Below are 57,671 nucleotides of genomic sequence, written 5' to 3' on the forward strand. Positions count from 1 at the left end.
TTGGAGTGGTCATGGTCTGCTTCCCTTTTGAGTTTTTGAATTTGTTGTTGCGTTCAAGTTGGGTACAGATTACTGACCCATCGAAAAGGGATAAATCGGCTGGAATGTGTTTCACCGTCAACTTCAACAGGACAGTGGCAAGATCGATACGCATATAGAGGCGCCCGCCGAAATATTTACCGAAGCGACGAATGCTATGCTCTTCAAGGAGAAAACGAGGGGTTTCAAATGAACAGATCAGCCACTGACAGCGTCGCGAGCGAAGTTCGCAAGCTCGCCGCAGAACACAAGATCAGCGCTGACCGTGACAGCCTGAGTTGCATGGCGGTGACCATCACACGTTTGGCGGGCGATATCGTTGAGCTGGACGGCGTTGAGCAACTGCTGGTCAATCTGAAAAGAAAGGGCGTGCTGAACAAGGCAGAAATCATGGCGCTGCAAGGGCGCTATCTTCAGGAAAAAAGGCGTTTGAAAAAGCAGCTTAGCGCGTGACTTTCGACCCCTTCGGCGATTTCGAGACTGAGGCTATCTTCAAAACTCGCTCAAACTGAAAGACCCCGTTGAAGTAAAAGAGTCCGAACACCTTTCCTTCGAAGCCAGTATCGAAGATGCCCTGGCGTTTCTGGCGAAGAAAAGATCCATCGACTACAACGCCGTCCTCAAAACACACGAAATCCTCTTCTCCGGTTTTTATCCCTGGGCGGGAAAAGACAGGAACGAACTCGTCCCTCATCTGGCGGTTTTCAAGGGATCGAAAGATGATCCTCAGCACACGATATTCGAACGCCCCGACCTGATCAAAAGGTCCGTCGAATACGCCCTTGAACTGGCGGCAAATAAAAAACGCTTCCGCGATCGGCCCGGCGAGGTGATGGGGCAATTGGCTTCTGCTCACCCGTTTCTGGATGGCAATGGCCGCACCATACTGCTCATTTACATGGAGTTGTGCTTTCGGACCCGGTTCGCCGTCGATTGGTCAAAAACCAGCAAGGACGACTATCTCAATGCCCTCAGTGACGAGATCCGCAATCCGTTTAAAGGCCATCTGGACAGTTATTTGAAGCCCTTCGTCATCGACATCTCCAATCGAGACGAATGGCCCGGGATGATTGGCGGCATCAAAGGCCTGGATGGGCTGGACAAGGAAGGCATTACCTATGCAAACCTCGATAATCCTGAAGTCCAGCAGCTCTATAAAGCGTATAGAGCGCAGCCCCTCGAGTGAACATCGCGCTATCGGCCATGCCGCTGTCGAGACTCTGATTCGAACTCAATGAAAAAGCCTGCTTTTCAGGGCAGGCTTTTCGCTTGGCGCACTTGGGGCTTATTTCTGCTGAGCGGTCAGCGCCGAGTAGCTGTTCATCAGGTTGCGGTAGTTGGGGATCCGCTGCGACAGCAGATTGCCCAAGCCTTCAATGTCGTTGCGCCAGTCGCGGTGCAGCTCACACGCCACCGAGAACCAGTTCATCATCTGTGCACCGGCCTGGGTCATGCGACTCCATGCTGCCTGCTGCACCGTGGTGTTGAAGGTGCCGGACGCATCAGTCACCACAAACACCTCAAACCCTTCCGCCAGTGCCGACAAGGTCGGGAACGCTACGCACACATCCGTCACCACACCGGCAATGATGATCTGCTTGCGGCCGGTCGCCTTGATTGCTTTGACGAAGTCTTCGTTGTCCCACGCATTGATCTGGCCTGGGCGAGCGATGTACGGCGCGTCCGGGAACATCTCTTTCAACTCTGGCACCAGCGGGCCGTTCGGGCCCTGTTCGAAACTGGTGGTGAGGATGGTCGGCAGTTCGAAGAACTTGGCCAGATCAGCCAGGGCGAGCACGTTGTTCTTGAATTCGTTTGGCGAGAAGTCCTGCACCAGGGAAATCAGGCCGGTCTGGTGGTCGACCAGCAGCACGATAGCGTCGTCTTTGTTCAGGCGGTTGTAGGTTGGAGTGGTCATGGTCTGCTTCCCTTTTGAGTTTTTGAATTTGTTGTTGCGTTCAAGTTGGGTACAGATTACTGACGCATCGAAAAGGGATAAATCGGCTGGAATGTGTTTCACCGTCAACCTGAAACGGACAATCATTCGCTATTCAAGTCCAGCCCTCCAGGCGCATCGTCGCGCGCACCAGCCGCTGCTCTTCGCTTTCGATCTCCTTGAGGTTGTCACTGATGCTCTGGATATGCGCGACAGCAGCCTTGCGCGCCTGTTCAGGCAGGCGCCCGGTCACGGCGTTGTAGAGGCGCGCGTGTTGGCGGTCAATCTGGCGTTTTTGCGGTTCGCGGTGATAGAGATTGTTGACCGAGGCGAACACCGTGTTGAGCAACAAATCCGTCAGTGAGCGCAGGGTCTGCACCAGCACCGGGTTGTGTGAAGCCTCGCAGATCGCCAGATGGAATGCGTGGTCGAGCCGCGCATGTTCGGATGCTTGCAGCTCACAGCCATGCGCATCGAGCAAAGCCTGATAGCTGCGGGTGATCAGAACGAAATCCGCTTCGGTGCCGCGCAACGCCGCCAGCCGCGCCGACTCGCCCTCCAGCAGGCTGCGCACTTCAAACAAGTCGTACAGGGTGCGCGGTTGCGAGCTGAACAAGTGCATCAGCGGCGATGCGACGCCCTGCCCGGAAAGGTCGGCGACAAATGAGCCTTTACCCTGCTTGGTGCTGATGATCCCGCGGGCGCGGAGCAGTTTCAGGCCTTCACGCAACGCGGTGCGCGAGACGCCGAGTTTTTCCGTCAGCCGGCGTTCAGAGGGCAATAGTTGCCCGGTCTTCAACACGCCGTCGACGATCAATCGCTCGACACGTTCGCAAACCACATCCGCCACCTGCACAGTCCGTCCTTCACTGGTATGACCAGCCATAACTCTGCATCTCCCTGCTTAGCGATTGCATCGCATCTTGTTGTTTTAAAAGACTTGAGTGGCTTCATACGAAAAACCCGGCAAAAAGAACTGGTTCGACCAGTACCGGACGACGTAGACAGTATTGCCCGTGCGCCCAATGATGCAAGCACGCCCATGTGGCGTCGGCCTGTCAAAAACAATAACCAAGGGTTGCCTGCCCGCGATGAATATTCTTTACGACGAACGCGTTGATGGCGTGTTACCGGCCACCGATAAACCCGCACTGCTCAGCGCGCTGCGGGCGCAAATGCCGGAGCTGGAAATCCTCCACAGTGAAGAGGCGCTGAAACCGTACGAATGCGATGGTTTGTCGGCCTACCGCACCACACCGATGCTGGTGGTGCTGCCACGCGAGCTCGAACAAGTCGCTACCATCCTCAGGATCTGTCATCAACAACGCGTGCCAGTGGTGCCGCGCGGCGCCGGTACCGGTCTGTCCGGTGGTGCCCTGCCGCTGGAAAAAGGCGTGCTGCTGGTGATGGCGCGCTTCAACCGGATACTCGAAATCAACCCTGCCGGACGTTTTGCGCGGGTCCAGCCGGGCGTGCGCAACCTGGCGATTTCCCAAGCGGCCGCACCGCATGGTTTGTATTACGCGCCGGATCCGTCTTCGCAGATCGCCTGCTCCATCGGCGGCAATGTCGCGGAAAACGCCGGTGGCGTGCACTGCCTGAAATACGGTCTGACCGTGCACAACCTGCTCAAGATCGAGATGCTCACTGTCGAGGGTGAGTGCCTGACGCTCGGCTCCGACGCATTGGACTCACCCGGTTTCGATCTGCTCGCACTGTTCACCGGCTCCGAAGGCATGCTCGGGGTGATCACCGAAGTCACCGTCAAACTGCTGCCCAAACCACAAACCGCGAAAGTCCTGCTCGCGGCGTTCGACTCGGTGGAAAAAGCCGGGCGCGCGGTTGCTGACATCATCGCCGCCGGGATCATTCCGGGCGGCCTGGAGATGATGGACAACCTCGCCATCCGTGCTGCCGAGGATTTTATCCACGCCGGTTACCCGATTGATGCCGAAGCGATCCTGCTGTGCGAACTGGACGGCGTCGAAGCCGATGTCGACGACGACTGCCAGCGCGTGCGTCAGGTGCTGCAACATGCCGGTGCCACCGAACTGCGCCAGGCCAAAGACGAGGCCGAGCGCGTGCGTTTCTGGGCCGGACGCAAGAATGCCTTCCCTGCCGTCGGCCGGCTGTCGCCGGATTATTACTGCATGGATGGCACCATCCCGCGCCGCGAATTGCCCGGCGTGCTTCAGGCTATTGCCGATTTGTCCATCGAGTACGATTTGCGCGTGGCCAACGTCTTTCATGCTGGCGACGGCAACATGCATCCACTGATTCTGTTTGATGCCAACCAGCCCGGCGAGCTGGATCGCGCGGAAGCCCTGGGCGGCAAGATCCTTGAGTTGTGCGTCAAGGTCGGCGGCAGCATCACCGGCGAACACGGTGTCGGCCGCGAGAAAATCAACCAGATGTGCGCGCAGTTCAGCAGTGATGAATTGACTCTGTTCCATGCCGTCAAAGCAGCATTCGACCCCGGCGGCCTGCTCAATCCCGGGAAAAATATTCCGACCCTGCACCGCTGCGCCGAATTCGGTGCGATGCATGTCCACCACGGCCAGTTGCCCTTCCCCGATCTGGAGCGTTTCTGATGACGGTCGAACATGACAACGACGCCGCCGCCGAACTGCTGCAACAGGTTGAGCAGGCGCTACATGACAAACTTGCGTTGCGCATCCAGGGCGGCAACAGCAAGGCCCATCTGGGCCGCGTGACCCACGGCGCGTTGCTCGATACTCGCGTGCATCGCGGCATTGTCAGCTACGACCCGACGGAACTGGTGATCACCGCACGCGCCGGCACGCCATTGGCCGAACTCAACGCGGCCCTCGACGCGGCCGGACAAATGCTGCCATGCGAGCCGCCACACAGTGAGGCGGGTGCCACCGTCGGTGGCATGCTCGCTGCCGGGCTGTCCGGGCCGCGCCGCCCCTGGGCCGGATCCGTGCGCGATTACGTACTGGGCACGCGGATCATTACCGGCCATGGCAAACATCTGCGTTTTGGCGGCGAAGTGATGAAGAACGTTGCCGGCTACGATGTCTCGCGCCTGATGGCTGGCAGTTTTGGTTGCCTGGGATTGCTCACTGAAGTCTCGCTGAAAGTCCTGCCGAAACCACGTCACAGCCTGAGCATTGCCCTGGAAATCAGCCGCGAGCGTGCGTTGCTCAAACTCGCCGAATGGGGCCAACAACCGGTTCCGATCAGCGCCGCCAGCCACGACGGGCAACGCCTGCATCTGCGCCTGGAAGGCGGTGAAGGATCGGTGACGGCGGCTCATGACCGACTCGGGGGTGAACCGCTGGACACGGCGTACTGGGCCGATCTGAATGCTCAGCGCCTGGCCTTTTTTGCCGATCCACGGCCGCTCTGGCGCCTGTCAGTGCCGCCGCACACAGGCCCGTTGAGCCTGCCCGGCGAACAACTGATCGATTGGGGCGGAGCCCAGCGCTGGCTGAAGTCCGACGCCAACGCCCTGATCATCCGCGCCATCGCCACCCAGGCGAGCGGTCACGCCAGCTGCCATGCAAACTGCGCACAACCGTTCCAGCCGCTCGCACCGGCGTTACTGCGCTATCAGCAATCACTGAAGACGCAACTGGACCCGCAAGGGATTTTCAACCCGGGCCGAATGTACGCAGAGATCTGATCATGCAAACCACCCTGAGCGAAAAATCCCTGCGCCTTAAGCGCGCCGCAGAAGCCGAGAGTATTCTGCGCAGTTGCGTGCATTGCGGGTTCTGCAACGCCACCTGCCCGACCTATCAACTGCTCGGCGATGAACTGGATGGCCCACGCGGCCGGATTTACCTGATCAAGCAAGTGCTCGAAGGCAATACCGCAAGCGCCACCACCCAACAACATCTCGACCGCTGCCTGTCCTGCCGTAATTGCGAGACCACCTGCCCGTCCGGTGTCGACTATCACAACCTGCTCGATATCGGCCGTGCGGTGGTCGATGATGCAGTGCCGCGCAGTCCCGGCCAGCGTCTGTTGCGCCAGGGTTTGCGCAGCGTGTTGACTGAGCCGCGGTTGTTCAAACCGTTGCTGATCCTCGGTGAACGACTGCGTCCACTGCTGCCGCAGGCTGTGCAAATGAAGCTGCCGCGACACATTGCGCCGGCCAGACCCAGACCAGCGCGAACGCGGGCCCGCACGATGCTGATGCTCGAAGGCTGCGTACAGACCAGCCTGTCGCCCAACACCAGCGCCGCGACCGCGCGGGTGCTCGACCGTCTGGGCATCAGCATCCTGCCGATCAGCGAGGCCGGTTGCTGCGGTGCGATTGACTATCACCTCGACGCCCAACAGGCCGGACTGCAGCGCGCGCGGCGCAATATCGATGCGTGGTGGCCGGCGATCGCAAGCGGCGCCGAGGCGATCGTGCAAACCGCCAGCGGGTGTGGCGCCTTCATCAAGGACTACGCTCACCTGCTCGAACACGATCCGGCCTACGCAATGAAAGCCGCCAAAATCAGTGCGATCAGCAAGGATCTGGTGGAGATTCTGCAGGCGGAACCGCTGGCACAACTGGTCGTGGCGCACAACGATCAACGTCTGGCGTTTCATTGTCCGTGCACGCTTCAGCACGCGCTCAGACTCGGTGGCGCGGTGGAAAGTGTTCTGACACGGCTGGGGTTTCACCTCACGCCAGTGCCCGACAGTCACCTGTGCTGCGGTTCCGCCGGTACCTATTCGATCACCCAACCTGCACTTTCCCGGCAATTGCGCGATAACAGGATCAATGCGCTGGAAAGCGCCTCGCCCAGCCTCATCGTCACCGCCAACATTGGTTGCCAGATTCACCTCGACAGCGCTGGCCGCACACCGGTCAGGCACTGGATCGAGGTGCTTGAAGAGTCCCTTCTCGCGCAGGAAAAACCATGAACAGCAAATTCGTATTGAGCCAGAGAGAAGTCGCGCTGATCCTCGCCGCCGGGCGCACCGAGGCGCAGCGCAATCAATGGCCGGTGAGTATTGCCGTGGTCGATGATGGCGGCCACTTGCTGGCGCTTGAGCGCCTCGACGGTTGTGCACCGATCGGCGCCTACATCTGCATGGAAAAGGCCCGCACTTCAGCCCTCGGTCGCCGCGAATCGACTGTCTATGAAGAGATGGTCAACAACGGTCGCAACGCGTTTCTCTCGGCGCCGCTGCTGACCTCGCTTGAAGGTGGCGTGCCGATCATTGTCGACGGACAAGTGATCGGTGCGGTGGGCGTGTCCGGGGTCAAATCCGCTCAGGACGCGCAGATTGCCAAGGCTGCCGTCCTCGCGCTGCAAGGTTATTCGTAGAACGGCTCGACGGCTTCGCGACTGCCGACAAAAAACTGTCCGCAAGCAGGCGCAAGGGTTGCAGGTCGAAGTCCCTGCAGCGGTCCCTCATCAGCTGTTGGAAATGACGGTAAACCGCAGCGTGGTCGCTGATGGTCTCAGTCGAACAGGTCCCGAGGCAGCTCGACCCGCGCCACCAGGCCACCGCCGCTGCGATTGCGCAGGGTCAGCTCACCACCCTGCTCGCGCACGATCGCCTGCGCGGCCGAAAGCCCCAGCCCGACGCCGCCGGTATCACGATTGCGCGAAGCTTCAAGGCGATAGAACGGATCGAAAACCCGCTGCAGCGCCGACTCGGGAATCCCCGGCCCTTGGTCGCACACCTCGATGCAGATCGTATGGTCGTTACCGCTCAGTGCGATGCTCGGTTGCTGCGCGTATTTGGCGGCGTTTTCCAGCAAATTGACGATCACCCGCTTGATGCCCAGCGGCCGCCCCTCATACACCAGATGCGCGGGGCCACTGAAGTCGACAGCGAGGTGCTGGTCGCGGTAATCGTCGATGATGGTTTGCAGCAACTCCGACAGGTCGAACGCGGTGGGCTGCTCGCGGTGAGTGTCCTCACGAAAGAACGCCAGCGCGGCGTTGATCATCGACTGCATTTCTTCAACGTCACGGATCAGCTTGTGCTGATGATCGAGGTCTTCCATGAACTCGCTGCGCAAGCGCATGCGGGTCAGCGGCGCGCGCAGATCGTGGGAGATGGCCGCGAGCATGTGCGTGCGCTCGGCGATGAAATGCTGGATCTGCGCCTGCATGGTGTTGAAGGCGATGATTGCCTGACGTATTTCGTCCGGGCCTTCGACGTTGATCGGCGGCGCCCGCAGATCGCTGCCAAAGCGCCGGGCGGCGCTGGCGAAACGCTGCAGCGGAGTGGCCAACTGGCGCGTGGCGAGCCATGCCACCAGCAAGGTGGCGATCAATCCGAGGGCGATGACCACCGCGATCCGCGTGCCGACGTCGAGGCCCCAACTGCGTTGCGGCGGGGTAAACGACAACCAGCTGCCATCGACCAATTGCACCAGCGCGACGTAGTGCGCGCGCGGGCTGTCGCGCGGAAAGTCATCGGGGCTGAACACTTCGATTTCACGGTCGTCACCCAGCAGTTGTTGCATCACCGGCCCCCTGCCCGCCTCGATTGGCGTGCCGATCGCAGGCAGATCGAAGTCGGCGCGCCGAGCATGCCAGACCACGTTCAGCATCGAACTGGTTGCCGCGCTGGCCAGTTGCGGGCGCAGCGACGTCGGGGCGGCTTCGATCAGCCGCGTGGTCACGGCAATCTGTTCGAGCAGGCCGGTGCGTTCAATGGGCGGGCGCGCCCAGATGCCGGCGACCTGGACGAACAAGGCATTGAGTGCCAGTGAAGCCAGCATCGCCGCGAGGATGGTCAGGGCAATCCGCCGTCGCAGGGTATCGCGGCGCAACAGACGGCGGATCACGAACGGCTGACCTTGGCGGTGAACATGTAGCCTCCGTTGCGCACAGTGCGGATCAGGTCTGGACGCTTGCTGTCGGGCTCGATCTTGCGTCGCAGGCGACTGACCTGGACATCGATGCTGCGATCAAAGGCGTCGTGGCCTTCGCCACGCGTCAGGTCGATCAATTGTTCGCGGGTGAGAATGCGCTGGGGATGATCGAGAAACACCACCAACAGGTCGAATTCGCCAGCGGACAGCGGAATCATCACCTGCTCCGGCGAGCGCAACTCGCGACAGGTGATATCCAGGTGCCAACCGGCGAACACAATCACCGGTCGCGGGCGTTCACTGGCGGGACTTGGCTGCTCGCCGGCACGACGCTGCACGGCGCGCACCCGGGCGAGCAATTCGCGTGGTGCGAAAGGCTTGGTCAGGTAATCGTCGGCGCCAAGCTCCAGGCCGACGATGCGATCGCTGAGCTCGGCCATGGCCGTGAGCATGATGATCGGAATGCCCATCTGTGCGCGGATTTTCTGGCACAGGCTCAGGCCGCCTTCGCCGGGCAGCATGACGTCGAGAATAATGGTGTCCGGGCGCTGCTGCGCAATGGCCGCCCACATCGCCACGCCATCGGGCGCGACATCGACCTCGTAGGCATGCTGAACGAAGAACTTCTTCAGCAGGGACAGCACTTCCATGTCGTCATCGACGATCAGCAATCTGCTCACGGTCACAGGATCCAAGGGCCAAAAAAGAGCGCATCTAAAACCATTTCGCCGTTCGGGTCATTTATTTCAATCACGCAACATTCCTTCCGCGCCGACAACAATCGGACATTCCCGGGCAATCCTCCTCGGGCACTCTGCGGGACTTTCATCGCAGGGGGCTCCCATGAAGGAATTCAATCAGAGGTACACCGCCAAGTGCCGCGCCAGCCATCGTCCGTTGATCCTTAGCCAGCGCACTACGGCTCCCGGGCACGATACGCCGATTCTGTTTCAGGAGTCGTGCCTGGGCCTGACCGGCAATCAGGAGCGCATCGTCCTGCGCCGCTATTTCGAACAATTCAGCCCGGACAACGCGCACTGGGTGGAATACGTGCATTCGATTCCAGTCACCGACCTCGTGCACTGGATCATGCGCCACGGCCAGTTGCATATCGAGTGCTCGGACAACGCCCCGCCAGCCCACAAGGAAAGCCATTGATGATCAGCAATTTCTCGAAGTCGCTGGTGCTTTCAGCCACCTTGAGCCTGCCGGCATGCAGCAATAAAACCGTCGAACCGAAGATGTACAGTGGATTTCTGCATGACTACAGCCTGTTGAGCGAACGCCAGTCACCGTCGGGGCAGACGGTACTCGGATGGGTCAGCCCGGCATTGGCCCGAGGCCGTTATACCCAGGCCTATCTGGCGCCCAGCCAGTTCTACCCGAGCGTCGCACCGACCGAGCGGATTCCGCTGAGCACGTTGTCCGGCGTGACCGAATACTATGACGCGGCGCTCAGACAGGAACTGGGCAAAGTCATGCGCCTGGTGTCGACACCGGGGCCCGACACCCTCATCGTGCGACCGGCGATTACCCGGGTCGCGACCCGCACCCAGGGTTTGCGCTTTTATGAATGGCTGCCGGTCACGCTGGTCGCAGCAGGCGTGAGCACCGCCACCGGCATTCGCGACCAGGACAGCGAAGTCGCCACGGAAGTGTCGTTCGAGGATGGTTCGACGGGTGAGGTGGTTGCCGAAGTGGTCCGCAAGGGTATCGGCGTGCCGCTGGAGAACGACAAACAAGTGCTGAGCGCCGATGACGTCAAGATCGTGCTGGACGGCTGGGCCGGCGATCTGGGCAAATCCTACCTGGCGTTGCGCAAGTAAACGGCCGTCGGCAAGGCGAGGTGTGCGTCGGTTATGAACTAATAACACCTTCATTAAGCGGTCGCTGAAACGTTGTACTAGGATAGGATCCAGTTCCCGAGGCGTTTTCACCGGTCAAGGAGCTTCACCCCCGGCGCCTGCGGGACACGAGCCGCCCATTGCAACTCATGGATGAATGACATGAACTCACAGCTGTTCCCGCAGATTGGCAAAGTAATTGCCAGCACCGGCAGCCGGCATTTTCCGCGCATGCTTCACGACCTGATCCTCACTCAACTGGCGGTGGACGCCACGCACATCCGCCAGATGCGTGTCGAGTCGGTAAGCCGTACATCCCTTCGCAACGGCCCCGAACCGCTGAAAGAGCCAGCACTGCTGGCCGAAACGCTGTTCTCGGAACACAGCGCGATGCCCAGCGACGAGCTGCCGCCGGCAGAATCAGCCAACGTCACCGATGCCTCGCAATTGCACCTGACCCGACGCAAGGACGGTTTTCGCTACGTGATTTCGGTGTACCGCAACGGTCAGTCGCAACGTTTTTCCGCCCGGGAGCGCAGCCTGTTGCAAGACATCTCCCCAGTGCTGCTGCCGATGGTCGAGAAACATATCAACGCCGTGCAACCCGCCTGCCCTGAAGCCGAAAGCCCCAGCGAAGCCCCCGAGGGCACCGGGCTGCAAACCCTGCGCTTGCGCTTCACCGAACGTTTGCAGCAATTGGGCCTGAGCCTGTCGAACCGTGAAACCGAGGTGTGCATCGGCCTGCTTGCCGGGCACACGGCACCGGAACTGGCCGAGCAATTGCAACTGAAGGTCAACACGGTGGAGAGCTATCTCAAACGGGCGGCGATCAAGCTGGGCATCAGTGGCCGGCATTCGTTGATGCGCTGGATGTATTCGCCACAGGAAACCTCGGCATCGAGCGCTGCCTGATAACACTGCAGAACCGCTGTTCGATAACGCCGCTGTTGATCGTTCCCACGCTCTGCGTGGGAATGCAGCCCGTGACGCTTCGCGTCACTGGACGCAGAGCGTCCCTAAAGGCATTCCCACGCGGAGCGTGGGAACGATCAACAAGCGCGGGCTGTCAGTCGCGGGCGAGCGCTTCGATCGGGTCGAGGCGCGAGGCGTTGCGGGCCGGGACGAAGCCAAAGACGATGCCGATCAACGTCGAACAGATCACCGCCGTGAGCACCGAGGTCAGCGAGAAGACCATCTCCCACTCCTTGATAAACAGCGAAAACAGATGGCCGATCGCGTACGACAGGGAAATCCCGATCGCCCCGCCCAACAGGCAGACCATTACCGCCTCCACCAAAAACTGCTGACGAATGTCCGACTGCCGCGCGCCGACCGCCATGCGAATACCGATCTCGCGGGTGCGTTCGGTCACCGACACCAGCATGATGTTCATCACTCCGATGCCGCCGACCACCAAGGAAATCACCGCAATCAGCGACAGCAACAACGCCAGCGAACGACTGGTTTTCTGCACGGTCTGCAAAACGCTGTCGAGGTTGTTGGTGAAGAAATCCTTACTGCCATGGCGTTGCAGCAGCAGTTGGGTCACATGCTCTTCCACCACTTTGCTCGGCTGGCCGTCCTTCATGCGCACGCTGATGCTGTCCAGATAACGCTGGCCCAACACCCGCCCCGCAGCGGTTTCATAGGGCACCCAGACGTTGAGGGTCTTACCCGAGGCAAACAGGCTTTTATCCGGCGCGGCGACGCCGATCACCGTGCACGGCAGGTTGCCGATCAGGATCACCTGACCCAGCGGATCGACATCCTGGCCAAACAAGCGTTGCCGGGTGTTGTGATCGATGACCACCACTTGCGCCTGGCGCCGCGCATCGCTTTCGCTGAACGCAATACCCGCCGCCATCTTGATGCCGCGCACCTTGAAGTACTGATCGCTGACGCCGTTGACCTGGGCATCCAGATCGATATTGCGGTAGCGCAGCAACAGGCTGCGGCCAATCATCGGCGTGGCGCTGTCGACGTAATACAGCTGATTCAGTGCCGTGACATCGGCCGGCGTCAGGGTTTCGATGGCCGCCGCACGCTTGTCACCGTAGCTGGTGCCGGGATAGACATCGATGGTGTTGCTGCCGATGGCCGCGATGTCCTTGAGCACGTAGTTCTTGGCGCCCTCGCCGACCGCCGAGATCGATACCACCGAGGTGATGCCGATGACGATGCCGAGCATGGTCAGCAACGTCCGCATGCGGTGCGAGATCAATGCGACCCAGGCCATGCTGAAGGCTTCCTTGAACAGTCCTAGGCTGGCGACTAGACGCCGTGAAGCGTTGGCTTTCGGCGCCACCGGCTCATCGCTGAGCAAGTGCGTGGTGTCACGTTCGTTGGCACGGTCGCTGAGGATTTCGCCGTCGCTGACTTCGATGATGCGCTCAGCGTTGGCCGCGACTTTCGGGTCGTGGGTCACCAGAATCACCGTGTGCCCGGCCGCGTGCAGCTCCAGCAGAATGCGCATCACCTCTTTGCCGCTGGCCGTGTCGAGCGCGCCGGTAGGCTCGTCGGCGAGGATCACTTCGCCGCCGTTCATCAACGCCCGGGCGATACTGACCCGCTGCTGTTGGCCGCCAGACAACTGGCTCGGTCGATGCGTCAGGTGACCTTCGAGGCCCAGTCGCGCCAACAGCTCTCGGGCCCGGGCATGGCGTTGCAGCTGTGGCGTGCCGGCATAAATCGCCGGCATCTCGACGTTGTGCATCGCACTCAGGTGCGGCAGCAAGTGGTAACGCTGGAAGATGAAACCGAAGTAGTCACGACGCAGTTCGGCGAGTGCCTGATTGTCCAGATCACGGGTTTCCTGACCGTTGATCTTGTAGCTGCCGGCGGTGGCGTAATCGAGGCAACCGAGGATGTTCATCAGCGTTGATTTGCCGGAGCCCGAGGCGCCGATGATCGCGACCATTTCCCCGGCATGGATCGTCAGGTTGATGTTCTTCAGCGCGAGAAATTCGCGGTCGCCGGCAGTGAAACTGCGGGTGATGCCGGTCAGCTGTAACAGTGGCTCAGTCATGCTCAGGCCCCCGCCACATTGGTCAGCGGATCACCGATGACCACGCGATCACCTTCAGCCAGACCATCATTGATCTGCACTTTGACGTTGTTGTTGATCCCGGTCTGCACATTGCGCGACTGCGCGTGCCCCTTGGCATCCAGCACCCGCACCGGAAAGCTGCCATCGGCATTGCGCGGGCCGAGCGCCGCCACCGGCACGGTCAGCACTGCCTTGGCGGTGTCGAGGACGATGCGCACCTGCGCGGTCATCGAAATGCGCAGGCGATGGTCGGGGTTCGGCACTTCAAACAAAGCGTTGTAGAACACCGCGCTGCTTTGCTTCGGCGTGCCGGCGGGCGGGGTTTCGAGAAAATTCTGCGGCGCTGGATCGGTACCGCGCAATTTCGCGTAGTAGCGTGTGTCCTCGCCAAGAATGGTGAAATACACCTCTTGCCCCGGCGCGATATGGATTACATCGGCTTCGGAGACCTGCGCCTTGACCGTCATGGTGTCCAGGTCCGCCAGTTTCAGCAGGACCGGCGCCAGTTGGCTGGCGATCACCGTTTGCCCTTCTTGAGTGACCACGCCGACCACATCGCCATCGATCGGCGCGACAATCCGCGTGTACGCCAGATTGACCTTGGCCGTGTCGATCTGGATGTGCGCGCTTTTGATCTGCGCATCCAGCGACATCAGATTGGCCTGCTGCACCTGATAGTTGGATTCGGCGGTTTCGAAATCCTGGCGCGAAATCGACGCATCTTCCTGCAGGTTCTGATAGCGCTCGTAAATCGCTTTGGTCTGTTTGAGCTGGGCCTGCGTGGCGCGTTTTTGCGCCTGCAGGTTTTCCTCATCGACCTGAGCCTGACGCAGGGTGTTTTGCAACACCAGCGGATCGATCTCCGCCAGCCACTGCCCCTTCTTCACCTTGTCGCCGACCTTGACCTTCAGCGACTTCAGTTGGCCAGAGACCTGAGCACCGACATCAACCTGCTTGATCCCTTCGAGCACGCCGGTGGCCAGCACCGCGTTCTCAATGTCATCGCGCTCGACCGTGGCGGTCAGGTACTGCGGCGCCTCGGCCGGTGCCTGCACCGTGTAAAACACCAACCCCGCCACCACCGCCAACGCCAAACCCATACCGGTTTTGCGCCACTTCGACTTTTCCATAAATGCCCACAAGTCCGTTCAGGATCGAGCCCGGCGCGACGCCGGGCTCTGCTAGATAAACAACAATCAGGACAATATTTCGCCCGCCGGCACTTTCCGGCCGTCATGCCACCACGCTGCGAAACTGAAGACGTTGGGCGCCTTGAGAATCGTGAAATGGTTGCCCGGCCCGTACCACACCGCCAAGTCCGCGACCTGGCGCTGCCAGCCTTCAACCATCGCCGCCTGCTCGCGCTGATTGCCCCACGCGTCCAGCGTCGGGTCATCGACCAGCGCCAGCCGCACTGGGCCGGTGTAGGCCAGTTGCGGTTGATAGACCGTGCGCAGTGCCGTGGCGAAAGTACGTACCGGGCCGTGCATCGCCTGCGCTGACGAACGCGCAGACAGCACACCGGCGCGCACCATGCCCTCGTGCAGCAGGGACATTTGCGTAGCGTCGTCAGCCTCGGCGAACACCAGCGGATCGATGCCCAACGACTTGCCGCTGGACAGTTGCAACGTCTCGATCAAACGCTCCAGCGCGGCGGTCGTCGTATACGGTTTGCCCGCCGTGCCGTTGCCACCGGGTGCTTCGCTGTCGATCAGGGTCAAGGACGCCACTTCACGCCCCGCCGCCTGCAATTGCACGGCCATGGCATGCACGACCCAGCCGCCGAACGAATGGCCGATCAGGTGCACCGCGCCCTGCGGATACAGCTGTTCGACGGCGTGCAGATAACACTTCGCCGCCGCTTCCACCGAACTGTGCGGCACGCCGCTGCCATCGAGCCCGCGCGGTTGCAGACCGAAAATCGGCCATTCCGGGCCCAGTGCTTCGGTCAGGTGAATGAACCCGGTGACACTGTCGCCCGCCCCCGGCACGCAGAAGATCGGCGCATGCCCGGCGTGCCCGCTCTGGATCGTCAACACGGGTTGATAAGCCTGTGGTTGCGGGGCCTGCGCAGCGGCCATGGCCTGACTCAAGGCCTGGCCGAGTGCCTGGATATCCGGTTTTTTCATCATGCTGCGGTGATCCCCCGGCACATCGATGCAGCGCAGCAAACCGCTGCCGACCTTGTTCTCCCAACCACGGGTCGGACTCGGCTGTGCCTGCCCCGGCATCAGTGACTGAGCGCGGAACAAGTGCACCGGTTGACTGGCCGGGCTGACCCGGTAATGCGCCAGCGCCAGGCCATGAGCGGCCTCACGATCGAAGTAACTCCAGGCTTGCGCCGCCGTCAGTGCGGCCAGTTCCGGGTCAGGCAATTGCTGTTCGCAGCAGCGCTGGAACAGTTCATCGAACGCAATGAGTTCGACTTCAGCCTCAAGCCTTTCGACATCAGCCAACGCTTGCAGCCCTTGTTCACCAAGCATCTGCGAACGCGCCCGACAATGTTCGAGCAATTGACGCTTGTCACGATGCTCGCCGCTCCAGCGGGTTTTATCCTGGCTGGCCGAGTGCGGGGCGTAGGTATCGAGCAGGCCGACAAAAGCCACCGTCTCATCGAGACCGAGCAATTGCTGTGCGATTTCATAGGCCAGCAAGCCACCAAACGACCACCCGGCCAGACGGTAAGGCCCGTGCGGCTGCACCGAGCGCATGATCCCGACCATCCGCGCCGCCATGCATTCAAGGGTGCGCAGTTGCGGCTGCCCCAACGGCACACCGGGCAAACCGTAAATCGGAAACTGCCCCTCGATGTGCATCCCCAATGCCGGGAAATACACATCCCGACCGCTGAATTCATGGATCAGGAACAGCGCATTGCCGCCCTCGCCCGGTCGCACCACGACCAGTCCTTCCGGCTGCTCGGGCACACCACTGCGCTGACTGAGCAGCGCGGCCAGCGCCTCGATGCTTGGCCGCTGGAACAGCTCCGCCAGCGTCACTTGTTGCCCCGCCCGCTGCAGCACGTTGACCAGACGAATCGCCAGCAATGAATGCCCGCCCAATTCGAAGAAGTTGTCGTGACGTCCAACCTGCTCGACATTCAGCACCTCACTCCAGACCCGCGCCAGCAAGGTTTCGACCTCACCTTGAGGCGCTTCGTAGTGCCGGCTGAGCACGGCGTCGAGGCCTGGTGCCGGCAGCGCCTGGCGGTCGATCTTGCCGTTGGGACTCAACGGCAAGACGTCGAGCGCAACAAACGCGCCCGGTACCATGTATTCGGGCAACTGCTCGAGGACGAACGCGCGCAGCGTATCGATCGCCGGCACAGCACGGCGATCAACCGCAGTGAAATACGCGACCAGTCGCTCGTCGCGCATCAGCACCACCACCTCGCGCACCTGCGGGTGCTGAATCAACCGCGCTTCGATTTCACCGAGTTCCAGACGCAAGCCGTGCAGCTTGACCTGGAAGTCGTTACGCCCGAGGAATTCGAGGTTACCGTCGGCGCGGTAACGCACTAGATCGCCAGTGCGGTACAAGCGATCACCGGCTACGAACGGGCTGTCGATAAAGCGCTCGGCCTGCATCTGCGGCAGTCCCCTGTAACCGCGTGCCACGCCGATACCGCCAATGTGCAACTGGCCAATAACGCCGTGCGGCACAGCCTGATCGTGTGCATCGAGCACATACAGTCGGGTGTTACAGATAGCCTTGCCGATTGGCAATTCAGATAATGGTACCGGCATGTGCGGTTCCAGCGTCCACGCCGTGCTGTCGACCGTGGCCTCGGTCGGGCCATACACGTTATGCAGGCGCACCCACGGCAGGTGCTGGCGCACAGCAGCGGCCAGTGCCGCCGTGAGTTCGCCGCCACCACAGAACACATCGGTGAGGCTGGTGCATTCACTGACGTCCTGCAGTTCAACAAACTGCTGCAACAACGCCGGCACAAACTTGACCACCGTAATGCGTTGCTGACGAATGACTTGCGCCAGATACGCCGGTTCCCGGTGACCGCCCGGCCGTGCCAATACCAGACGCACACCCGCCGTCAGCGGCCAGAAGAACTCCCACACCGACCCGTCGAAACTGAAAGGCGCTTTCTGCAACAGCGCGCCGTCTGTGGTCGGCGGGCAGATCTGCGAGCCCCAATACACCAGATTGCACAGGCCACGGTGTTCAAGCATCACGCCTTTTGGTGTGCCGGTCGAACCCGAGGTGTAGATCATGTACGCCAGATTCGAAGCATTCAGACCGGGCACCTGCGGATTGCTGTCTGCCTGGTCATGCCAAGTGCATTGATCAAAGTCGATCAGCAGCGCATCGGTCGCGGCGAACAGCGATCGGGTCGCCGTCTGCACCAGCACTGCCACCGGCGCGCAGTCCCTGAGCATGTAGTCGAGGCGCTCCGCCGGATAAGCCGGATCCAGCGGCACATAAGCGCCACCGGCCTTGAGAATGCCGAGCAAACCCACCACCAGATCAAGTCCACGCTCGACGCACAGCGCCACCCGCGCATCCGGCCCCACATCCTGCTCGCGCAGATGATGCGCAAGACGGTTGGCGCGGGCATTCAGTTCGCGATAAGTCAGGCTGTGTTCGCCGATCTGCACGGCAATGGCATCCGGCTGACGCTGCACCTGCGCTTCGAACAGGCTCTGAATCGGCTCCTCGACCGGGCAATCAACCGCCGTCGCATTGAATTCGCCGAGCAGGCGTTGCTGCTCATCCGCCGCCAGCAGCCCGACTTGCGCCAACACAGCCTGATCATCACTGACCAACGCCGCCAGCAAACGCTGGAAGTAACCGACAAAACGACGCACCGTCGACTCATCGAACAACGCCGTCGCATAGCGCAACGAGCCGCGAACCCCTTGCAGAGTTTCACCGAGGCTCAACGACAGGTCGAACTTCACAAAGTGATTTTCCCCAGCGACGCCTTCCAGCGTCAGGCCGCCCAGTGCCAAAGCGGGCGCAACGCTGCTGTCCCAGCTCAGCAGAGTCTGGAACAACGGTGTATGAGAAAGGCTGCGTAACGGTCGAGTGATTTCCACCACATGTTCGAACGGCAGATCCTGATGCGCCTGCGCCGCCAAGGTCTGCGCCTTGACCCGCGCCAGCAGCGCTGCGCCTGTCAGATCGCCCGAGGTATCGATACGCAGAGCCAGCGTGTTGACGAACATGCCGATCAGCCCCTCGATCTCGGCGCGAGTGCGGTTGGCCACCGGCGAGCCGACCACCACATCGGACTGTCCGGACAAGCGAGCCAGCAACATCGCCCAGGCACTCATGATGACCATGTACGGCGTCACGGCGTGACGCTGACACAACGCCTTGAGACCGACGCTGGTCTGCTCGTCCAGCACGATTTCGACACTGCCGCCGTGGTGATCCTGTTGTGCCGGACGCGGACGGTCAGTCGGCAGGCTCAGCAACGCCGGCGCACCGGCCAGTGTCTGCTGCCAGTAATCGCTCTGGCGCTGCAGCACCTCACCGCTCAGCCAGCGCCGCTGCCACACCGCGTAGTCGGCGTATTGCAGGGTCAGCGGCGGCAGCGGATCCTCCTCGCCATGGCTGAACGCCTGATACAGCGCCATCAGTTCGCGGGTCAGCACGCCCATCGACCAGCCGTCGGAGATGATGTGGTGCATCGTCAGCAACAGCACATGGTGATCATCGGCCAGACGTACCAGACGTCCACGAATCAGCGGCTCATCCTGCAGGTTGAACGGCCCGCGCGCTTCCCTTTCGAGCAATGTGCGCAAGGCCTCGTCGGTCTGCGGCTGTTGCCGCCAATCTTCCTCGATCAGCGGCAGGCCACTGTCGACCGGAGCGATCAGCACCTGTGCTTCGTCGTTCAATTGCGCGAAACGGCTGCGCAGGGTTTCGTGGCGCGCAACGATTCGCGCCAATGCCCGTTGCAGGGCCACGGCGTCGAGTCGGCCACGCAGGTGCAAGCCCAGAGGAATGTTGTAGGCGGTGTTGCCGCCGTCCATCTGTGCGAGGAACCACAAGCGTTGCTGGGCGAACGACAGCGGCAGCGCCTGATCTCGCGGTGCCGGCAGAATCTCGGGCAAGGTGCTGCGTTCGGCCTGACCCAGGACCTGAGCGACCGCCGCCAGCTCCGGGTTGGCAAACAGATCGGCCAGCGCCAGTTCCACGCCCAGCTGCTGACGCACCTGGGACAGCATGCGCATCGCCAGCAATGAATGACCACCGAGTTCGAAGAAGTTGTCGTGGCGACCAACCTGTTCGACCTGCAACACCTCGGCCCAGACCCGTGCGAGGCGGGTTTCCAGTGCATTGGCCGGTGCCTCGTAAACCCGACTGAGCAGCGCTTCCTGGGTCGGCGCCGGCAGTGCCTTGCGGTCGACCTTGCCGTTGTTGTTCAACGGCAAGACATCGAGTTGCACCCACGCGGTGGGCACCATGTATTCCGGCAGTCGAGCGTGCAACTGAGCGTGCAGTTCGGCGCTGTCCAAAACACTATCGTGCGCCGTGTAGTACGCCACCAGACGCGTGGCGTCCTGACCGTCGCGGCGCGCCAGCACTACCGCTTCCTTGATCCCCGGGCAGTTCAGCAGGCGGTTTTCGATTTCCCCCAGTTCGATGCGAAAGCCACGGATCTTCACCTGATCGTCGTTGCGGCCGATGCAGTCGAGTTGCCCCGGCGCCAGCCAGCGCGCGAGGTCGCCGGTGCGGTAGAGCAGCGCACCCGGTGTTTCGCTGAACGGATCACGGAGGAATTTCTCGGCGCTCAGATCCGGTCGATTCAGGTAACCCAGCGCCACGCCCTGCCCGCCGATGTACAGCTCACCGGTCACGCCCATCGGCACCGGTTGCTGATACGCGTCGAGCACGTACACCTGCGTGTTGCCGATGGGGCCGCCAATCGGCACGCTCTCGGCATTTTCAGCCACCTCCTTCACTTCGAACGTCGTTGCGTAGGTGGTGGTTTCGGTCGGGCCGTAGCAATGCACGATGCGCAATGCCGGGGCCTCGGCCAGCAGTCGCCGGAACGCCGCCGGATCGCCACGCTCACCGCCGCACAGCAGAATCCGCAGGCCCTTGAGCGCCTGCGGAATCAGTTGCACGTACTGGTTGAACAGCGCGGTGGTGACAAACAGGATCGTCGCGCCGCTGGCACTCAGTTCACGGCCGAAGGCATTCGGATCAAGCAGGGTTTGATGGTCGATGACCACCACGCGACCGCCGTTGAGCAGCGGCGCCCAGATGTCCATGGTGCTGGCGTCGAACGCCGGGTTCGAGGCGAACACCACGCGATCCTGCGCAGTGAAATCGGCGTATCCGTTGTTGAGCACCAACCTCCCAATGCCCCGATGCGGCACCATCACCCCTTTCGGCGTGCCGGTGGAACCGGAGGTGTACATGATGTAAGCCAGCGTCTCGGAGGACTGCACAAGATTCGGATTGTGCGTCGGCTGGCCGTTGAGGGTCAGCGTGTCGAGATCGATGCGCGGCGCGGCGTAGGCGATGATTTCACTGCTCAAGGTCAGCAGCGCCACTGCCTGACAGTCCTCGACCATGAACGCCTGGCGTTCGCTCGGCGCATTGATGTCCAGCGGCACGTACGCCGCCGCACACTTGGCAATGGCCAGTTGCGCCACCAGCAGTTCCAGCGAACGCGGCAGCAGGATCGCCACGTGGTCGCCCGTTTGCACGCCGTGAGCGATCAGGTGATGGGCCAAACGGTTGGCTTGGGCATTCAGCTCAAAGTAGCTCAGCGAATGCGCACCATGCACCGCCGCCACCGCTTTGGGATGCGCCGCTGCCTGCTGCTGGAAAACACCGTGCACGGTCAGTGTTTGCGGGTAATCACGCGCCGTGGCGTTGAAGTCCCGCAGCAAGCGCTGACGCTCATCTGCTGCCAGCAACGGCACCTGCTCCAACACCGTTTGATCACTGCTGATCATCGCTTCAAGCAAGCGCTGCAAGTACCCGATGTACCGCTCGATCGTCAGCGCATCGAACAGCGCCGTGGCGTAGTTCAGCGAACCGCGAATCACACCGTTGACCTCGCCCAGTGTCAGCGTCAGATCAAACTTGGCGACATCGCCCGAACCGGCGACGCCCTCAAGTGTCAGCTCGCCCAGCGCCAATTGCGGACCGACGCTGCTGTCCCAGTTCAACGTGGTCTGGAACAACGGGCTGTGCGCCAGACTGCGCAGCGGTCGGGCAATCTCCACCACTTGCTCGAACGGCAGATCCTGATGTGCTTGCGCCTCCAGTGTTCGCGCCTTGACCTGCGCCAATAGCGTTTCGACACTCGGTGCCCCCGAGGTGTCGATACGCAAGGCCAGCGTGTTGACGAACATGCCGATCAAGCCTTCGACTTCGGCGCGGCTGCGGTTGGCCACCGGCGCACCGATCACCACATCGGTTTGCCCGGACAGGCGACTCATCAGCGATGCCCAGGCGCTCATCACGGTCATGAACAGGGTCACGCCATGACGTTGGCTCAAGGCCTTGAGCCCTGCACTCAGGCGCGGGTCCAGCAGCACTTCGAGGTTGGCACCGGTGTAATCCTGTTGCGCCGGTCGCGGGCGATCGGTGGGCAGCGTCAACAAGGCCGGCGCGCCATCGAGGCTCTGCTGCCAGTATTGGCTTTGCCGCTGCAGCACTTCACCGCTGAGCCAGTGCCGTTGCCACACGGCGTAGTCGCCGTATTGCAGGGTCAGGGCTGGCAACGGGTCAGGCTGTCCCTGACGGAACGCTTGATACAACGCCATCAACTCAGTGGTCAGTACGCCCATCGACCAGCCGTCGGCAACGATGTGATGCACGGTCAACAGCAGCACATGATGCTCGTCGGCCAGACGCACCAGCCGCCCGCGAATCAGCGAGTCGTTCTGCAAATCGAACGCTGTCGAGGTTTCCTGCGCCATCAATGCCTGCAAGGTGTGCTCTGCCTGCAAGTCTTGGTACAGGTCTTCAACGCGCAAGAGCAAACCGCTGTCGACCGGGGCAATCGACACCTGCGCGGTGTCGTCGACGGGGATGAAACGGCTGCGCAGGGTTTCGTGACGGGCCACAATCTGCGCCAGCGCCTTTTGCAAGGCATCGACGTCGAGGTGACCGCGCAAGCGCAAGGCGACAGGGATGTTGTACGCCGAGTTGCCACCGGCCATCTGCGCCAGGAACCACAGACGTTGTTGGGCGAAGGACATCGGCAGCGCTTGATCACGCGGTGCCGGCACAATGTCCGGGAACGTACTGCGCCCGGCACGGCTCAATACTTCGGCGACTGCGCTCAATTGCGCGTCGGCAAACAGCTCACTCAGCGCCAGTTCGACGCCGAGGCGCTGACGGATCAGTGAGACCATGCGCATCGCCAACAGCGAATGGCCACCGAGTTCGAAGAAGTGATCGTAACGGCCGACCTGTCCGACTTGCAGCACTTCGGCCCAGATCTGCGCCAGTGCGGTTTCCAGCTCGCCTTGCGGCACCACGTATTCGCGGGTGGGCAGTGCGGCCAGATCCGGTTTCGGCAACGCCTTGCGGTCGACCTTGCCATTGGCGGTCAGCGGCAAAGCCTCGAGCCGGACAAACGCCGTCGGCACCATGTAGTCCGGCAACTGCGTCAACAGCTGTGCGCGCAATTGGCTCACCGCCAGCGGTTCGATCTCGGCCTGCTCGGTGAAATACGCCACCAGTCGCGGCTGACCGGGTAGGTCCTCGCGGGCCAGCAGCACTGCTTCGTTGATCCCGGTGAGCTGATTGAGGCGGGTCTCGATTTCACCCAATTCAATGCGCATGCCACGGATTTTCACTTGGTCGTCGTTACGTCCCAAGTAGTCGAGCGAGCCGTCTTCGCGCCAGCGGGCAAGGTCACCGGTGCGGTACATGCGTGCATTCGGCGTGCGGCTGAACGGGTCGCGCAGGAAACGTTCGGCCGTCAGCTCGGCGCGGTTCAGATAACCCCGCGCCACGCCCGCGCCACCGACGTACAACTCGCCCATCACGCCCATTGGCACCGGGCGTTGCTGCTCATCGAGCAAGTAAATCGCCGCGTTCGCCACCGGTTGGCCGATGTGCAACGCCGCACCGACGTCGATACGCCCGGAAGTCGCGACCACGGTGGCCTCGGTCGGGCCGTAGTTGTTGATCACAGCAAAGCGCTGCTGACGGCTGAACTGACGCAAGCGATCGCCACCGATCAGCAAGGTACGCAAGGTCGGGTGATCGAGGTTCTGACTGAATGCATATTCGGAGACCGGGGTCGGCAAAAAGCTCACGTCCAGCGGCTGCGCACGCCACCAGTCGAGCAACGCATCGATGTCTTCAGCACCGTCATGAGTCGGTGCCAGGTGCAAGGTCGCACCCGCGCACAGGGCCGGCCAGACTTCCCACGCCATCGCATCGAACCCAAACCCGGCAAGGCTTGAGGTGTGGCTGCCGGCGTGCAAGTCGAACGCTTCACAGTGCCAGTCGATCAGGTTGGACAGCGTCTGATGCTCGACCATGACCCCTTTGGGCAGACCCGTCGAACCGGAGGTGTAGATCACGTACGCCAAGTGCGCAGCGCTCAAGTTCGGCAGCGCAGGGTTGTGCTGCGCCTGCGCCGGCCACCCACACAGGTCGACATCGATCACTGGCACGCTCAGCACCGGCAGTCGCTCGTGCAGATCGCTTTGCGTGAGCACCGCAACCGGCGCGCTGTCACTCAACAAATAGCTGATCCGCTCGCCGGGATGCGCCGGATCGATCGGCACATAGCCGGCACCGGCCTTGAGAATGGCCACCAGCCCGACCAGTGTGTCCAGACCCCGACGGGCGACAATGGCCACGCGGTCATCGGCTTTCACCCCGATGGCGATCAAGTGATGCGCCAACGCATTGGCCTGGCGATTGAGCTGCAAGTAAGTCAGCGGCTGCCCGGCAAACATCGCCGCCACCGCTTGCGGACGCTCGGCGACCTGCGATTCGAAGCGCTGGGCAATCGTCAGCCCGCGCGGGTAGTCGGCTTCGGTCGCATTGAAATCCACCAGCAACTGTTCGCGCTCTGCTGCCGGCAGGATCGACAACCGATCCAAACCCACGTGCGGCGTGTGCTCCAGCGCATCAAGCAACGCGCTTAACGCACCCTGCATGTACCCGCAGATGCGCTGCGCATCAATGCCGGCCCCGGCCAATACCTTCAGGCGGAAGTCTTCGCCGAGGTCGTCAACGCTGAGGGTCAGGCGATAGTTGGTGTGTTCCTCGGCATCGAGCAATTGCATGCCGTGCCACGCCGCTTGCACCTCGGCAGATATCGGCCCGACCGGGGCACTATGACGATAATTAAGTAGCGTGCTGAACAGCGGCGTGCCCGTCGGCATGCCGCTGCATTGCTGCACCTGCGCCAGTTGCGCATGTTCATGGGCCAGCAACTGACTCAAGCGTTCATGAGTCGCCAGTGCGGCGCCTTTGACGCTGTGAGCGTTCAGCTCGATGCACAGCGGCAAGGTGTTGATGAACACACCCAGCGCGCGCTCTGATCCCTCACCGCCCTGCAATCGGCCGAGCAACACCGTGCCAAACACCACGGCATCGCGCCCGGACAATTGCCCCAGCACCTGCGCCCAGGCGAGGTGCATCAGGCTGGCGGCGCTGACACCCAAGCGCCGTGCCTGTTGCCGGACGCTGTGGCTGAGTGTGTTTTCCAGCGTCAACTGCGCTTCTTGCGCGGGACCGTCATGGGCAAGATTTTGACCGTAGGGCAAGGTCGGTTCATCGATTGCGCCGAGCATTTCGCGGAAGAAGCTTTGGTGCTCTTGCTCACTCAGACCGGCCTGGGTGTGCGCCACGTAATTGCGATACGGCACCGGCTCGCTCAAGTGAGCTGCGTTGCCCAGCAGAAACGCCTGCATCTCATGCTGCAACACCTCAAGCGCCACGTGATCCATGACCAGATGATGGAACAGCAACAACGCCACCACACGCTGATTGGACACATCACGGCTGTACACCACGCGCATCAGCGGTGCCTCGGCGACCGGCATGCGATAGTTATCGATGGTGAATCGGCCACGCAACTGGCTCAGCACATCGCCCGCTTCGGCATCCAGCGCCAAGGCCTCGCAGCTCAGCGAAGCCTGACGCCAGACCACTTGCACCGGCTCTTCAAGGCCTTCCCAGAACAGCGAAGTACGCAGAATGTCATGGCGCTCGATCACCCGTTGCAGTGCTTCGGTGAAGGCCTGCAATCGCTGTTCATCGGCGAAGGCAAACTGCGCTTGCAGCACATACGGATCACCTTGAGCGGACGACAAATGATGGAACAGGATGCCCGTCTGCAGCGGCGCCAGCGGGTAGATATCCTGCACGTTGCGCGCGCCGCCGGGGACACTCGCGACGACTCGGTCGATGGTCGCTTGATCCAGCGCCACCAGCGGCAGCAGTTCTGGCGTGATGCGCGGGCAATCGGCCGGAATCAGGTTTGCCGGCACCGCCGCTTCAGGCTCCCCGCCCACTGCCGCCGCCAGTGCGGCCAGCGTCGGTTGGCCGAACAGCACGCGAATATCCGCCGACAGGCCGGCGCGGCGCATGCGCGCGACCAGATTGACCGCCAGCAACGAATGGCCGCCCAGCTCGAAAAAGTGATCAAAGCGCCCTACCCGTTCGACCTTGAGCAACTCGGCCCAGATACCGGCAATGACGGTTTCGACTTCACCGAGCGGGGCTTCGTAGGCGCGGGTCAGCAGCGCCGACGGGTCAGGGGCCGGCAAGGCCTGGCGATCCAGTTTGCCGTTGGGACTCAGTGGCAAGGCCGGCAGATGCACAAACACGGCAGGCACCATGTAGTCCGGCAAGTGCTTGAGCAGTTCGCTGCGCAGTTGATCGATGTCCAACGGCTCGCCGCTGTAGTACGCGATCAGGCGCTGATCACCCGGCACGTCTTCACGGGCCAGCACCGCCGCTTCACGCACGCCGTCGATGTGCGCCAGATGTGCCTGAATCTCACCCAGTTCGATGCGCAAACCACGGATCTTGACCTGATCGTCATTGCGTCCCAGGTACTCGATGTTGCCATCGGCCAGATACCGTGCGACGTCGCCGGTGCGGTACAAACGCGCGCCTGGCTGATCGCTGAACGGATCGTCGAGGAAGCGTTCGGCCGTCAGCTCAGGTCGATTCAGATAGCCCCGCGCCACCTGCACACCGCCCAGATAGATCTCGCCGACCACGCCGAATGGCACCGGTTGCTGATGAGCGTCGAGGACATACACGCGGGTATTGCACAACGGTTTGCCAATCGGCGGCGTGCTCTCCAGAACCGGCGAATCAGGCTCCAGCGTCCACACCGTGCTGTCGACGGTGGCTTCGGTCGGGCCATAAACGTTGTGCAGGCGTACCTGCGGCAGACGCTCGCGGACGCTGCGCACCAACGCACCAGTCAGCTCACCGCCGCCGCAGAACACATCGCTAAGGCTACGGCACTCGCCGACCTCTTCCACTTCAAGGAATTGCTGCAACAGCGCCGGTACGAACTGGATGACATTGATTTGTTGCTGACGAATCAGCTGCACCAGCGCGGCGGGATCACGATGATCGTCCGGGCCGGCGAGGACCAGGCGCATGCCGCAGGTCAACGGCCAGAACAGCTCCCATACGGAAGCATCGAAACTCAACGGGGTTTTCTGCAACAGCGCAGCGCCGGTCGCCAGCGGACACAGGCTGGCGCTCCAGTGCAGCAAATTGCCCAGGTTGCGGTGCTCGACCATCACGCCTTTCGGTGTGCCGGTGGAACCGGAGGTGTAAATCACATAAGCCAGGTTCGCGGCGCTCAGACCCGGTACCTGCGGATTGCTTTGCGCAAGGTCTCGCCAGGTGCACTGGTCGAAATCGACCAACACGCCGGCCCACTCGCCGATCAGCGCGCGCGTCGGTGCATGCACCAGCACCGCCACGGGCGCGCTGTCCTCGAGCATGTAAGCCAGACGCTCGGCGGGATATCCCGGGTCCAGCGGCACATAAGCGCCGCCGGCCTTGAGAATCGCCAGCAGACCGACCAGCAGCTCAGGCCCGCGCTCGACGCAGATTGCCACCCGCGAATCGCAGCCCACACCGCACTGGCGCAAGTGATGCGCGAGGCGGTTGGCGCGGCGGTTCAACTCGGCATAGCTCAAACGCTGCTCACCGGCCACCACCGCGTCAGCGTCAGGCGTGCGCAAGACCTGCGCTTCGAAGCGGCCGTGAACGGTCTGCTCAAGATCGTGGATGACGGCGGTTGCGTTCAGATCCACCAGCAGACGCTGACGCTCGTCGTCGTCCAACAATGCCACCTGCTCCAGCACCGCTTGATCGTTACTGACCATGGCCTGCAACAGTCGCTGGAAGTAGCCGACATAACGTTCAATGGTTGCTTCGTCGAACAGGGCAATCGCGTACTCCAGCACACCACGAATCCCGCCCGACGCGTCTGCCAGCGTCAGCGACAGATCGAATTTGGCGAAGTGGCTCGGTTCGGCGACGCTTTCCAGGGTCAGATCGCCGAGACTCAGACTGGCGCCATGGCCGCTGTCCCAACTGAACATCACCTGAAACAACGGACTGTGCGCCATGCTGCGCGCAGGCTTGGTGATTTCCACCACTTGTTCGAACGGCAGGTCCTGGTGCGCCTGCGCATCCAGCGTCCGCGCTTTGACCTGCGCCAGTAGCGCTTCGCTGCTCAACTCGCCCGAGGTATCGATACGCAAGGCCAGCGTGTTGACGAACATGCCGATCAGGCCTTCGATCTCGGCCCGCGTGCGGTTGGCCACCGGCGAACCGATGACCACCTCGGATTGTCCGGACAAACGACTCAGCAGACTCGCCCAGGCACTGAGCATGAGCATGTACATGGTCACGCCGTGACGCTGGGCCAAAGCCTTGAGACCGGCACTCAAGCGTTCGTCGAGCACCACGTCGACGGTGCTGCCGGCGTAATCCTGCTGCGCCGGGCGCACGCGGTCAGTCGGCAGCGTCAACAGTGCCGGCGCGCCGGCCAGGGTCTGTTGCCAGTATTCACTTTGGCGCTGCAGCACCTCACCGCTGAGCCAGCGCCGCTGCCACACCGCGTAATCGCTGTATTGCAGCGTCAGCGGCGCTAGCGGATCAGGCTGGCCGTGGCTGAAGGCCTGATACAACGCCATCAGTTCACGGGTCAAAACCCCCATCGACCAGCCATCGGAGATGATGTGATGGAGGGTCAGCAACAGCACATGATGATCGTCGGCCAGCCGCACCAGCCGTCCGCGAATCAGCGCATCGTCCTGTAAATCGAACGGCCCCGAGGCTTCACCCTGAATCAGCGCCGCTAAGGTCTCGTCGGCTTGCGGGAGCTGGCGCAGGTCTTCAATGCGCAGCAGCAGACCGCTGTCGACCGGGGCGATTAGCACTTGCGCTGCATCGTTGTACTGGGCGAAACGGCTGCGCAGGGTTTCATGCCGCGCGACGATGCGCGCCAAGGCCTGTTGCAGGGCTTGTTCATTGAGACTGCCACGCAGACGCAGGCCGATGGGAATGTTGTACGCGGTGTTGGCGCCTTCCATTTGCGCCAGAAACCACAAGCGTTGCTGAGCGAACGACAGCGGCAAGGCGCCGTCGCGGACCACCGCGACAATATCCGGTTGCGTGCTGCGCCCGGCCTGTGCCACGGCCTCGGCGACCGCTGCCAGTTCGGCGTTGGCAAACAGATCGCTCAGCGCCAGTTCCACGCCCAGACGCTGGCGAACCTGGGACACCATGCGCATCGCCAACAGTGAATGGCCGCCAAGTTCGAAGAAGTGATCCTGACGCCCTACTCGCTCGACGTGCAGCACCTGTGCCCAGATCTGCGCCAAGGCGCTTTCCAGCTCGTTGTGCGGTGCTTCGTATTCGCGGGTAAACAACGCCGCGCGCTCGGGTTTTGGCAGGGCCTTGCGGTCGACCTTGCCATTGGCGGTCAACGGCAACGCGTCGAGGCGGACGAAGGCCACCGGCACCATGTAGTCCGGCAACTGGGTCAACAGATGCGCGCGCAACTCGGCCACGGCCAGCGGTTCGACCTGGCTCTGCTCGGTGAAATACGCCACCAGACGCGGCTGGCCCGGTTCATCTTCGCGGGCCAGCAGCACGGCCTCCTGAATGCCGGGCAACTGATTGAGGCGGGTTTCGATTTCGCCAAGCTCGATGCGCACGCCACGGATTTTCACCTGATCGTCGTTACGTCCCAGGTAGTCAATCGTGCCGTCGGCGCGCCAGCGTGCGAGGTCGCCGGTGCGATACATGCGCGCATTCGGCAACGGACTGAACGGGTCATGAAGGAAGCGTTCGGCGCTCAGCTCGGCGCGATTCAAATAACCGCGCGCGACCCCGGCACCACCGACGTACAACTCACCCATGACGCCAATCGGCACCGGACGCTGCTGTTCATCGAGTAGGTACACCGTGGCATTGGTTACCGGTTTGCCGATATGCAAGGCGTCACCCGCCTCGATTCGCCCGGAGGTCGCGACCACGGTGGCTTCGGTCGGGCCGTAGTTGTTGATCACGTCGAACTGCTGGTTGCGGCTGAACTGGCGCAAGCGGTCGCCACCAATCAGCAGTGTGCGCAGCGTCGAGTGTTCGAGGTTCTGGCTGAAGGCGTATTCGGCCACGGGCGTCGGCAGAAAACTCACGTCCAGTGGCTGCGCGCGCCACCAGTCGAGCAATGCATCGATGTCTTCGCTGCCTTCGTGAGTCGGTGCCAGGTGCAGGGTCGCGCCAGCGCACAATGCCGGCCAGACTTCCCAGGCCATGGCGTCGAAACCGAAGCCGGCAAGGCTTGAGGTGTGGCGACCGGCGCACAGATCAAATGCACTGCAATGCCAATCGACCAGATTCGACAAGGTGCGGTGTTCGACCATCACGCCTTTGGGCAGGCCGGTGGAGCCGGAGGTGTAGATCACATAGGCCAGATGGGCGGCGGTCAGGCCCGGCACCTGCGGGTCAAGGGTCTCGCTGAGCGGCCAGGTCAACGGGTCGAGATCGATCACCGGCACCGTCAGCGCCGGCAAACGCTCACGCAAAGTGTTCTGAATCAGCACGGCGACAGGGGCGCTATCGCTGAGCAAGTAGTGCAGACGCTCGGCCGGGTGCGCCGGGTCGACCGGCACATAACCGGCGCCCGCCTTCAGAATCGCCACCAGCCCGACCAGCGTATCGAGGCCACGCCGGGCGACGATGGCGACGCGATCGTCGGGCTTCACCCCGAGCGCGATCAAATGATGGGCCAGCGCGTTGGCATGCCGGTTGAGTTCGGCATAGCTCAGTTGCTCACCGAGGTATTGCGCAGCCACGGCTTCGGGCCGCTGCGCCACTTGTGCCTCGAAACGTTGGGCGACGGTCAACGTCGTCGGGTAGTTGGCGTAAGTGGCATTGAACGCTAGCAGCACCTGCTCGCGCTCTGCCGCCGGCAGAATCGGCAGTTGATTGAGCGCGGTGTCCGGCGCCTGTTCCAGCGCGAGTACCAGACTTTCCAGGGCGCAGTGCAGGTAATCGCAGATACGCTGTGGATCGACCTCGGTGGTAGCCAGCAAGGTCAGGCTGAACGCATCGCCGAAATCATCGACGCTCAGGGTCAGTGGGTAGTTGGTGCGTTCTTCGGAGCTGATCGTGCTGATGCCTTCCCAGGCAGCCAGGGTCTCGGCACTCGCGGTCGCCGCCGTGTGGCTGTGACGGTAATTGAGCAAGGCACTGAACAACGGCGTCGGCGCGACCACGCCGCTGCAACGCTGGGCCAGTGCCAGCGGCGCGTGTTCGTGACGCATCAGCGTGGTCAGGCGTTTGTGGGTCGCCTCCACCGCCGCGCGCACGCCTTGCGCATCGACATCGACCCGCAGCGGCAAGGTGTTGATGAAGATCCCCAACGCCCGTTCGGTGGCTTCAGCGCCTTGCATGCGGCCCATCAGCACCGTACCGAAGACCACATTCTGCTTGCCAGTGACCACCGCCAACACCTGCGCCCAGCCCAGATGGAACAAGCTCGCAGCACTCACGCCAAGCTGCCGCGCCTGCGCGCGCAGACGCTGGCCGAGCAGCGGATCGACCGGCAGGCTCAGCTCGGCGATACCGAGGCCGTCGCCCTGCACGTCCTGCAAACCATAGGGCAACGTCGGCTCGGCAATGTCCGCAAGCATCTCGCGGAAAAACGCCTCGTGCTCGGCTTCGCTGATGCCCAGCCGTGCTTGGGCCACGTAATTGCGAAATGGCACCGGCCGTCCTAGCAATTCGTCCTGACCGGTGAGGCAGGCGAACAGTTCGTGACGCACCACGTCGAGCGCCGAGTGGTCCAGGGCCATGTGATGGAACAACAAGGTTGCGACCACGCGCTGACCGCCTTCATCCCACGCGTAGGCCAGCCGCATCATCGGTGCGTGCCTGACGTCCAGACGGAAATGCCGTGCATCGAAGCGTTGGTGCATTTGCTTCAGTACATCGGTCTCGCTGTCTTGCAGCACGACCTCTTCCATCGGCAACTGCGCTTGGCGCCAGATCACTTGCAGCGGCACGTCCAGCCCTTCCCAATGCACCGCCGTACGCAGGATGTCGTGGCGATCGATGACCTTTTGCAAGGCTTGAGCGAAATCCTGCAAACGCTCACGGCTGCTGTACGCGAAGTACGATTGCATGACGTACGGATCGCCCTGCTCGTTGCTCGCATGGTGATAGAGAATGCCTTCCTGCAATGGCGCCAGCGGGTAGATGTCCTGGACATTGGCGGCGCCACCCGGTACGTCGGCGATCAAGCGGTCGAGGGTTGGCTGATCGACTTCAGCCAGGGTCACCATCGCTGGCGTGATTCGCGTGCTGCCGGGAAGGATGCCGTTGGCCGGCACGTCGATCTGGCCGACCCGGCTGGCCGAGTATTGCCCGGCCTTGATCAGTTCGATCAGCGCCGGTTTGTGCTCGCGCAACGCGGCCAGCAGCGCCGTATCGCTCAACGCCTGTTTGTTGCCATTGACGCGCAATTGCTCATCGGTCACCGCCAACTGAATGTCTTTTGCCTTCAGGGTTGCCAACAGTTCGAGCACATTCACAGGACGATCTCCATTCTTTCCGTAATTGCGGCGTAGCCGGCCAGGGTCGGTTGTTCGAACAACGCCCTGACGTTGGCCTCCATGCCTTCCTGACGCAGCCGGCCGATCAGACTGACCGCCAGCAGCGAGTGACCGCCCAGCTCAAAAAAGTGGTCGTGACGCCCTACCCGTTCAACGTTGAGCAGTTCGGCCCAGAGCCGTGCGAGGGTGATTTCGACTTCACCGACCGGGGCTTCGTATTCGCGTGCTTTCAGCGATTGCTGATCCGGCGCCGGCAGTGCTTTGCGGTCGAGTTTGCCGTTGGGGCTCAGCGGCAAAGCGTCGAGATACACGAACACGGCGGGCACCATGTAGTCCGGCAAATGCTCGAGCAAATGACTGCGCAGCAGGCCGATGTCCAGCCGTTCACCGGTGTAATACGCGACCAGACGTTTGTCGCCCGGCACGTCTTCGCGGGCGACCACCACGGCCTCCTGCACACCTTCGATCCGGGCAAGCCGTGCCTGAATTTCGCCCAGTTCAATGCGCAAGCCACGGATCTTCACCTGATCGTCGTTACGACCCAGGTACTCGATGCTGCCGTCCGCCCGATAGCGGGCGACGTCACCGGTGCGATACATCCGCCCGCTCGGCTGGAACGGATCGTCGAGGAAGCGCTCGGCACTCAGCTCAGGTCGGTTCAGATACCCCCGCGCCACCTGCACGCCGCCGATGTACAACTCACCGACTACGCCTTGCGGCACCGGTTGTTGTTGCGCATCGAGGATGTACAGGCGGGTGTTGGCGATCGGTTTGCCGATCGGCGTGTTGTCCGGAGTCTGTTCGATAGGCCCGGCGCAGTTCCACGCAGTGACATCGACGGCGGCTTCAGTCGGGCCGTAGAGGTTATGCAACTCGCTGCCCGTTAACTGGAGTTTGAAACGCCGCACCAGACTGCCCGGCAGCGCCTCACCGCTGCACATCACCCGACGCACGCCGTCGCAGCGCGCGGTGTCGCTGTTGGCGAGGAACACGTCGAGCATCGACGGCACAAAGTGCAGCGTGGTGATGTGTTCACGCTCGATCACTTCGCTCAGGTATTGCGGATCCTTGTGCCCGTCGGGCCGCGCCATGACCAGTCGCGCGCCGGTCATCAACGGCCAGAAGAACTCCCAAACCGACACGTCGAAACTGAACGGAGTTTTCTGCAACACCGAATCGGCAGCCGTCAGGCGATAAGCGTCCTGCATCCACAACAAGCGGTTGACCACACCGGCATGTTCGTTGACCACGCCTTTGGGCTGGCCGGTCGAGCCGGAGGTGTAGATCACGTAGGCGCTGTGTTGCGGCGTCAGATCCGGGATCTTCGGATTGTCGGCAGACAGCGATTGCCAGGTGTTCTGGTCGAGATCAATCAGCGGTGCCGAGATGTCTGCCAGCAACTCGCGGGTCGCCCGGTGCACCAGCACCACGGCCGGCGCGCTGTCCTCAAGCATGTAGGCCAGACGTTCCGGCGGATAGGCCGGGTCGAGCGGCACATAACCGGCGCCGGCCTTGTTGATCGCCAGCAGACCGATGACCATTTCCAGACTGCGTTCGACGCAGATCGCCACCCGTGCATCCACTTGCACGCCGAGGCTGATCAAGTGCCGGGCCAAGCGGTTGGCGCGTTCGTTCAGTTGCGTATAGCTCAATGCCTGTTCGCCGGCAACGACGGCCACAGCCTCCGGCGTACGCTGCACCTGCGCCTCGAACAAGCCATGAAGCGTCTGCTGCAAATCGTAATCGACGGCGGTGTCGTTGAGGCCGAACAGCAACGCCTGCCGCTCCTCCTCCGGCAACACCGTCAGGCGGTTCAGCGGTTGCTGGGGGGTGTGCTGCAACGCTGCAACCAGCGCGATCAGCGCGTTCTGCATGAACTGGCCGATGCGTGCCGCACCGATGCGCGATGGGGTCATCACCGTCAGTTGGAAGCCACTGCCCAGATCGTCGACGTTGAGGGTCAACGGGTAATTGGTGCGCTCCTCGCCGGCCAGGGATTCGATGCCCTGCCAGGATTCACGCTTGGCGTTCTGACGGGCCTCACTGTCGCTGTGCCGATAGTTGAGCATTGCGCTGAACAACGGCGACGGCGCGGCGACACCGCTGCAACGCTGGGCCAACGCCAGCGACGCATGTTCGTGCGCCAACAGCGCACTGAGCCGCGCATGGGTCGCCTTGACTCCGGCGCGCACGTCGGACTCATCGACATCCACGCGCAATGGCAAGGTGTTGATGAACATGCCCAACCCGCGATCCGCGCCCGCCCCGCCCTGCATGCGGCCAAGCAGCACCGTGCCGAACACCACCCGTTCCTGGCCGGACGTTGCCGCCAGCACCCGCGCCCAGGCGAGATGGAACAGGCTGGCGACGCTGACGCCGAGCAAGCGCGCCTGACTGCGCAAACGCTGCGCCACCACGGCGGGCAGCGCTTGGCTGACTTCCTCGATGTCATTGCCGTCGCCGTGCACGTCCTGCAAACCGAACGGCAGTGTCGGTTCGTCGATGTCGCCGAGCATTTCGCGGAAGAACACTTCGTGCTCTTGTTCGCTGACACCAAGACGAGTCTGCGCAACATAATTGCGGTACGGCACAGCGGCGACCGGCAATCGCTCATCGCCGCGCAGAATCGCCTGCATTTCTTCACTGACCACCGCCAACGCGGTGTGGTCCATGGCGATGTGGTGGAACAACAGCATGGCGACGACGCGCTGATGGTCCGCGTCGAGGGCATACACCAGACGCAGCAGCGGTGCCTGGTCCAAGTCCATTCGCCAGTGCCGCGCATCGAAGCGCGCACGCAGCTGTTCGATGGCCTCTCCCTGCGCTGGCTCAAGCTCCACGGCTTGGACCGGTAGCTCGGCATGGCGCCAGACCACTTGCACCGGCGCCGCGAGCCCTTGCCAGACAATCGACGTGCGCAGGATGTCGTGACGCGTCATGACCTGACGCAGCGCCGCCGCGAACCCTTGAAAACGCTCGAGGCTGTCGAACGCCAGGCACGATTGCAGCAGGTACGGATCGCCCTGCGCGCTGAGGTGGTGATACAGAATCCCCTCCTGCAACGGTGCCAGCGGGTAAATATCCTGCACATTTGCCGCGCCGCCCGGCACGGTCGCAACGATGCGCTCGACACTGGCCTGATCCAGTTGCACCAGCGGCAGCATGTCCGCAGTGATGTGCGTGCAATCGGCCGGAATCAGATTATCCGGCACTGCAACCTCGCGGCCACTGCCCACCGATGCCGCCAGCGCGGCCAGAGTCGGCTGGCTGAACAACACGCGCACGTCGGTGCTCAGATCGACCTGGCGCATGCGTTCGATCAACGTCACCGCCAGCAACGAATGCCCGCCGAGTTCGAAGAAGTTGTCGTGACGGCCAACCTGCTCGAGGTTGAGGACTTCGGACCAGATCTGCGCCAGCGCGATTTCCACCGCACCTTGCGGCGCGGCATATTCGCGGCTCAGCCACGCCGTTTGATCCGGCTCCGGCAACGCCTTGCGGTCGAGTTTGCCGTTGGCGGTCAGCGGCAGTGCTCGCAGGCGCACGTAAGCGGCGGGCACCAGGGCTTGCGGCAACTGCGTCTGCAGATGGCTGCGCAGATCCTCGATCTCGACGCTCAGGCGTTCGGTAAACCACGCCAGCAACTGGCCGTCGCGCACCAGCACCACGCAATCCTGCACGGCCTCGTGAGCGCTCAACGCCGCTTCGATTTCACCCGGTTCGATGCGCACGCCACGCAACTTGACCTGATCATCGTTACGCCCCAGGTATTCAACGGTGCCGTCAGCGAGCCAGCGTGCGAGGTCGCCGGTGCGGTACATGCGCGCCTGCGGTGCGTCGCTGAACGGGTCGTCGAGGAAGCGTTCGGCAGTCAGCTCGGGACGATGCAGATAACCGCGCGCCACGCCGGCACCGCCGACATACAACTCACCAGCGACGCCGACCGGGACGGGGCGCTGCTGGTCGTCGAGCAGGTAAATCTTCGCGTTGGCCATTGGCCGGCCGATATTCAGCACTTGCCCGGCCTCGACCGCGCCGGAGGTGGCAACCACCGTGGCTTCGGTCGGGCCGTAGTTATTGATCACCGCGAAGGTCTGCTCACGCGGCAACTGCCGCAGCTTGTCGCCACCGATCAACAGCGTGCGCAAAGTCGGATGGCCGAGGTCGCGACTGAACGCATATTCGGCCACCGGCGTCGGCAGGAAACTCACCTGCAACGGCTGCGCACGCCACCACGCCAACAACTCGTCGAGATGCTCGTTGCTTACCGACTGCGGCGGCAGGTGCAGGGTCGCGCCGACACACAACGCCGGCCAGACCTCCCACGCCATGGCGTCAAACCCGAATCCGGCGACGCTCGACGTGTGGCTGCCGGTGCGCAGGTCAAAGGCCTCGCAGTGCCAGTGCACGAGGTTTTCCAGCGTCGCGTGTTCGACCATCACGCCCTTCGGCTGGCCGGTGGAGCCGGAGGTGTAGATCACGTAGGCAAGGTGCGCTGGCGTCAGCGTCGGCAGTTGCGGATTGCTCTCGGACAAGTGCTGCCAAGTGGGATGGTCCAGATCAATCAGCGGCACGGCGCCAAGCAAATCAGCCGTCGACGCCTGCGCCAGCACCGCTATCGGCGCGCTGTCCTGCAACAGATAGGCGATGCGTTCTGCCGGATACGCCGGATCCACCGGCACATAACCGGCGCCGGCCTTGAGGATCGCCAGCAACGCGATGAGCATGTCCGGGCTACGGCGCAGGCACACGGCGACGCGGTCATCGGGTTGCACGCCGAGCCCGAGCAAGTGATGGGCCAGGCGATTGGCCCGCTGGTTGAGCTGCGCGTAGGTCAGGTGCTGCGTGCCTTGAACAACTGCCAGTGCATGCGGCTGCTGCTCGGCCTGCGCCTCGACCAAGCGCTGAATCGTCGCGCCACGCGGATAGGCCGCTGAGTGCTGGTTGAAGCCGACCAGCAAGTGTTCGTATTCCGCCACCGAAAGCACCGGCAAACGGTTGAGCGGACGTTGCGGCGCCTGCTCCAGTGCCGTCACCAGATGTTCGAGCGCGGTGTGCATGTAACTGCAAATCCGTTGCGCGCCGATCTCTGCGACCGCGAGCACATTGAGGGCAAAGGCTTCGCCCAGATCATCGACCGACAGGGTCAGCGGATAATTGCTGCGTTCCTCGCCGCCGAGCATGCGCACGCCTTGCCAGATGCCCTGGCCGTCGTGCGGCTGCTGCTCGGCGGCACTGTGTCGATAGTTGAGCAACGCGCTGAACAGCGGCGTCGAACCGGTCATGGCGCTGCAGCGCTGCGCCAGCGCCAACGAGGCGTGCTCATGGCCGAGCAGCGCCGTCAGCCGCGCGTGCGTGGTTTTCACCCCGGCGCGCACGCCTTCAGCGAGATCAACTCGCAGCGGCAAGGTATTGATGAATACCCCGAGCGTGCGGTCGGCGCCCTCACCGCCCTGCATGCGCCCCGTCAACACGGTGCCAAACACCACGTCGCGGCGCCCGCAGACCACGCCCAGCACCTGCGCCCAGGCCATGTGCATCAGGCTCGCCGGGCTGACGCCCAATTGCCGGGCCTGTTCACGCAAACGCAGATTGAGCGCGGCATCGACCGGCTGCAGCGCTTCTTCGATGCCGCGACCGTCGCCCTGCACATCCTGTAGTCCGAAGGGCAAGCTCGGCTCATCGATATCGCCGAGCATCTCGCGGAAGAACGCTTCGTGCTCCTGCTCGTCGGCGCCCAGGCGGGCCTGCGCCACGTAGTTGCGGTAGGGCATCGGCGGCGTCAGCGTGTCGAGTTGATCGAACATCAACGCGTGCATTTCCCGACCGATCACTTCCATCGCGGTGTGGTCGAGAATCGAGTGATGGAACAACACGATGGCGACCACTTGCTGCTGCAACGGATCTTCGGCGTAGACCATGCGGATCAGCGGTGCCTGATTCAGGTCGAGGCGGTAATGCCGTGCATCGAAACGTGCGTGCAACTGTTCGAGAATGTCACCGTCCTGCGCATCCAGCCCCACTTGCTGCACGACCATCTGCGCCTCACGCCAGACCACCTGCTGCGGGTTGGGCAGGCCTTCCCAGACCACGCTAGTGCGCAGAATGTCGTGACGGGCGATGACCTGCTGCAAGTGTGTGGTGAAAGTCTGCAAACGTTCGAGGCTGTCGAAGGCCAGACGCGATTGCAGCAGGTACGGATCGCCCTGCTCGGCACTCAAATGGTGATAAAGAATGCCTTCCTGCAACGGTGCCAGCGGGTAGATATCCTGCACATTGGCGGCGCCACCCGGTACCGTCGCGACGATACGATCAATGCTGGCCTGATCCAGTGTGGTCAGGGTCAACATGTCCGGGGTGATGTGTGTGCAATCGGCCGCAATCAGGTTGACCGGCACTGCGATTTCCCGGCCACTGCCCAAGGCCCGCGCCAGCGCGGCCAGACTCGGCTGGTTGAACAGCACCCGCACATCGGCGCTCAGACCGGCCTGACGCATGCGCTCGATCAGGCTCACCGCCAGCAGCGAATGGCCGCCGAGTTCGAAGAAATTGTCGTGACGACCGATCTGTTCGATGTTGAGTACGTCGGCCCAGATCTGCGCCAACGCTGTTTCGACCGGGCCTTGTGGCGCTTCATATGCACGGCTGAGCCACGCGTCCTGATCCGGCTCGGGCAAGGCCTTGCGGTCGAGTTTGCCGTGGGCGGTCAGCGGCAGGCTGCCCAGGCGCACGTAAGCCGCGGGCAATAAAGTGTCCGGCAGTCGCGCTTGCAGGTGCTGGTGCAAGGCGCTGATCTCGACCGACGCGATTTCCGTGAACCAGGCGAGCAAGCGTCCGTCGCGCACCAGCACCACGCATTCGCGGATCGCATCATGTGCGCTCAGCGCCGCCTCGATTTCGCCCAGCTCAATCCGTACACCGCGCAGTTTCACCTGATCGTCGTTGCGTCCCAGGTATTCGATATTGCCGTCGTCCAGCCAGCGCGCGAGGTCGCCGGTGCGGTACATCCGCGCGTGCGGCTCGTCGCTGAACGGATCGTCGAGGAACTGCGCAGCGGTCAGTTCCGGGCGATGCAGATAGCCGCGCGCAACTCCGGCGCCGCCGACATACAACTCGCCCTGCACACCGCTCGGCACGGGTTGTTGCTGACGGTCCAGCAGATAAACCCGCGCATTGGCAATCGGCCGGCCGATGTGCAGAACCTGCCCGGGTTCGATGCGCCCGGACGTCGCCACCACCGTGGCTTCGGTCGGGCCGTAGTTGTTGATCACATCGAACGTCTGATCTCGCGGGAACTGGCGCAATTTATCGCCACCGATCAGCAATGTGCGCAGGGTCGGATGGCCCAATTCACGACTGAAGGCATATTCGGCCACCGGGGTCGGCAGAAAACTCACCTGCAACGGCTGCGCGCGCCACCATTCGAGCAGTTCATCGAGGTGTTCGTTTTTGATCGATGACGGTGGCAGATGCAAAGTCGCGCCGACGCACAACGCCGGCCAGACTTCCCAGGCCATGGCATCGAAACCGCAACCGGCGACGCTGGCGGTGTGGCTGCCGGCGTGCAGATCGAAAGCTTCGGCGTGCCAGTGCACGAGGTTTTCCAGAGTGCGGTGCTCGACCATCACGCCTTTCGGCTGCCCGGTGGAACCCGAGGTGTAGATCACGTAGGCCAGATTCGCCGGAGTCAGCCTCGACAGGGCCGGGTTGGTGTCAGGCAAGTGCCGCCAGTCGTTGGCGTCGAGATCGATCACGGGTACAGCGCCAAGCAGGTCGCGCGTCGAGGCCTGCGCCAGCACCGCGATCGGGTCGCTGTCCTGCAACAGGTAGGCGATGCGTTCAGCCGGGTATTCAGGATCAATCGGCACATAACCGGCGCCGGCCTTGAGAATCGCCAGCAGCGCAACGAGCATGTCCGGGCCGCGACGCAGGCACAGCGCAACACGGTCATCGACTTGCACGCCGAGGCCGGTCAAGTGATGCGCGAGGCGATTGGCGCGCTGATTCAGTTCGCAGTAGCTGAACTGTTGCTCGCCCTGCACCACCGCCAGCGCCTCGGGCCGCGCCGCGACTTGCGCTTCGAACAGACGCGGTACGGTCTGCGCGGGCGGGTATTCACGACCGCTGATATTGAAGCCGACCAGCACCCGTTGGCGTTCGCTTGGCGACACGATCGTCAGTTGCTGCAACGGCGCCGTCGGCGTGTATTCAAGTGCCGTGACCAGACTGTGCAACGCGGTTTGCAGGTAATCACAAACCCGCGCGCCGTCTACTTGCGGCACGGCTTGTACGCTCAAGCGGAAACCTTCGCCGAGGTCGTCGACGCTGACCACCAACGGATAGTTGCTGCGTTCACGCGAGCTGAGAATCTGCACGCCGTCCCACGCTACCGCGGCCGATTCCGGCGCACTGTGGCGGTAGTTGAGCAAGGTGCTGAACAGCGTCTGCGAACCGGCGATACCGCTGCAACGCTGGGCCAGTGCCAGCGAGGCTTGCTCATGGCCGAGCAACTGCGCCAGGCGCGCATGGGTGCCACGCACGCCGCTCTCCACCGTCTCGACACCGACGCTGACGCGCAGCGGCAAGGTGTTGATGAACATGCCCAACGCCCGATCAGCGCCCTCTCCGCCCTGCATACGCCCGAGTAATACGGTGCCGAACACCACGTCCTGCTGACCGGAAACCTGCGCCAGCACCTGAGCCCAGGCTTGGTGCACCAGACTGGCCACGCTGACACCCAAGCGCCGCGCCTGCTCGCGCAAACGCTGGCCGAGGCCGCCATCAAGTTCCAAATGACTGTCGAGGATATCGCTGCCATCGCCGTGCACGTCCTGCAGACCGAACGCCACGGTCGGCTCGTCAATGTCGCCGAGCATCTCGCGGAAGAACGCCTCGTGCGCCTGATCATCGGCGCCGAGCCGCGCCTGTGCGACAAAGTGGCGGTATTGCACCGGCGGCGGCAAGTCGATGCTGCGGCCAAGCATGACGTCGTTCATTTCCGCAATCAGCACTTCCAGCGCCGTGTGATCGAGGACGATATGGTGCAGCAGAAGAATGCCGATCCAGCGCTCGTGCGGCTGATCTTCGGTGTAGACAAAGCGCATCAGCGGCGCGCGATTGAGGTCCAGACGGTAGTGGCGTGGATCGAAACGCGCCTGCATCTGCTCCAGCACGTCGCCGTCGAGTTCATCGGCATCGACGCGTTCCAGCGCCAGCGGCGCCTCACGGCAGACCACTTGCACGGCCTCTTCGAGCCCTTCCCAGACCACGCCGGTGCGCAGAATGTCATGGCGTTTGATTACACCGTTCAAGGCGCGAACGAAGGCTTTGATCTGTGGCAAACCGTCGAAGGCGAATTGCGCCTGCAACACATACGGATCACCGGCGCTGGTCGCCAGATGGTGATAGAGAATCCCTGCCTGCAATGGCGCCAGGCCATAGATGTCCTGCACATTGGCGATGCCGCCCGGCACCGTTGCAACGACACGGTCGATCGCGGCTTGATCGAGATTGGCCAGCGGCAGCATCGCCGGAGTAATGCGCGTGCAACCCGGTTCGATCAGGTTGTCGGGAACGACGATGGCACGTTCGCTGTTCAAGTTCGCCGCCAGCGCTGCCACGCTTGGCTGACCAAACAGTACGCGCACGTCACAATGCAAATCCTGTTGGCGCATACGCTCGATCAGCTTCACCGCCAGCAGCGAATGACCACCGAGTTCGAAGAAATTGTCATGGCGGCCGACCTGCTCGACACCGAGTAATGTCTGCCAGAGTTCGGCAATCAGGTTTTCCACGGCACCGACCGGCGCTTCGAAACCACGATAGGCGAAGGCGTCGCTGTCCGGTGCCGGCAGGGCTTTGCGGTCGAGTTTGCCATTGGCGGTCAGCGGCAAAGCGTCCAGACGCACGAAGGCGCTAGGGACCATGTACTCAGCCAGCGACACCAGCAGTTGATCGCGCAATTGCGCGACATCCGGTGCGGCGCCTTCGTCGGCCAGCCAATAGGCGACCAGACGCTGATCGCCAGGGCTGTCCTCACGGGCGATCACCACCGCTTCGCGCACACCTGCGCAGGCAGACAGGCGTGCTTCGATTTCGCCCAATTCAATGCGGAAACCGCGAATTTTCACCTGATCGTCATTACGCCCCAGGTATTCGAGGCTGCCGTCGGCGGCCCAACGCGCCAGGTCGCCGGTTTTGTATAACCGTGCATTGGCATTTTCACTGAACGGATCATTGATAAAGCGCTCGCTCGTTAGCGCCTCACGATTCAGATAACCGCGCGCCACGCCGGCCCCGCCGACATACAACTCGCCGATCACGCCGACCGGAACCGGTTCATGCTGAGCATCGAGGACATACAGTTGCAGGTCGGGAATGCGCACACCAATCGGGCTGACGCCGACCAACAGAGCGTCGGCGGCCTGCAACGGTCGATAGGTCACGTGCACGGTTGTTTCAGTGATGCCGTACATGTTGACCAGCCGTGTACCGGCATTGCCGACCCGCGCGTACCACGGTTTGAGCAGGCCCGGCTCCAAGGCTTCGCCACCGAAAATCACTTCCCGCAAGGAATGCTGCAACTGACTGCGACCCTGCGCGGCGATCAGTTGGCGGAAGGCGCTTGGCGTCTGATTGAGCACGGTCACACCGGTTTCGCAAAGCAATGCATAACAGTCGTCCGGCGAGCGGCTGACGGCTTGCGGGATCAACAGCAATTGCCCGCCGAACGCCAGCGCGCCCCAGATTTCCCATACCGAAAAGTCGAAGGCGAAGGAATGGAACAGCGCCCAGATGTCTTGCTGATTGAACTGGAACCAGTCATCGGTGGCAGAAAACAGCCGCACCACGTTGCGGTGCTCGACCATCACGCCTTTGGGCAAACCGGTGGAACCGGAGGTGTAGATCACATACGCCAGATGCGCCGGGGTCAGCCCGGGAATCTGCGGATCGCTGTCGAGTTCGGCCTTGAGGTGAGCGCTGTCGAGGTCGATCTGCGGCACCTCGAGAGCGGCCACGCGATCACGCGTCGCCGCTTGCATCAGCACCGCCACCGGGGCGCTGTCCTGCAAGGTGAAACTGATTCTGTCGAGCGGATAAGCCGGATCGATCGGCACGTAACCGGCGCCGGCCTTGAGCACGCCGAGCAGGCCGATGATCATTTGCGGGCCGCGTTCGACGCAGATGGCCACACGATCATCGGGACGAATGTTCAGCGCCAGAAGGTAATGGGCGACCTGGTTGGCACGGCGATTGAGCTCGCCGTAGCTGAGTGTCAGCCCGTTGAACATCAGTGCCGTGGCGTCAGGTCGAGCCTGTGCGTGGGCTTCGAACTGCTGGTGGATCAGTGGGGTTTCGAGGAACTGCGTCAGCGGTAGATTGGCGCCACGCAACAGGTGTTCGCGTTCGCTGGTCGGCAGAATGTGCAGCGTATGCAACGCTGCGTCGGGCGAGTTTTGCAGGGCTGCGACCAGACTTTCCAGCGCGGTGTTCAGGTAAGCCGCCACGCGTGTGGCACCCAGCGCCGCATCCGCCAACGCAGTGATGCGCAAATCCACGCCGAGGTCATCGATATTGATGGTCAGCGGATAGTTGGTGCGCTCGCGGGCACCCAATACCTGCACACCGGGGGCGATGTCGACCACGTCAGCGACTTCTTCGACGCTGCTGTGCCGGTAGTTGAGAATCGCGCTGAACAGCGGCGTTGGCACCGCGACGGCGCTGCAACGTTGCGCCAAAGCCAGCGAAGCTTGCTCGTGGGCCAGTAAAGCGGTCAGGCGCCGATGAGTCGCCAGCACGCCAGCGCGCACGCTTTGCTCACCGACATCAACGCGCAGCGGCAAGGTATTGATGAACATCCCCAGCGCCTGCTCGCCGCCCTCGCCCGCGTCCATCCGTCCCAGCAACACGGTGCCGAACACCACCGCCGTGCGTCCGGACAATTGCCCCAACACCCGCGCCAGCGCCAGATGCAACAGGCTTGCCACGCTTACGCCGAGCTGCCGCGCCTGCTCGCGCAACTGCCGGCTCAAGTGGCTGGCGAGCATCAACGAGGCTTCCTCGATAGCGTGGCCGTCACCCTGCACATCCTGCAAACCACACGGCAGTGTCGGCTCGTCGATGTCGGCGAGCATCTCGCGGAAAAACGCTTCCTGCGCCTGCTCATTGCCGGCACTGCGCGCCATGGCCAGATGATCGCGATACGGCACCGCCGCAGGCACTTGCGCAGTCTGCCCGAGCAGACAGGCCTGGATTTCCCGACGCAGCACATCCAGCGCGACGTGATCCATGATCATGTGATGAAACAGCAATAACGCAACGACTCGGCCCTGCGCGGGATCCTGCGCATAGACCATGCGCAGCAGCGGCGCTCGCTGCATATCGAGGCGAAAGTGCTGCGGATCGTGACGCTCGAGCAACTGCGTGAGCACATCACGCTCGCTGTCGACGCTGATTTCTTCACACACCAGCGGCGCCTCGCGCCAGACCACCTGCACCGCTTCGTCGAGATATTCCCAGACAAAGGAGGTGCGCAGAATGTCGTGACGCTTGACCACCCAGCGCAACGCGTCGGCGAAGGCGTCCAGCCTCTGCTGGCTGTCGAACACGAACCGCGCCTGGGAAATGTAAGGATCGCCGGCAGCCGCCGAGAGATGGTGATACAGCATGCCCTCCTGCAATGCGGACAATGGATAAATGTCCTGCACGTTGGCGGCGCCCCCCGGCAGCGTGGCAATGATGCGGTCGAGGGCATCCTGCTGCAGATTCACCAGTGGCAGCATGTCCGGGGTGATGCGAAAGGCCGGGCTCAGCCAGTCGCCGCCATGCTGGGCGACCAGTTCCAGCAATTGCGCCTTGTGCGCCGAGAGGCTGTCCCACAACGCGTCATCCAGCGCGTCGTCGCTGCCCAGAATGACCAGGTCTTCATCTTCCTGTTGAAGGCGGATCGCATGGGTGGAAATAACAGCCATCAGTTCGCTGAAATGCATGAGGTAACCTGCTGTAAATACGAAAAAAAGGAGCGCGCAGCAGCGAGTCCGTGCACGCGGCGCGCAGCCTGGAAAAACTAAAACATCGGGGCGTGGGTGTCTGACATGGGAAGCGGGGACAAGCCATATAGGATCTGGGCCACACAACCGGCCCCTGTAGGAGTGAGCCTGCTCGCGATTGCGGTGTGTCAGTCACGAACATATCGCCTGACCTGACGCCATCGCGAGCAGGCTCACTCCTACAGGGTTTGTGGTCGCCGTCAGAGACGGCGTTTGCGGCTGAGGTTGGGGATGGTGGTCTGGGCGATTTCGACCTGCCTGGCCTGCCGCGAGGTCTGGGCCGCCAGCGCAGCCAGTGTCGGCTGGCTGAACAGCGTCCGCGCATCGACATGCAGCCCGGCCAGACGCATGCGCGCAACCAGACTCACCGCCAGCAATGAATGCCCGCCCAGTTCGAAGAAGTTGTCGTCGCGCCCGACCTGCTCAACCTTGAGCACCTGCGCCCAGATCTGCGCCAAGGCACTTTCCACGTCGCCTTCGGGCGCGGCATAAGGCCGGCTGAGCAGCGCCTCCGCCCCCGGTTCCGGTAACGCCTTGCGGTCGATTTTGTCGTTGGGCGTCAACGGCAGCGCCGCCAGCAGCACGTAAGCGCCGGGCACCATGAACTCCGGCAACTGCGCCAGCACATGCGCGCGCAATGCTTCAAGCGTCGGTGCAGCCAGCTCGGCACGGACGCTGTAATAAGCCACCAGTCGCTCATCGCGCACCAGCACCACGGCTTCGCGGATGGCCGGGTGTTCGAGCAGACGCGCTTCAATCTCGCCCAGCTCAAGACGCACCCCGCGCAGCTTGACCTGAAAGTCATTGCGCCCGAGGAACTGGAGATTGCCGTCAGCGTCGTAACGCACCAGATCACCGGTGCGATACAAACGATCACCGGCCACGAACGGGCTGTCGATAAAACGCTCGGCCTGCAATTGCGGCAGCCCCAGATAGCCCCGCGCCACGCCCACTCCGCCAATGTGCAAATGCCCGCTGACGCCAAGCGGCACCGGTTGATCGCAGGCATCAAGGACATACAGCCGCGTGTTGCTCAGCGCCTTGCCGATCGGCACCGGTGTCGGCGGCAGCGGCTCGCCGGGTTCCAGCGTCCAGCCGCTGCTGTCGACCGTGGTTTCGGTCGGCCCGTAGACGTTGTGCAGGCGCACCCAGGGCAGGCGCTCACGCACTTGCCGGGCCAGCGCGACGGTCAATTCGCCGCCACCGTTGAGCACGTCGGTGAGGCTGGTGCACTGGCTGACGTCGTCCTGTTCGATGAACTGCTGCAACAGCGCCGGCACGAATTTGACCACGGTGATGTTCTGCTCGCGAATCACTTGCGTCACATAGGCCGAATCGCGATTGCCATCGGCGCGCGCAAGGACCAGGCGCATGCCCGAGCACAGCGGCCAGAAGATCTCCCACACCGAACTGTCGAAACTGTACGGGGCCTTTTGCAGCAACGCGCCGTGTTCGGTGGGCGGCGCAAGTTGCGAGCCCCAGTGCACCATGTTGCAGGCACTGCGGTGCTCGATCATCACCCCCTTCGGGGTGCCGGTGGAGCCGGAGGTGTAGATCATATAAGCCAGATTCGTCGCGCCGAGACCCGGCACCCGCGGATTATCGTGCGGCTGGTCCTGCCAGGCGCTGAGGTCGAGATCGAGCAGCGGCACGCCGGGTTCGCTAAGCAGATCACGCGTCGCGGCATGTACCAGCAGCGCAACCGGCGCGCTGTCCTGCAGCATGTAGTTCAGGCGTTGCAGCGGATAATCGGGATCGAGCGGCACATAAGCACCGCCAGCCTTGAGAATGCCCAGCAGACCGACCACCAGTTCCGGCCCGCGCTCGACGCAGATCGCTACCCGCGCATCCGGCTGAACGCCCAGCCCGCGCAGATGATGGGCCAAGCGGTTGGCCTGCTCGTTCAGCTCACGATAGGTCAGGCACTTCTCGGCAAATTGCACCGCAACGGCATCCGGTTTACGCACAACCTGTTGTTCGAACAGTGCCTGCAGCGGCTGCTCCATCGGGCAATCGATTGCCGTATCGTTGAACTCGACCAGCAGCTGGTGCAGCTCTTCTTGCGGCAGCAACGGCAGACTGTTCAACGGCCGTTGCGGGGTAGTTTCCAACGCCTCGACCAAACCGTTCAAAGCCGCCTGCACGTAAGCGCAAATCCGTTGCGCGCCAATGTTCGACAAGGTTCTGGTGGTAAGGCGCAACCCCGTGCCGAGGTCATCGACACTCAAAGTAAACGGGTAATTGGTGCGCTCTTCGTTGGCCAGCGTCTCGATACCCTGCCAGGTCTGGCGGGAGGTTTTTTGCTCGACATCATCGCTGTGCCGGTAGTTGAGCAAGGCGCTGAACAGTGGCGCGGGTGCGGCAACGCCACTGCAACGCTGGGCCAGCGCCAGAGAAGCGTGCTCATGGCCGAGCAAAGCACTCAGCCGCGCATGAGTGGATTTCACCGCGTTGCGCGCGCCTTCGCCGACATCAACGCGCAGCGGCAAGGTGTTGATGAACACCCCCAGCGCACGGTCGGCGCCCGCGCCACCCTGCATGCGGCCCATCAGCACCGTGCCGAACACCACACTTTGCTGAGCGGACGTCGCCGCCAGCACCTGCGCCCAGGCGAGGTGGATCAGGCTGGCAACGCTCACGCCGGCCAGACGTGCCTGCTGCTGCATGCGTTGATAGAGTTCGGGCGCCACGGCTTGCTCGGCTTCTTCGATGTTGCTGCCGTCGCCCTGGACGTTCTGCAGCGCGAACGGCAAGGTCGGTTCGTCGATGTCACCGAGCATCTGCCGAAAGAACGCTTCATGCTCCTGCTCGCTGACGCCCAGGCGCGTTTGCGCCACGTAGTTGCGGTACGGCACCGGTGCTGCCAGCGGTTCGCCGTGCCCGGACAGGCTGGCGTGAATTTCTTCGCGCATCGCCTCCAGTGCGACGTGATCCATTGCCAAGTGGTGGAACAGCAAGATGCCGACCACGCGGTTATGCGCGGAATCGCGGGCAAACATCAGGCGCAGCAGTGGAGCCTGACTCACATCGAGGCGATAGCGCCGCGCGTCAAAACGCTCGTGCAATTGATCGATGATCGCGCCGTGAGCAGGATCCAGTTCGACCTCCTGCACCGGCAAAATCGCCTCGCGCCACACCACCTGCACCGGTGACGTCAGCCCTTCCCAGACCACTGCCGTGCGCAGGATGTCGTGGCGCGCCATGACCTGACGCAACGCAGCGGCGAAGGCCTCGACCCGCTCGATAGTGTCGAACGCCAGCAGTGATTGCAGCAGGTACGGATCGCCCTGTGCGGCGGTGATGTGGTGATAGAGAATGCCTTCCTGCAACGGCGCCAACGGGTAGATGTCCTGCACATTGGCGGCACCGCCCGGCACGGTTGCGACGATACGCTCGATCATCGTTTGATCGAGTTGCACCAGTGGCAGCAGGTCCGGCGTGATGTGCGTGCAATCGGCGGCAATACGGTTGGCCGGCACCGCGACTTCGCGGCCGCTGCCCTCCGCCGCAGCCAGCGCGGCCAGTGTCGGCTGGTTGAACAGCACCCGCACATCGCTGCTCATGCCGATCTGACGCATGCGCTCGATCAGGCCGACGGCCAGCAACGAGTGGCCGCCCAGCTCAAAGAAATGATCGTGACGCCCTACCCGTTCGACCTGCAGGACTTCGGCCCAGATCTGCGCCAGGGCAATTTCGACGTCACCCTGTGGCGCCTCGTATTCGCGACGGATCAACGCTTCCGGCCCCGGTGGCGGCAGGGCCTGGCGGTCAAGCTTGCCGTTGGCCGTCAGGGGCAGACTCGCCAGACGAACGTAAGCGGCCGGCAGCATGGCGGCCGGCAAACGCGAGGTCAGGTGCGCATGCAGTTGCAGGATGTCCAGCGATTCACGTTCGGTGAACCACGCCAACAGTTGGCCGTCACGCACCAGCACCACGGCTTCCCTCACAGCATCATGGCTGGCGAGTGCCGCTTCGATTTCACCCAACTCGACACGCACACCACGGACTTTGACCTGGTCATCGTTGCGACCGATGTATTCAAGATTGCCGTCGGCGCGCCAACGGGCGAGATCGCCGGTGCGATACATGCGCGCATCCGGCTGCGCACTGAACGGGTCGTCGAGGAAGCGTTCGGCCGTCAACTGCGGGCGATTCAAATAGCCCCGTGCAACCCCCGCGCCGCCGACATACAACTCGCCAATGATGCCGATCGGCACCAGGCGCTGTTGATCATCAAGCAGGTAAGTCGTGGCATTGCTGACTGGTTTGCCGATGTGCAACGCCTGCCCCGGTGCGATCAGTCCTGAAGTGGCAACCACCGTGGCTTCGGTCGGGCCATAGTTGTTGATCACCGCAAAACCCTGCGCGCGGTTGAACTGGCGCAGGCGATCGCCGCCGATCAGCAAGGTGCGCAAGGTCGGATGATCGAGTTGTTTGCTGAAGGCGTATTCGGCAATCGGCGTGGGCAAGAAGCTGACGTCCAGCGGCTGCGCACGCCACCAGGCGAGCAGCGCATCAATGTCTTCGCTGCCGTCGCTCGCGGGTGAAAAATGCACCGTCGCCCCGGCACACAACGCTGGCCAGACCTCCCACGCCATCGCGTCGAAACCGAACCCGGCCAGGCTCGACGTGTGCTGCCCTGGGCCGAGGCCGAAAGCCTCGCAGTGCCAGTCGACCAGATTGCCCAAGGTGCGGTGTTCGACCATCACGCCCTTGGGCAACCCGGTCGAGCCGGAGGTGTAAATCACGTAGGCGAGGTTGCCAGGATTCAGCCCGGCCACCTCAGGATTGGTGACGCTGTCGAGCGCCCACTCGCGCCGATCAAGCTCAATCACCGGCAGCGCTGTGGCAGGCAAGCGCTCGCGCACATCACTTTGCGTCAGCAGCGCCATCGGAGCGCTGTCGCTGAGCAGATAACTCAGGCGCTCGGGGGGATGCGCCGGGTCAATCGGCACATAAGCGGCGCCAGCCTTGAGAATCGCCAGCAGCCCGACCAAGGTTTCCAGGCCTCTGCGGGCAACAATCGCCACCCGGTCATCGGGCCGTACACCGAGGCCCAGCAGATGATGGGCCAGCGCATTGGCTTGCCGGTTCAGCTCGGCGTAACTCAGCGACCGCCCCTGATAAGTCGCGACTACGGCGTCCGGCTGTTCAGCCACGCGCGACTCGAAGCGTTGATGAATGGTCTGGTTTTGCGGATAGCTGACTCGGGTGTCATTCCACTCATTCAACCGGGCGAGTTGTGCCGGGCTGATCAGGTTGAAATCGGCGACGATCCGTTCAGGAGACTCCAGGCCTTGCTCCAGGATCAGCACCAAGTGCTCGGTAAACGACGCGATCTCGTCTGCCGTGAAATAGGCCGGCGAGTACACCAGATGCAGCCAGGCCTTGTCGTTGTAGCGGTTGCTGCGCAGGTGAATGGCCAGCGGTGTCGCTTCGTGCTGGTTGGAGACCTTGACCACGTGCCCCGGCGCATCGCCGTAACGGTAGTCATGGTCGTCTTGTTCGTAGGACACCGACAGCTCGAACAGTTGCGAGCGGTCTTCACGCAACAGGCCCAGCGCGCGGTTCATCTCGCTCAGTGGATAGCGTTGATGGCGGAAATCCTGCTTCAGGCCAGCGCCGATCGCTTTGATCAAATCGCCAAATGACAGTGTTCGGCCAAAGCCCATGCGCATTGCACTGACTTGGGTGAATAACCCTAGAGTGCCTTTGAAGCGGGCACCGGAGCGATTGAGGATCGGCAAGCCGACCACCCACTCGTCACGTTGGGCAGTACGACTGAAATACACGTGCAGCGCAGCCAGCAGTACATGAAACGCCGAGCCGCCCAACTGCCGTGACGTGTCTTTCATGCGCTCGTGCAACAGCGTCGGAAAAGCCTCGACATGGATTTGACCTGGTGCCATTTCAGCGCCGAGGGGTTCGCGATGACAGGGAGTCAACAAGGGTTCGGGAATGCTGCGGTACTTGTCCAGCCAGTAGCGTTGATCGAGTTCGTAACGCGATGACTGCTGGTAGGACGCATCATCGTCGATGAAGCCGACATAGGACGGCGCCGCTACGTTTAGCTGCTCGTCACGGCACAACGCGCTGTAGATTTCACCCACCGACTTGAACAGCAGACCGAACCCCCAGCCATCGATGATCAAATGATGGGCCTGCGCCGCCAGCCAGTGACGGTGACGATCAAGGCGAATCAGGCTGAAACGGAACAACGGCTGTCCGCTCAATGTGTAAGCCTGCGCCATGTGCTTTTCCACCAGCGCCTGAGCGGCCGACCGTGGATCGCTGTGCTGGCTGAAATCATGCAGCGGCATGGCCACCGGCAAATCCTGCGCAAACTTCTGCAGCGGCAACCCATCGTGACCAACGTCCGTTGACAGAACAATGCGCAAGGCATCGTTTGCGGCTACCAGCCGTTCAAGTGCCGATTGCAGCAACAGCGGGTCCAGCGGCCCGCTCAGTTCGACATAACCGCCAATGTTATACAGCGGCGAATCTCCGCGACTCTGTTGGTCCAGCCAGATATCCCGCTGGGCGGCAGTCAGAGGGTACGTCTCGACAGGCGCGGACTGATCGTCCGCCACGTTGGCAGAAATAGGCGGCATAAGATCCATCTCATGTAATTTGCCACGTATTCAAGCATCGGCCCCGGCACCGACATGACACCTGAAACCCGGACAACCACAACGTCTGCACGCGCCTGTTTGATCTTGCTGTCGCGGTAAGCGCAGGCACTGCCTACAAGTTCGGAGAGGAAATTCTGAAAAGCTTGTAGGAAAAGAACCACATAGCAACGCCGCCATTTGCCTGAACGCCGCCGATCGGCCTTGGCCAATCCCCGGTTTTCGCGGCCTCTGCATGACTGAACAGTCACTTGCGACCCGTCGCCGCTCATCGGCCCCGCCAGAACCCCGGCGCCAGGATTCAAAAATAGTGGCACTTTGTGTCCCTGTTTTCCCCTACAGACGTAGGACAAATCCATAGGCTTAAATCCTGCTCCGGATCATGTTCAAGGAGAAATGACTGCGTGGGCGGCTTTTACACAGACGGCAGACGATTCAGTGATGGCTCTGAACCAGGGATGACAAGGATATGAATCTGACCGGCAGCATTCGCAACATGGAAAACCCGCTTTTTTATTGGCAACTGGGAGAACTGATTGCAAGCACGGGCGACGATCACTTCGCCACCAACATGTTCCAGCTGGTCGACACGCTGGTACCGGTCAACCGTGTCGATCTGAGCGAGTGGACGCTGGATGAGCGTCAGGCCAGCGTGGTCGAGATCAAGCCGTTGGGCAGCGCCGGCCAAGTGCAGACCTTCCCGCCGCCCGCCCCGTTGCAGCGACCGGACGATCATCCGTTGTTGCAGAAGATGATCGAGATGAACGACTCACTGTTGATCCAACTGAAAGCCTCGCTCCAGCCACGCCATCCGCAGCACAGCGTCCACCAGTGCAATCTGGTCTCGCGCACCTCGAATCGCCGATGCGTCATCTCGTTTTTCCGACCACACACCCAGCGCGTGTTTTCCCTGCCGGAACTGTCATTTCTCAAGAGCCTCTCCGACACCTTGCTGCCGCTGATCGAGCGCCATGCGCAGATCAGTCGGCAAATCCTCGCCCGACAACCGCGCCAGCCATTGGCTGAACTGGATCAGGCCCCGCTGGCGCAGGTATTTGATGAGCGCCTGGGGCTGAGCGGCATTGTGCTCTCGGTGCGCGAAAAGGAGGTGTGCCTGGGGCTCCTGACCGGTGGCACGGTGCCGCAGATGGCGCAACAGTTAAGGGTCAAGAACAGTTCGATCGAGACCTATCTCAAGCGCGCCACCGCGAAACTGGGGGTCAGTGGCCGACATGGGCTGGCGAAATGGATGGCCGGGGCCTGAGCCTGTTCAAAATCCCCCACTGACTTCCCTCCCCCCTGTAGGAGCTGCGGCACGCTGCGATCTTTTGATCCTGCCTTTTCAAGAACAAGATCAAAAGATCGCAGCGTGCCGCAGCTCCTACGGGGGGAGGGTCTGGCTTACGGGTTATTCACTCCAGGCATCCGCTCTTTCATGAACGAGGCTGTTTGATGTTGACGTTGCGATTTTCTCTGCTGTCCTTAGCTATGCTGATGGCCGGCTGCTCCTTGATACCCGACTACCAGCGGCCCGCTTCACCGGTTGCCGCGCAATATCCGCAGCCAACGCAGGCAGCAACGTCCAGCGAAGACTGGCGCACGCTGTTCAACGACCCTGCCCTGCAGCAACTGATCGAAAGCGCCTTGGTCAACAACCGCGACCTGCGCGTCGCGGCGCTCAACGTCGAAGCGTTCCAGGCGCAGTACCGCATTCAGCGTGCCGACCTGTACCCGGCGGTGTCGGCCAATGCCAGCGAATCACGCCAGCGCATGCCGCCGAGCGTGACCCAAGGCAAAGCGCTGATCAATTCAACCTACGCGGTCAACCTCGGCATCAGTGCCTACGAACTGGATTTCTTCGGCCGGGTGCGCAGTCTCAGCGAGCAGGCGCTGCAAAGCTGGCTGGCGACCGAGCAGGCGCGGCGCAGTGCGCAATTGAGTCTGGTGGCCAACGTCGCCAATGCCTACCTGACGTGGCGCGCCGACCAGGAACTGCTGGAGCTGACCCGCGACACCCTCGTCGCCGACGAGCAGAGCCTGCACCTGACCACGCGCAATCGCGATGCTGGCAAATCTTCGGCACTGGAACAGGCTCAGGCGCAAACCAGCGTCGACAGTTCACGGGCCAATCTGGCGCGCTATCAGCGCCAGGTCGCGCAGGATCTCAACAGCCTGACCTTGCTGGTCGGCACACCGGTGTCGCCGTCCTTGCCCGGGCAACCACTGGCCAGTGATCTGGTCGAGCAACTGCCCGCCGGCTTACCCTCGGACTTACTGCAACGACGCCCGGACATTCTCCAGGCCGAATACAAACTCAAAGCCGCCAACGCCAATATCGGTGCGGCGCGGGCGGCGTTTTTCCCCAGTGTCAGCCTGACGGCGAACGCCGGCACGTCCAGTCGCGACCTTTCCGGACTGTTTGGCGGCGGCTCGGGTGCCTGGACGTTTCAGCCGCAGATCAGCCTGCCGATCTTCAACGCCGGCAGCCTGCGCGCAAGCCTCGATTATTCGAAATTGCAGAAAGACGTCGCCGTCGCCGAATACGAAAAATCGATTCAAACGGCGTTTCAGGAAGTCGCCGACGGGCTGGCGGCGCGCGCCACCTATCAGCAGCAATTGCAGGCGCAACGCGATCTGGTCGAGGCCACGCAGACCTATTACAACCTCGCGCAGAATCGTTACAAGAACGGTGTCGACAGCAGCCTGACGTTCCTCGATGCGCAGCGCTCGCTGTTCAGTTCGCAACAAGGATTGATCACCGACCGCCTCGCGCAACTGGTCGCCGAGGTCAACCTTTACACCGCGCTGGGCGGCGGCTGGCGGGGAGATGAATCGCGCGTGCAGTGAGCCTACGTCACTTTTTCTTACACCTTTTGTCGCTCGATCCCACACCGCACGGCGATCCGCAGCCGTCGTCTGGTCTCAGTTTGGTATCATGCGCCGCTTTTACGGTTAACCCCCCGCCAGTCCTGCCGACTGACGGGCTGCAAAAGGCGGTATTAGATGACGGCTTTGTTGACTCGCCGCAAGGTGCTTGCGGGAATGGGCGTGCTCGGGCTCGGCCTGCTCGCCGGCTGCGACACCCGCGGCCAACTGTCGTACAAGTACGGCAAGGATCTGAGTAACAAGATCATGGGGCGCACCTTCAAACTGAAGAACACCGATGGCGAAACCATGACGCTGTCGAGCTTTCGCGGCATGATGCCGATGGTGTTCTTCGGTTTCACCCAGTGCCCGGCAGTCTGCCCGACCACCCTTGCCCGCGCGGCGAAAATCAAGAAGCTGATGGGCGCCGATGGCGACCGTTTGCAGGTGATCTTCATCAGCCTCGATCCAGAGCGCGACACGCCGGAAATCCTCGACGCCTACATGAAGGCCTTCGATCCGACCTTCGTTGCGCTGTACGGCACGCTTGAGGAAACCGCGGCCACGGCCAAGGAATTCGACGTGTTCTACGAGAAAGTCCCGGCCGGCGACACCTACACCATCTCGCACACCGCCACCAGCTACGTTTATGACTCCAACGGCGGCTTGCGCCTGGGTCTGTCCACCTCGCTTTCGGCAGAACAATGCACGGAAGATTTGCTTACTGTTATGGAGGTTTGCTGATGCAACCTGTTCTGAACCACATCAAACGCGCTGTCATCGGTTTTTCTCTGCTGGGTCTGGCATTCCAGGCGACTGCAGCGACCAAAGTCGACGATGCCTGGGTTCGTGCCACCGTGCCGACCCAGTCCGCCAGCGGTGCATTCATGACCCTGACCGCCGACAGCGACAGCAAGTTGCTCAGCGTCGCAACACCCGCGGCCAAAGACGTGCAGATCCACGAAATGACCATGAAGAATGACGTCATGAGCATGGGCCCGGTGAAGTTCGTCGAGCTGCCAGCCGGCAAAGCCGTCAAGCTAGATCCGAACGGCTACCACGTGATGCTGATGGGCCTGACCGGTCAGCTCAAGGAAGGCGAAAGCGTGCCGCTGACCCTGACCGTCGAGAACGCCAAAGGCGAGAAAGAAACCATCGAAGTCAAAGCGCCGGTTCGCGCGCTGACCAACATGGAAGGTCACGATCACAGCAAAATGCACTGATCTGACTGACTGAAACACCTGCGGGGCGGCATGATTGATGATCATGCCGCCCCGTTTTTTTGAACTGATGGAAAGCGTGCTTTACATCAAGGAATGCTTCAGCGAGGATGTAAAAGGTCTTTTACATAGGAAGTGAAGAATGAACCGCTACTACCTCGAACTGGGCGCCGCATTGGTTCTCTACGTGCTGGTGTTGAGCCTTTCCCTGATCGCCAGCCAATACCTGCTGGACGCCAACATTTTTCTGCGATCCGTGGTGGCACTGACCCCGATCCTTCCGGCAGGCCTGATGTGCTGGGCCATCGTGCGCAATATGCGGCGCATGGACGAAATGCATCTGCGCATCCAGTTCGAAGCGCTGGGCTTCGCCTTCGCCGCCTCGGCACTGTTGACCTTCAGCTACGGTTTTCTGGAAAACGTCGGCGCGCCGCACATTCCCTGGACGTGCGTGTGGCCGGTGATGGGTCTGATGTGGATTCTTGGACTACAGATTGCGCGACGCCGCTACCAATGAAAAATCGCCTCAAGGAACTGCGCGCCGAGCGCAAGTGGTCACAGGCCGATCTGGCGGAACGCCTGAACGTGTCGCGCCAGACCATCAATGCGATCGAAAACGAACGCTACGATCCGAGTTTGCCGCTGGCGTTCCAGATCGCCCGGACATTTGAAATGCCCATAGAAAGCATCTTCGACGACGGTGAAGCCTGACACGATCCCCCTGTAGGAGCTGCGGCACGCTGCGATCTTTTGATCCTGCTTCTTGAAAATCAAAATCAAAAGATCGCAGCGTGCCGCAGCTCCTACAGGGTTTGAGGTCAGTGGGCGATGCACACGGATTTCAGCTCGGTGTAAGCCTCGATCACGGTTCGACCAAACTCCCGTTCGTTTCCGCCGCCCCCGGCCCGGTGTTGGCCAACTATGGCCTCGACACTCTGCGTTTCATCAACCCGGTCGGTATCGGCGACACCATCCAGGCGCGCCTGACCTGCAGACGCAAGATCGACCAGGGCAAGAAGAGCCCGCAAGGCATTGCGCAAGGGGTGGTGGCGTGGGATGTGGAAGTCACCGACCAGCTCGGGGAGCTGGTGGCCAGTTATGACATTTTGACGCTGGTGGTGAAGCGCGAAGAGGTGGCGTGACCGCGCCTCCATAAGCTCCAGGAGTTCGGCGCTGAAGCAAG

General features: G+C 62.2%; 23 protein-coding genes and 3 pseudogenes. 16 read left to right on the forward strand and 10 right to left on the reverse strand.

Annotated features, from left to right (window positions below):
• Positions 1-228: 228 nt before the first annotated feature.
• Together CQ009_RS17395 and CQ009_RS17400 are read left to right on the forward strand one after the other, a co-directional pair.
• Positions 229-492: a hypothetical protein gene (locus CQ009_RS17395; RefSeq protein ID WP_105707741.1), complete on the forward strand. Its 264-nt coding sequence runs from the start codon at positions 229-231 to the stop codon at positions 490-492.
• A pseudogene (locus CQ009_RS17400) lies at positions 489-1,225 on the forward strand (Fic family protein). Before CQ009_RS17395 ends, CQ009_RS17400 begins: the two are co-directional and overlap by 4 nt.
• A gap of 99 nt (positions 1,226-1,324) precedes the next feature.
• On the opposite strand, the gene ycaC reads toward CQ009_RS17400, so the two are convergent.
• Positions 1,325-1,957 (reverse strand): isochorismate family cysteine hydrolase YcaC, encoded by a 633-nt coding sequence (gene ycaC, locus CQ009_RS17405; protein WP_007915995.1) that lies wholly within the window; start codon positions 1,955-1,957, stop codon positions 1,325-1,327.
• A gap of 133 nt (positions 1,958-2,090) precedes the next feature.
• Positions 2,091-2,861 (reverse strand): transcriptional regulator GlcC, encoded by a 771-nt coding sequence (glcC, locus tag CQ009_RS17410; protein ID WP_064390447.1) that lies wholly within the window; start codon positions 2,859-2,861, stop codon positions 2,091-2,093.
• A gap of 205 nt (positions 2,862-3,066) precedes the next feature.
• On the opposite strand from glcC, the gene glcD reads away from it, so the two are divergent.
• The 4 genes from glcD to CQ009_RS17430 are packed head-to-tail and all read left to right on the forward strand — an operon-like array spanning position 3,067 to position 7,269.
• Positions 3,067-4,566, forward strand: a complete 1,500-nt coding sequence (gene glcD / locus CQ009_RS17415; protein ID WP_105707743.1) for a glycolate oxidase subunit GlcD — start codon at positions 3,067-3,069, stop codon at positions 4,564-4,566.
• Complete coding sequence (glcE, locus tag CQ009_RS17420; RefSeq protein WP_105707745.1) at positions 4,566-5,624, forward strand: glycolate oxidase subunit GlcE; 1,059 nt, start codon at positions 4,566-4,568, stop codon at positions 5,622-5,624. Before glcD ends, glcE begins: the two co-directional genes overlap by 1 nt.
• Before the next feature lie 2 nt (positions 5,625-5,626).
• On the forward strand, positions 5,627-6,862 hold the full coding sequence (glcF, locus tag CQ009_RS17425; RefSeq protein ID WP_105707748.1) for a glycolate oxidase subunit GlcF: 1,236 nt from the start codon (positions 5,627-5,629) through the stop codon (positions 6,860-6,862).
• A complete protein-coding gene (locus CQ009_RS17430) occupies positions 6,859-7,269 on the forward strand; it encodes a heme-binding protein (RefSeq protein ID WP_105707750.1) in 411 nt (136 codons plus the stop codon). The genes glcF and CQ009_RS17430 overlap by 4 nt, the downstream gene beginning before the upstream one ends.
• Here the strand turns inward: CQ009_RS17430 and CQ009_RS30250 are convergent.
• From CQ009_RS30250 to CQ009_RS17445, 3 genes and pseudogenes are all read right to left on the reverse strand, one after another.
• Positions 7,260-7,396, reverse strand: a pseudogene (locus CQ009_RS30250) (gfo/Idh/MocA family oxidoreductase); the annotation flags it as partial. The gene CQ009_RS17430 and the pseudogene CQ009_RS30250 sit on opposite strands and share 10 nt — an antisense overlap.
• A gap of 10 nt (positions 7,397-7,406) precedes the next feature.
• A complete protein-coding gene (locus CQ009_RS17440) occupies positions 7,407-8,747 on the reverse strand; it encodes an ATP-binding protein (RefSeq protein ID WP_105707752.1) in 1,341 nt (446 codons plus the stop codon).
• Entirely contained in the window at positions 8,744-9,454 is a 711-nt protein-coding gene (locus CQ009_RS17445; RefSeq protein WP_256585448.1) for a response regulator, read from the reverse strand. Before CQ009_RS17445 ends, CQ009_RS17440 begins: the two co-directional genes overlap by 4 nt.
• Positions 9,455-9,617: 163 nt before the next feature.
• Between CQ009_RS17445 and CQ009_RS17450 the strand changes: the two genes are divergently transcribed.
• The 3 genes from CQ009_RS17450 to CQ009_RS17460 all read left to right on the forward strand — a co-directional run bounded on the left by CQ009_RS17450 (position 9,618) and on the right by CQ009_RS17460 (position 11,530).
• Entirely contained in the window at positions 9,618-9,932 is a 315-nt protein-coding gene (locus CQ009_RS17450) for a hypothetical protein (protein ID WP_105707757.1), read from the forward strand.
• Complete coding sequence (locus CQ009_RS17455) at positions 9,932-10,600, forward strand: DUF3313 domain-containing protein (protein WP_105707760.1); 669 nt, start codon at positions 9,932-9,934, stop codon at positions 10,598-10,600. Before CQ009_RS17450 ends, CQ009_RS17455 begins: the two co-directional genes overlap by 1 nt.
• Before the next feature lie 180 nt (positions 10,601-10,780).
• Positions 10,781-11,530 (forward strand): helix-turn-helix transcriptional regulator, encoded by a 750-nt coding sequence (locus CQ009_RS17460; protein WP_064390456.1) that lies wholly within the window; start codon positions 10,781-10,783, stop codon positions 11,528-11,530.
• A gap of 154 nt (positions 11,531-11,684) precedes the next feature.
• On the opposite strand, the gene CQ009_RS17465 is transcribed toward CQ009_RS17460, so the two are convergent.
• The 5 genes from CQ009_RS17465 to CQ009_RS17485 all read right to left on the reverse strand — a co-directional run bounded on the left by CQ009_RS17465 (position 11,685) and on the right by CQ009_RS17485 (position 52,385).
• Positions 11,685-13,643, reverse strand: a complete 1,959-nt coding sequence (locus tag CQ009_RS17465; protein ID WP_105707762.1) for a MacB family efflux pump subunit — start codon at positions 13,641-13,643, stop codon at positions 11,685-11,687.
• A gap of 2 nt (positions 13,644-13,645) precedes the next feature.
• Positions 13,646-14,794 (reverse strand): macrolide transporter subunit MacA, encoded by a 1,149-nt coding sequence (gene macA, locus CQ009_RS17470; RefSeq protein ID WP_105707765.1) that lies wholly within the window; start codon positions 14,792-14,794, stop codon positions 13,646-13,648.
• A 66-nt stretch (positions 14,795-14,860) separates the two neighbouring features.
• Entirely contained in the window at positions 14,861-32,704 is a 17,844-nt protein-coding gene (locus tag CQ009_RS17475; protein ID WP_105707767.1) for a non-ribosomal peptide synthase/polyketide synthase, read from the reverse strand.
• The gene (locus CQ009_RS17480; RefSeq protein ID WP_105707770.1) at positions 32,701-45,714 is read right to left on the reverse strand and encodes a non-ribosomal peptide synthetase; all 13,014 of its coding nucleotides are present in this window, start codon (positions 45,712-45,714) and stop codon (positions 32,701-32,703) included. The genes CQ009_RS17475 and CQ009_RS17480 overlap by 4 nt, the downstream gene beginning before the upstream one ends.
• 260 nt (positions 45,715-45,974) lie before the next feature.
• On the reverse strand, positions 45,975-52,385 hold the full coding sequence (locus tag CQ009_RS17485) for a non-ribosomal peptide synthetase (protein WP_105707772.1): 6,411 nt from the start codon (positions 52,383-52,385) through the stop codon (positions 45,975-45,977).
• A 487-nt stretch (positions 52,386-52,872) separates the two neighbouring features.
• On the opposite strand from CQ009_RS17485, the gene CQ009_RS17490 reads away from it, so the two are divergent.
• The 7 genes and pseudogenes from CQ009_RS17490 to CQ009_RS17520 form a co-directional block, all read left to right on the forward strand.
• Positions 52,873-53,667: a helix-turn-helix transcriptional regulator gene (locus CQ009_RS17490; protein WP_064390462.1), complete on the forward strand. Its 795-nt coding sequence runs from the start codon at positions 52,873-52,875 to the stop codon at positions 53,665-53,667.
• A gap of 188 nt (positions 53,668-53,855) precedes the next feature.
• Positions 53,856-55,250 carry an efflux transporter outer membrane subunit gene (locus tag CQ009_RS17495; protein WP_105707775.1) on the forward strand — a complete coding sequence of 465 codons (1,395 nt, stop codon included), beginning with the start codon at positions 53,856-53,858 and terminating at the stop codon, positions 55,248-55,250.
• 156 nt (positions 55,251-55,406) lie between these two features.
• Positions 55,407-56,012, forward strand: coding sequence for an SCO family protein (locus CQ009_RS17500; protein ID WP_008079652.1), 606 nt, complete (start codon positions 55,407-55,409; stop codon positions 56,010-56,012).
• On the forward strand, positions 56,012-56,491 hold the full coding sequence (locus CQ009_RS17505) for a copper chaperone PCu(A)C (protein ID WP_105707777.1): 480 nt from the start codon (positions 56,012-56,014) through the stop codon (positions 56,489-56,491). The genes CQ009_RS17500 and CQ009_RS17505 overlap by 1 nt, the downstream gene beginning before the upstream one ends.
• A gap of 139 nt (positions 56,492-56,630) precedes the next feature.
• Positions 56,631-57,005, forward strand: coding sequence for a hypothetical protein (locus CQ009_RS17510; RefSeq protein WP_105707780.1), 375 nt, complete (start codon positions 56,631-56,633; stop codon positions 57,003-57,005).
• Positions 57,002-57,199, forward strand: coding sequence for a helix-turn-helix transcriptional regulator (locus CQ009_RS17515; RefSeq protein ID WP_105707783.1), 198 nt, complete (start codon positions 57,002-57,004; stop codon positions 57,197-57,199). The genes CQ009_RS17510 and CQ009_RS17515 overlap by 4 nt, the downstream gene beginning before the upstream one ends.
• A gap of 173 nt (positions 57,200-57,372) precedes the next feature.
• Positions 57,373-57,630: pseudogene (locus tag CQ009_RS17520) on the forward strand (MaoC/PaaZ C-terminal domain-containing protein); the annotation flags it as partial.
• Positions 57,631-57,671 lie beyond the last annotated feature (41 nt).

This window comes from Pseudomonas sp. MYb2 (assembly GCF_002979955.1).
Classification (GTDB): domain Bacteria; phylum Pseudomonadota; class Gammaproteobacteria; order Pseudomonadales; family Pseudomonadaceae; genus Aquipseudomonas.

Excerpts from the sequence above, each read along its gene's own strand:
- CQ009_RS17495 (WP_105707775.1), top strand. The coding sequence starts at position 53,856 with ATGTTGACGTTGCGATTTTCTCTGCTGTCCTTAGCTATGCTGATGGCC.
- glcC (WP_064390447.1), bottom strand. The coding sequence starts at position 2,861 with ATGGCTGGTCATACCAGTGAAGGACGGACTGTGCAGGTGGCGGATGTG.
- CQ009_RS17465 (WP_105707762.1), bottom strand. The coding sequence starts at position 13,643 with ATGACTGAGCCACTGTTACAGCTGACCGGCATCACCCGCAGTTTCACT.
- ycaC (WP_007915995.1), bottom strand. The coding sequence starts at position 1,957 with ATGACCACTCCAACCTACAACCGCCTGAACAAAGACGACGCTATCGTG.
- CQ009_RS17515 (WP_105707783.1), top strand. The coding sequence starts at position 57,002 with ATGAAAAATCGCCTCAAGGAACTGCGCGCCGAGCGCAAGTGGTCACAG.
- glcE (WP_105707745.1), top strand. The coding sequence starts at position 4,566 with ATGACGGTCGAACATGACAACGACGCCGCCGCCGAACTGCTGCAACAG.
- CQ009_RS17500 (WP_008079652.1), top strand. The coding sequence starts at position 55,407 with ATGACGGCTTTGTTGACTCGCCGCAAGGTGCTTGCGGGAATGGGCGTG.
- macA (WP_105707765.1), bottom strand. The coding sequence starts at position 14,794 with ATGGAAAAGTCGAAGTGGCGCAAAACCGGTATGGGTTTGGCGTTGGCG.
- CQ009_RS17430 (WP_105707750.1), top strand. The coding sequence starts at position 6,859 with ATGAACAGCAAATTCGTATTGAGCCAGAGAGAAGTCGCGCTGATCCTC.
- CQ009_RS17395 (WP_105707741.1), top strand. The coding sequence starts at position 229 with ATGAACAGATCAGCCACTGACAGCGTCGCGAGCGAAGTTCGCAAGCTC.
- glcF (WP_105707748.1), top strand. The coding sequence starts at position 5,627 with ATGCAAACCACCCTGAGCGAAAAATCCCTGCGCCTTAAGCGCGCCGCA.
- glcD (WP_105707743.1), top strand. The coding sequence starts at position 3,067 with ATGAATATTCTTTACGACGAACGCGTTGATGGCGTGTTACCGGCCACC.
- CQ009_RS17505 (WP_105707777.1), top strand. The coding sequence starts at position 56,012 with ATGCAACCTGTTCTGAACCACATCAAACGCGCTGTCATCGGTTTTTCT.
- CQ009_RS17490 (WP_064390462.1), top strand. The coding sequence starts at position 52,873 with ATGAATCTGACCGGCAGCATTCGCAACATGGAAAACCCGCTTTTTTAT.
- CQ009_RS17455 (WP_105707760.1), top strand. The coding sequence starts at position 9,932 with ATGATCAGCAATTTCTCGAAGTCGCTGGTGCTTTCAGCCACCTTGAGC.
- CQ009_RS17510 (WP_105707780.1), top strand. The coding sequence starts at position 56,631 with ATGAACCGCTACTACCTCGAACTGGGCGCCGCATTGGTTCTCTACGTG.
- CQ009_RS17485 (WP_105707772.1), bottom strand. The coding sequence starts at position 52,385 with ATGCCGCCTATTTCTGCCAACGTGGCGGACGATCAGTCCGCGCCTGTC.
- CQ009_RS17450 (WP_105707757.1), top strand. The coding sequence starts at position 9,618 with ATGAAGGAATTCAATCAGAGGTACACCGCCAAGTGCCGCGCCAGCCAT.
- CQ009_RS17460 (WP_064390456.1), top strand. The coding sequence starts at position 10,781 with ATGAACTCACAGCTGTTCCCGCAGATTGGCAAAGTAATTGCCAGCACC.
- CQ009_RS17480 (WP_105707770.1), bottom strand. The coding sequence starts at position 45,714 with ATGCATTTCAGCGAACTGATGGCTGTTATTTCCACCCATGCGATCCGC.